The organism is Niveispirillum sp. (genome assembly GCF_052437035.1).
In the GTDB taxonomy this organism is placed as follows: domain Bacteria; phylum Pseudomonadota; class Alphaproteobacteria; order Azospirillales; family Azospirillaceae; genus Niveispirillum.
The window spans coordinates 961,960-1,005,834 of sequence record NZ_JBQVOH010000001.1 but is presented as its reverse complement, the minus strand read 5'-3'; the positions used below and the strand labels follow the sequence as shown (position 1 = coordinate 1,005,834).

General features: G+C 64.1%; 45 protein-coding genes (1 of these 45 only partly in view). 27 read left to right on the top strand and 18 right to left on the bottom strand.

The window, feature by feature from the left end:
- From ACT6Q8_RS04800 to ACT6Q8_RS04790, 3 genes are all read left to right on the top strand, one after another.
- Positions 1 to 947: hypothetical protein (locus ACT6Q8_RS04800; RefSeq protein WP_444739348.1), on the top strand; the 947-nt coding region annotated here is incomplete at its 5' end.
- 555 nt (positions 948 to 1,502) lie between these two features.
- Entirely contained in the window at positions 1,503 to 1,727 is a 225-nt protein-coding gene (gene relB, locus ACT6Q8_RS04795) for a type II toxin-antitoxin system RelB family antitoxin (RefSeq protein WP_444734538.1), read from the top strand.
- A 13-nt stretch (positions 1,728 to 1,740) separates the two neighbouring features.
- Positions 1,741 to 1,911, top strand: a complete 171-nt coding sequence (locus tag ACT6Q8_RS04790; RefSeq protein ID WP_444734539.1) for a type II toxin-antitoxin system RelE family toxin — start codon at positions 1,741 to 1,743, stop codon at positions 1,909 to 1,911.
- Positions 1,912 to 2,103: 192 nt separating this feature from the next.
- On the opposite strand, the gene ntrC is transcribed toward ACT6Q8_RS04790, so the two are convergent.
- Genes ntrC through dusB form a run of 3 tightly spaced genes read right to left on the bottom strand, consistent with a single transcriptional unit; the run spans position 2,104 to position 5,690 of the window.
- Positions 2,104 to 3,552 carry a nitrogen regulation protein NR(I) gene (gene ntrC / locus ACT6Q8_RS04785; protein ID WP_054167440.1) on the bottom strand — a complete coding sequence of 483 codons (1,449 nt, stop codon included), beginning with the start codon at positions 3,550 to 3,552 and terminating at the stop codon, positions 2,104 to 2,106.
- A gap of 3 nt (positions 3,553 to 3,555) precedes the next feature.
- Positions 3,556 to 4,674: an ATP-binding protein gene (locus ACT6Q8_RS04780; RefSeq protein ID WP_156344526.1), complete on the bottom strand. Its 1,119-nt coding sequence runs from the start codon at positions 4,672 to 4,674 to the stop codon at positions 3,556 to 3,558.
- Positions 4,674 to 5,690 carry a tRNA dihydrouridine synthase DusB gene (gene dusB / locus ACT6Q8_RS04775; protein ID WP_444734540.1) on the bottom strand — a complete coding sequence of 339 codons (1,017 nt, stop codon included), beginning with the start codon at positions 5,688 to 5,690 and terminating at the stop codon, positions 4,674 to 4,676. The genes ACT6Q8_RS04780 and dusB overlap by 1 nt, the downstream gene beginning before the upstream one ends.
- A gap of 166 nt (positions 5,691 to 5,856) precedes the next feature.
- Between dusB and ACT6Q8_RS04770 the strand changes: the two genes are divergently transcribed.
- From ACT6Q8_RS04770 to ACT6Q8_RS04755, 4 genes are read left to right on the top strand one after another with little or no spacing between them, the layout of a single operon-like run.
- Positions 5,857 to 6,405, top strand: a complete 549-nt coding sequence (locus ACT6Q8_RS04770) for a GNAT family N-acetyltransferase (protein ID WP_444734541.1) — start codon at positions 5,857 to 5,859, stop codon at positions 6,403 to 6,405.
- Positions 6,406 to 6,454: 49 nt separating this feature from the next.
- Positions 6,455 to 7,630 (top strand): bifunctional 2-C-methyl-D-erythritol 4-phosphate cytidylyltransferase/2-C-methyl-D-erythritol 2,4-cyclodiphosphate synthase, encoded by a 1,176-nt coding sequence (locus ACT6Q8_RS04765; protein WP_054167437.1) that lies wholly within the window; start codon positions 6,455 to 6,457, stop codon positions 7,628 to 7,630.
- Positions 7,631 to 7,634: 4 nt separating this feature from the next.
- Positions 7,635 to 8,120 (top strand): CinA family protein, encoded by a 486-nt coding sequence (locus ACT6Q8_RS04760; protein WP_054167436.1) that lies wholly within the window; start codon positions 7,635 to 7,637, stop codon positions 8,118 to 8,120.
- On the top strand, positions 8,120 to 8,863 hold the full coding sequence (locus tag ACT6Q8_RS04755) for a nucleotidyltransferase domain-containing protein (protein ID WP_054167435.1): 744 nt from the start codon (positions 8,120 to 8,122) through the stop codon (positions 8,861 to 8,863). Before ACT6Q8_RS04760 ends, ACT6Q8_RS04755 begins: the two co-directional genes overlap by 1 nt.
- Here the strand turns inward: ACT6Q8_RS04755 and ACT6Q8_RS04750 are convergent.
- The 7 genes from ACT6Q8_RS04750 to argS form a co-directional block, all read right to left on the bottom strand.
- Positions 8,860 to 9,693 (bottom strand): hypothetical protein, encoded by an 834-nt coding sequence (locus tag ACT6Q8_RS04750; protein WP_444734542.1) that lies wholly within the window; start codon positions 9,691 to 9,693, stop codon positions 8,860 to 8,862. The two genes, ACT6Q8_RS04755 and ACT6Q8_RS04750, sit on opposite strands and share 4 nt — an antisense overlap.
- Positions 9,694 to 9,762: 69 nt before the next feature.
- A complete protein-coding gene (gene scpB, locus ACT6Q8_RS04745; protein WP_444734543.1) occupies positions 9,763 to 10,344 on the bottom strand; it encodes an SMC-Scp complex subunit ScpB in 582 nt (193 codons plus the stop codon).
- The gene (locus tag ACT6Q8_RS04740; RefSeq protein ID WP_444734544.1) at positions 10,341 to 11,135 is read right to left on the bottom strand and encodes a segregation and condensation protein A; all 795 of its coding nucleotides are present in this window, start codon (positions 11,133 to 11,135) and stop codon (positions 10,341 to 10,343) included. Before ACT6Q8_RS04740 ends, scpB begins: the two co-directional genes overlap by 4 nt.
- A complete protein-coding gene (locus tag ACT6Q8_RS04735; protein WP_444734545.1) occupies positions 11,132 to 11,821 on the bottom strand; it encodes a site-2 protease family protein in 690 nt (229 codons plus the stop codon). Before ACT6Q8_RS04735 ends, ACT6Q8_RS04740 begins: the two co-directional genes overlap by 4 nt.
- A 4-nt stretch (positions 11,822 to 11,825) precedes the next feature.
- Positions 11,826 to 12,833 (bottom strand): beta-N-acetylhexosaminidase, encoded by a 1,008-nt coding sequence (gene nagZ, locus ACT6Q8_RS04730; protein ID WP_444734546.1) that lies wholly within the window; start codon positions 12,831 to 12,833, stop codon positions 11,826 to 11,828.
- The gene (locus tag ACT6Q8_RS04725) at positions 12,823 to 14,157 is read right to left on the bottom strand and encodes an SPOR domain-containing protein (protein WP_444734547.1); all 1,335 of its coding nucleotides are present in this window, start codon (positions 14,155 to 14,157) and stop codon (positions 12,823 to 12,825) included. The genes nagZ and ACT6Q8_RS04725 overlap by 11 nt, the downstream gene beginning before the upstream one ends.
- 12 nt (positions 14,158 to 14,169) lie before the next feature.
- Positions 14,170 to 15,915 (bottom strand): arginine--tRNA ligase, encoded by a 1,746-nt coding sequence (gene argS, locus ACT6Q8_RS04720; RefSeq protein ID WP_444734548.1) that lies wholly within the window; start codon positions 15,913 to 15,915, stop codon positions 14,170 to 14,172.
- Positions 15,916 to 16,178: 263 nt separating this feature from the next.
- Here argS and ACT6Q8_RS04715 point away from each other — a divergent pair, with 263 nt between their 5' ends.
- From ACT6Q8_RS04715 to ACT6Q8_RS04685, 7 genes are all read left to right on the top strand, one after another.
- Positions 16,179 to 19,499: a transglutaminase family protein gene (locus ACT6Q8_RS04715; RefSeq protein WP_444734549.1), complete on the top strand. Its 3,321-nt coding sequence runs from the start codon at positions 16,179 to 16,181 to the stop codon at positions 19,497 to 19,499.
- Entirely contained in the window at positions 19,492 to 21,996 is a 2,505-nt protein-coding gene (locus ACT6Q8_RS04710; RefSeq protein ID WP_444734550.1) for a circularly permuted type 2 ATP-grasp protein, read from the top strand. Before ACT6Q8_RS04715 ends, ACT6Q8_RS04710 begins: the two co-directional genes overlap by 8 nt.
- 10 nt (positions 21,997 to 22,006) lie before the next feature.
- Positions 22,007 to 22,918: a transglutaminase family protein gene (locus tag ACT6Q8_RS04705; RefSeq protein ID WP_444734551.1), complete on the top strand. Its 912-nt coding sequence runs from the start codon at positions 22,007 to 22,009 to the stop codon at positions 22,916 to 22,918.
- Between the two features lie 67 nt (positions 22,919 to 22,985).
- The gene (locus ACT6Q8_RS04700; protein ID WP_444734552.1) at positions 22,986 to 24,539 is read left to right on the top strand and encodes a helicase HerA domain-containing protein; all 1,554 of its coding nucleotides are present in this window, start codon (positions 22,986 to 22,988) and stop codon (positions 24,537 to 24,539) included.
- 243 nt (positions 24,540 to 24,782) lie between these two features.
- Positions 24,783 to 26,270 carry an ABC transporter substrate-binding protein gene (locus ACT6Q8_RS04695; RefSeq protein ID WP_444734553.1) on the top strand — a complete coding sequence of 496 codons (1,488 nt, stop codon included), beginning with the start codon at positions 24,783 to 24,785 and terminating at the stop codon, positions 26,268 to 26,270.
- Between the two features lie 97 nt (positions 26,271 to 26,367).
- Entirely contained in the window at positions 26,368 to 26,574 is a 207-nt protein-coding gene (locus ACT6Q8_RS04690) for a cold-shock protein (RefSeq protein WP_054167422.1), read from the top strand.
- Between the two features lie 138 nt (positions 26,575 to 26,712).
- Positions 26,713 to 26,979: a hypothetical protein gene (locus ACT6Q8_RS04685; protein WP_054167421.1), complete on the top strand. Its 267-nt coding sequence runs from the start codon at positions 26,713 to 26,715 to the stop codon at positions 26,977 to 26,979.
- A gap of 23 nt (positions 26,980 to 27,002) precedes the next feature.
- Here the strand turns inward: ACT6Q8_RS04685 and ACT6Q8_RS04680 are convergent, their stop codons facing one another.
- On the bottom strand, positions 27,003 to 27,686 hold the full coding sequence (locus tag ACT6Q8_RS04680) for an NERD domain-containing protein (RefSeq protein WP_054167420.1): 684 nt from the start codon (positions 27,684 to 27,686) through the stop codon (positions 27,003 to 27,005).
- Between the two features lie 186 nt (positions 27,687 to 27,872).
- Here ACT6Q8_RS04680 and ACT6Q8_RS04675 point away from each other — a divergent pair, with 186 nt between their 5' ends.
- Positions 27,873 to 29,075 (top strand): pyridoxal phosphate-dependent aminotransferase, encoded by a 1,203-nt coding sequence (locus tag ACT6Q8_RS04675; protein WP_444734554.1) that lies wholly within the window; start codon positions 27,873 to 27,875, stop codon positions 29,073 to 29,075.
- A gap of 159 nt (positions 29,076 to 29,234) precedes the next feature.
- Here ACT6Q8_RS04675 and ACT6Q8_RS04670 read toward each other — a convergent pair whose 3' ends face one another.
- Positions 29,235 to 29,468 (bottom strand): hypothetical protein, encoded by a 234-nt coding sequence (locus ACT6Q8_RS04670; protein ID WP_054167418.1) that lies wholly within the window; start codon positions 29,466 to 29,468, stop codon positions 29,235 to 29,237.
- A 101-nt stretch (positions 29,469 to 29,569) separates the two neighbouring features.
- Here ACT6Q8_RS04670 and ACT6Q8_RS04665 point away from each other — a divergent pair, with 101 nt between their 5' ends.
- From ACT6Q8_RS04665 to rlmH, 4 genes are read left to right on the top strand one after another with little or no spacing between them, the layout of a single operon-like run.
- Positions 29,570 to 30,844, top strand: coding sequence for a glutamate-5-semialdehyde dehydrogenase (locus ACT6Q8_RS04665; RefSeq protein ID WP_444734555.1), 1,275 nt, complete (start codon positions 29,570 to 29,572; stop codon positions 30,842 to 30,844).
- Positions 30,825 to 31,511 (top strand): nicotinate-nucleotide adenylyltransferase, encoded by a 687-nt coding sequence (locus ACT6Q8_RS04660; protein WP_444734556.1) that lies wholly within the window; start codon positions 30,825 to 30,827, stop codon positions 31,509 to 31,511. The genes ACT6Q8_RS04665 and ACT6Q8_RS04660 overlap by 20 nt, the downstream gene beginning before the upstream one ends.
- A 5-nt stretch (positions 31,512 to 31,516) precedes the next feature.
- A complete protein-coding gene (gene rsfS / locus ACT6Q8_RS04655; RefSeq protein ID WP_444734557.1) occupies positions 31,517 to 31,957 on the top strand; it encodes a ribosome silencing factor in 441 nt (146 codons plus the stop codon).
- Positions 31,957 to 32,415 carry a 23S rRNA (pseudouridine(1915)-N(3))-methyltransferase RlmH gene (rlmH, locus tag ACT6Q8_RS04650; protein WP_444734558.1) on the top strand — a complete coding sequence of 153 codons (459 nt, stop codon included), beginning with the start codon at positions 31,957 to 31,959 and terminating at the stop codon, positions 32,413 to 32,415. Before rsfS ends, rlmH begins: the two co-directional genes overlap by 1 nt.
- Positions 32,416 to 32,418: 3 nt before the next feature.
- On the opposite strand, the gene ACT6Q8_RS04645 is transcribed toward rlmH, so the two are convergent.
- Positions 32,419 to 32,628, bottom strand: coding sequence for a hypothetical protein (locus ACT6Q8_RS04645; protein WP_444734559.1), 210 nt, complete (start codon positions 32,626 to 32,628; stop codon positions 32,419 to 32,421).
- A gap of 3 nt (positions 32,629 to 32,631) precedes the next feature.
- Positions 32,632 to 33,324, bottom strand: a complete 693-nt coding sequence (gene lipB / locus ACT6Q8_RS04640; RefSeq protein WP_444734560.1) for a lipoyl(octanoyl) transferase LipB — start codon at positions 33,322 to 33,324, stop codon at positions 32,632 to 32,634.
- A gap of 157 nt (positions 33,325 to 33,481) precedes the next feature.
- Here lipB and cimA point away from each other — a divergent pair, with 157 nt between their 5' ends.
- Complete coding sequence (gene cimA, locus ACT6Q8_RS04635) at positions 33,482 to 35,107, top strand: citramalate synthase (protein WP_054167414.1); 1,626 nt, start codon at positions 33,482 to 33,484, stop codon at positions 35,105 to 35,107.
- 38 nt (positions 35,108 to 35,145) lie between these two features.
- Positions 35,146 to 35,937 carry an RNA methyltransferase gene (locus ACT6Q8_RS04630; RefSeq protein ID WP_054167413.1) on the top strand — a complete coding sequence of 264 codons (792 nt, stop codon included), beginning with the start codon at positions 35,146 to 35,148 and terminating at the stop codon, positions 35,935 to 35,937.
- 30 nt (positions 35,938 to 35,967) lie between these two features.
- On the opposite strand, the gene ACT6Q8_RS04625 is transcribed toward ACT6Q8_RS04630, so the two are convergent.
- The gene (locus ACT6Q8_RS04625) at positions 35,968 to 36,222 is read right to left on the bottom strand and encodes a hypothetical protein (protein WP_444734561.1); all 255 of its coding nucleotides are present in this window, start codon (positions 36,220 to 36,222) and stop codon (positions 35,968 to 35,970) included.
- Positions 36,223 to 36,281: 59 nt separating this feature from the next.
- Here ACT6Q8_RS04625 and ACT6Q8_RS04620 point away from each other — a divergent pair, with 59 nt between their 5' ends.
- The 5 genes from ACT6Q8_RS04620 (at position 36,282) to ACT6Q8_RS04600 (ending at position 40,278) form a co-directional block, all read left to right on the top strand.
- The gene (locus tag ACT6Q8_RS04620; RefSeq protein WP_444734562.1) at positions 36,282 to 36,629 is read left to right on the top strand and encodes a hypothetical protein; all 348 of its coding nucleotides are present in this window, start codon (positions 36,282 to 36,284) and stop codon (positions 36,627 to 36,629) included.
- A gap of 79 nt (positions 36,630 to 36,708) precedes the next feature.
- Positions 36,709 to 37,725: an ABC transporter substrate-binding protein gene (locus ACT6Q8_RS04615; protein ID WP_444734563.1), complete on the top strand. Its 1,017-nt coding sequence runs from the start codon at positions 36,709 to 36,711 to the stop codon at positions 37,723 to 37,725.
- A 134-nt stretch (positions 37,726 to 37,859) separates the two neighbouring features.
- On the top strand, positions 37,860 to 38,618 hold the full coding sequence (locus ACT6Q8_RS04610; protein WP_054167410.1) for an ABC transporter permease: 759 nt from the start codon (positions 37,860 to 37,862) through the stop codon (positions 38,616 to 38,618).
- Positions 38,615 to 39,373 carry an ABC transporter ATP-binding protein gene (locus ACT6Q8_RS04605; RefSeq protein WP_444734564.1) on the top strand — a complete coding sequence of 253 codons (759 nt, stop codon included), beginning with the start codon at positions 38,615 to 38,617 and terminating at the stop codon, positions 39,371 to 39,373. Before ACT6Q8_RS04610 ends, ACT6Q8_RS04605 begins: the two co-directional genes overlap by 4 nt.
- Before the next feature lie 89 nt (positions 39,374 to 39,462).
- Entirely contained in the window at positions 39,463 to 40,278 is an 816-nt protein-coding gene (locus ACT6Q8_RS04600) for a hypothetical protein (protein WP_444734565.1), read from the top strand.
- A gap of 1 nt (position 40,279) precedes the next feature.
- On the opposite strand, the gene ACT6Q8_RS04595 is transcribed toward ACT6Q8_RS04600, so the two are convergent.
- Positions 40,280 to 40,630: an ArsC family reductase gene (locus ACT6Q8_RS04595; RefSeq protein ID WP_054167407.1), complete on the bottom strand. Its 351-nt coding sequence runs from the start codon at positions 40,628 to 40,630 to the stop codon at positions 40,280 to 40,282.
- 42 nt (positions 40,631 to 40,672) lie between these two features.
- Positions 40,673 to 41,086: a hemerythrin domain-containing protein gene (locus tag ACT6Q8_RS04590; protein WP_444734566.1), complete on the bottom strand. Its 414-nt coding sequence runs from the start codon at positions 41,084 to 41,086 to the stop codon at positions 40,673 to 40,675.
- Positions 41,087 to 41,243: 157 nt separating this feature from the next.
- On the opposite strand from ACT6Q8_RS04590, the gene ACT6Q8_RS04585 reads away from it, so the two are divergent.
- A complete protein-coding gene (locus ACT6Q8_RS04585) occupies positions 41,244 to 42,203 on the top strand; it encodes an alpha/beta hydrolase (protein ID WP_444734567.1) in 960 nt (319 codons plus the stop codon).
- A 9-nt stretch (positions 42,204 to 42,212) separates the two neighbouring features.
- Here ACT6Q8_RS04585 and ACT6Q8_RS04580 read toward each other — a convergent pair whose 3' ends face one another.
- Positions 42,213 to 43,875 carry the 3' portion of an ATP-dependent helicase gene (locus ACT6Q8_RS04580; protein ID WP_444734568.1) on the bottom strand. It continues 662 nt past the right edge of the window, so the window shows 1,663 of its 2,325 coding nt (coding positions 663-2,325); its start codon lies off the right edge, out of view; it ends in the stop codon at positions 42,213 to 42,215.

Below are 43,875 nucleotides of genomic sequence, written 5' to 3'. Positions count from 1 at the left end.
GCACGTTACAGTCATTAACTGAGCGCCTTGATGAACAGAGAAAAGCTCTGGAGCGCCTCGGAGGCAACAACATCGGCAGCACACTACAGTCACTATCTAAGCATTTCGATGATCAGAGAAATAATCTAGAGCGCTTGGGTGGAATCGGTATCGGTAATTCCCTAATTTTGACTGGTATTGGTGGTAATTTCTCTCACACACTCACTACAGCAATTTTATCTATCAATACATTGGTTTTTGCCGCCAGGAAGGAGGGAAAATCAGAGTATATACCAGCAAATACATTTGATATAGAAGCCATAGAAACCTTAGCTGCGGCAGAAAATATTTCTCAGATTCATGAATCTGGTGATTCAGTAAATTCATTATCTAAACATTTAGAATACTTGATTGCAATTTTCTCAAAGTACATCGAAAAGGCGAAATCTAGGGCTGAAGCTATTGGAATTTACAATTCATTAATGTTTATTATTTCATCACTCTCTTTATTTTTTACTATATATTCTTCAAACTCAAATGATATTATAAATTTAACATCAGAAGTTCGAAAAATTCAAGATGCCGCCAACAAGATAAGTGACACAGAGAAACTACGTGCGCAGATCGAACTGCAAAGACTCGAGATCGAAAGACGTCGGTTGACTATTGAAGAAAAAAATTCAGCTACCATTGATATTCTGAATACTACCCTAGGCAATGCTTATTCTCTTATGATTGATCGGATTTGTGTACTTCCTTCTGTTAGTCTTTATCAAGTTAAACGTACAGTACCTTTAAAAATGGATATGAAAATGAAATCGGAAACTTTAGCACATCTGTCACCTGGCGACGTTGTAGGCATTATGGAGAAAGAGAAAAAATGGGTTAAGGTTGAGTACTACGATCCAATACTAGGCGGAACCCGTGAGGGTTGGGTCGTAAAAAAATATTTATGTCGAATGAATTAACCTCAATTCAAATTTATTTTCAATGTACTTACGCCTAATATACAATATATATTAAATATATTTAGCTTTAATGCATCTTAAAGTTAAGTAAAGACGATGCCTTTTGGAGATCGCCAGATCGATAATCTCCAAAGGGCATGACACACTGCCTTTCGTGACGCGCCTCGCGGATTTTATCCAGTGATAGGCTCGGCATAGTCTGTCGGAAGTCGGCGATTTCGTCCATGGTTTGGCGGGTCTGGGCGGCGCGGCTTTCCGGTTCCGGCACAAGGCGGGCCACGGCGCGGCCATGGCGGGTGATGACGACGGTCTCGCCCGCTCCACCGCGTCGATCAACTGGGTCAGATGCCCTTGGCATCGGTAATCTGGACTTCGCGCATGATGGCCCGGCTCCTTGGTCAGACTGTCTATGACGGAACCAGGGAGCAATGGCAAATGCCCCCTGCCCTTTCGCGGTTCCAGAAGCCCGTCGGCCCATTCCTTGTGTCCCCTGTTCGATGTATGGGGGATGGGGGATGGGGTAAAGTGGGCGTAGGACGCCCCGGAGAAGTCGCCATGCCCGTCAGTGTTCGCCTGGATGCCTATATCGAGCAGCGCCTGGATGCGCTGGCCCGCGCCACGGGCCGGACCAAAGCATCCTATATCCGCGAAGCCCTTGAAGAGCATCTCCAGGACCTGGAAGATGCCTATCTGGCCCAGGCGGAACTGGACGCTGTTCGGGCCGGGCGGAGCGAGACGGTTTCGCTGGAGACAATGCTGAAACGTCACGACGCGGCGTGAATCTGGCACCGGCATGGCCTGGAACATCATCCTGTCATCCGCTGCGACCAAGGCCCTGGACAAGTTGGGGCGGGAGGATGAGCAGCGGATATTGCGGTTCCTGGAACAGCGGGTAAAGCCGCTGTCCAATCCGCGTTCGATTGGGGAGGCGTTGAAGGGCAGCCTTTCTGATTTGTGGAAATAACGGGTCGGTGATTACCGCATCATTGCCCATATCGACGATGGCTTGATTGAAATCCTTGTGGTTCGGATCGGGAACCGGCGGGAGGTCTATAAGCGGCGTTGATGTGGGGTGGCGACGTTTGAGCGAATGGCCCCTGGGTCCCGGCTTTCGCCGGGATGACGAGGAGGGGCAAGCAAGGGGAGGATGGGGTCCCTACTTCAATCCCCGCACCACCTGTATATCCAAATCCCTGATCTTCTTCCGCAGCGTATTGCGGTTAAGCCCCAGCATATGCGCCGCCTTGATCTGGTTGCCCCGCGTCGCGGTGAGCGACAGAGACAGCAGCGGTCGCTCCACCTCTCGCAGGATGCGATCATAGAGGCCTGCCGCCGGGATACCGTCCTTGTGTGCTGCGAAATACTCCCGCAGGTGGCGTTCCACCGCCGCCGACAGGCCCTCATTCACCGGTTCCTGCACCGGGGCCGCTGCCGGGTTGGCTTCGGCCAGTTCGGTGTCGATGACGTCGAGGCTGATCACTTCCTGGGAGTACAGCGCCGCCAGACGCTGGACCATGTTTTCCAGCTCGCGCACGTTACCGGGCCAGCGGTAGCGCTTCAGCCGGTCCATGGCGGCATTGTCCACCGTCTTGGCGGGCAAGCCCTGCTGGGCGGCCTGGTTCAGGAAATGGCGGACCAAGGCCGGCACATCCTCTGTGCGTTCGCGGAGCGGCGGCAGGCGGATGGGCACGACGTTCAGGCGGTAGAACAGATCCTCGCGGAACAAGCCCTGACGGATCAGGGTGCGCAGGTCGCGGTGGGTGGCGGCGACGATGCGCACGTCGGTCTTGATGGGCGTGCGCCCGCCGACGGTCGTATATTCGCCCTCCTGCAACACGCGCAGCAGGCGCGTCTGCGCCTCCAGTGGCATGTCGCCGATTTCGTCCAGGAACAGGGTGCCGCCCTGCGCCTGCTCAAACCGGCCCGTGGAGCGCATGGTGGCCCCGGTGAAGGCGCCCTTCTCATGGCCGAACAGCTCGCTTTCGATCAGTTCGCGCGGGATGGCCGCCATGTTGATGGCCACGAACGGGCCGCCCCGACGCTTGCCGTAATCGTGGAGCGCGCGGGCCACCAGTTCCTTGCCGGTGCCGCTTTCGCCCGTGATCATCACCGTCAGGTCCGTGCCCATCAGGCGGGCCAGGACGCGGTAAATTTCCTGCATGGCCGGCGACCGCCCGATCAGGGGCAGCGCCTCCTCCTCCGGGTCCTCCGCCGGGGCGGGGGCGGGTGCCGGGGCCTGTGCGGGGGCGGACAGCGCCTTTTGCACGATGGCCATCAAATCCTTCAGATCGAAGGGCTTGGGCAGGTAATCGAACGCCCCGCGCTCCGCCGCCTTCACGGCGGTCAGCAGCGTGTTCTGCGCGCTCATCACGATGATGCGCAGGTCGGGACGCAGTTTCTTGATGCGCGGCACAAGGTCCAGGCCGTTCTCATCCGGCATCACCACATCGGTGATCACCAGATCGCCCTCCCCCTCCTGCACCCACCGCCACAATGTGGCGGCGTTGCCGGTGGTCTTCACCTCATGTCCCAGGCGGGCCAAAGCCTGGGTCAGCACCGTCCGAATGGCCCGATCATCATCTGCTACGAGAATGGTTGCGCCCATTTTTTAGGCACCCTCTCCGTGACCGTTCTGGTCGGTGACTGGCAGGGAGACCTTGAAGATCGTACGCTTTGGCACGCTTTCAAAGTCGATGACCCCACCATGGTCACCGATTATCTTTGCGACCAATGCAAGACCCAGGCCGGTTCCATTCATCTTCGTCGTAACAAAGGGATCGAACAGGTTGGCGCGGATATCTTCCGGGATGCCGGGGCCGTTATCGCCCACGCAAACCAACAGCGGCAGCTGCATCCGGCTGTCCGATCCGGAAACGGCCAGACGCACCCCATGCTGGTACGCGGTGGTCAAAAGAATCTCACCGCCCTGTTCGGGGCAGGCCTCTGCCGCGTTCTTGACCAGATTGAGGAAGACCTGCACCAACTGATCGCGGTTGCCCAGAACGGGCGGCAGCGAGGGGTCGTATTTCTCGACAAAGCGGATATGGCGGGCAAAGCCGGTCTGGGCGATGCGGCGCACATGTTCCAGCACGGCATGGATGTTCACCGCTTGCCGCTCCAGCGGGCGGCCATCGGTGAACACTTCCATCCGGTCAACCAGGGCCACGATGCGGTCCGCCTCGTCACAGATCAGGCGGGTCAGGATCTGGTCATCCTCGCTGGCGTTTTCTTCCAGCAACTGCGCCGCACCCCGGATGCCGGACAGCGGGTTCTTCACCTCATGCGCCAGCATGGCGGCCATGGCGACGACGGAGCGGGCAGCGCCGCGATGGTTCAGCTGCTTGTCGATGCGCCGCGCGATGGACCGTTCATGGATGGTCAGCACCACAAAATCCGGCGGGTCGCCCAGGGGGGCCGCCTGCATGGTGACGGAATGCGGCCCGATGCGCGCCGTTTCCACCTGAACACCATATTCGCAGACGGTGGCGTGGGTGATGCGCGCCTGCTCCAGAAGGCCCAGGACGGGACTGTCCTCCGGGATCAGTTCCGTCAATTTCGTGCCCAGGACGCGGGTGGCCGACACGTCGAAAAATTCCTGGGCCTCCAGATTGATGAAGCGGATCAGGCCATCGCCATCCACCACCATGACGGGGTCGGGCAAGGCGGCCAGGATGGAGGTCGGGTCGATGTCTCCGCCGATGCGGCGGGCCGTCGGCATCCGCGCCATCAGGCGGCGATCCGTTCGGTGACACCGCGATCCAGTGCCGCGGAATAGAAGGCGATGATCTGCTGCTTCATCTGTTCCGGGTCCTCGCTGGTCATGATCTGATGACGGTAATCGGCGGACCCGTTCATGCCCTTGGAATACCAGGCGACATGCTTGCGGGCGATCTTGATGCCGGCCTCAATGCCATAATGGGCCAGGATGGCGTCGTAATGTTCCAGGACCGTCTGCATCTGTTCGGCCAGCGGCGGGTCGGGCAGCTTCACGCCGGTGCGCAGGTAATGCATGACCTGGGCAATGAACCAGGGGCGGCCATAGGTGCCGCGCCCGATCATGATGCCATCGGCCCCGGACTCCTCCAGACAGCGCACGGCATCATCAAAACTGTTGATATCGCCATTGGCGATCACGGGGATCTTCACCGCCTCCTTCACCTGACGGATGAACTTCCAGTCGGCGGTGCCGTTATACATCTGGCAGCGGGTACGGCCATGAACGGTCAGCATCTTGATCCCACATTCTTCGGCAATGCGGGCCATGTTGGGGGCGTTCAGGTTATTGGCGTCCCAGCCCTTGCGCATCTTCATCGTCACCGGAACGGAAACGGCCTTCACCGTCGCCTCCATGATGCGGCCGGCCAGCAGCTCATCCTTCATCAGGGCCGAACCGGCAAAGCCGTTCACCACCTTCTTCACGGGGCAGCCGAAATTGATGTCGATGATATGGGCGCCGCGATCCACGTTCAGCTTCGCCGCCTCCCCCATCACCTCGGGCTCACACCCCGCCAGCTGCATGGAGATGGGCGCTTCGTCCAGATGCCATTCTGTCTTCAGCAGGCTTTCGCGGGTGGCGCGGATCATGGCCTGACTGGCGATCATCTCCGACACGACAAGCCCCGCCCCCGTCCGCTTCACCAGCCGGCGATAGGGCATGTCGGTGACGCCCGACAAGGGCGCCAGGATCACCGGGTCGTCGATACGCACGGGACCGATCTGAAGGGGGGCAAGCGGCTTGACCATGGGACGCTGAACCTTGACGTTCGTATCGCGAATTTGCACATTCCTTGAGCAATTTTCGCGAATGCATGAATTTTAGGCACAGAGCTTAACACAGGTCTGTAAAAACACAATATTCACCGCCGCATGGCGGTTTTCGCCTGGGGGCGGAGCGGGGTAGGCTACGGCCATGACACTGCCGCTTCTCCCCTGCCCGCGCCTGAGCCTGCGCCCCCTTACCGAGGGTGACCGCCATTCCCTGCTGTCCCTTCACCGCGACCCGCAGGTAATGCGGTTCAGCGCGGCGTTGCCGGGCGACGATGCCGCCCTCTCGGCACGCATGGACCGCAATATCTACCACCCCTGGCCCGATGGTCATGGCTTCTGGGCGGTGGAGCGCGTCGGGCTGTTCCTGGGCTGGATCATGCTGATCCCGAAGGACGGTGAGGATGGCACGGTTGAGGTTGGCTACCGGCTGCACACCCATGCCTGGGGACAGGGATACGCGACAGAGGCGCTGATCGCCGTAACGCAGCATGCGGCCCGGCTACCCGACATTAATCGTGTGGTGGCCGAGGCACGGGCCGACAATGCGGCATCGATCCGGGTGCTGGAGAAGGCAGCGTTTCGTCTGCTGGAACGCTTCACGGAGGAAGAAGCTAATTGGGTGCGCTATGGCATCCAGAACACCGGTACCGGAATGGCAGCACCGGGTGCTAAGACATTGGCGTGGGGCTAGCATCCGCGCTAGGGTCGCCCCGGTCATCCATGACAAGAGATGTGGCCCCATGCCCACCTGCACCGCCCTGATCGTCGCCGCCGGACGCGGCCTGCGTTTCGGGGGTGATCTGCCCAAGCAATATCTGGCGCTGGCCGGACAGCCGATCCTGCGCCGCACGGTAGAGGCGTTCCTGCGCCATCCGCAGGTCAATGCCGTCCGCGTCGTCATCGATCCCGCCTTCCGTGACCTTTATGACAAGGCGGTCGATGGCCTGGATCTGCCCCCGCCCATTACGGGCGGGCCGACGCGGCAGGATTCGGTGCTGAACGGGCTGGAGGCGATGGCCGGACACCCGACCGATCTCGTGCTGATCCATGATGCCGCCCGGCCCCTGATCGATGCGCAGGCCATCAGCGATGTCATCGCGGCCCTGGACAGTGCCCCTGCCGCCATCGCCGCCACACCGCTGGCCGATACGCTGAAACGCGGGACGGTGGCGGGGACCGGAATCGTCAGCGGCGGCACCGTGGACCGGACCGCGCTGTGGCGGGCGCTGACGCCGCAGGGATTCCGTTTTGCCGATATCCTGCCGGCCCATCGCCGGGCCGCCGGCCTGAACCTCACCGATGATGCCGCCGTGGCGGAGGAAGCTGGCCTTCCCGTCACCCTTGTGCCCTGTGACCCGGATAATCTGAAAGTGACGAACCAAGACGATCTGGCCCGCGCGGAAAAGCTGTTCCTGGCCCGTCTGGGCGATGTGCGCACGGGCACGGGCTTTGACGTGCATAAGTTCGCGCCCGGCGATCAGGTCTGGCTGTGCGGCGTGTCGGTGCCGCATGACGCCACCCTGGATGGGCATTCGGATGCCGATGTCGCCCTGCACGCCCTGACCGATGCCATCCTGGGCGCCATTTCGGCGGGCGATATCGGCCTGCACTTCCCCCCCAGCGACCCGAAATGGAAGGGGGCGGACAGCGCTCGCTTCCTGCGTCATGCAGCTGATCTGGTTGCAGAAAAGGGCGGGGTTATCGCCCATGTCGACATCACCATCATCTGTGAACGGCCCAAGATCGGCCCGCATCGCGACGCCATGGTGGCGCGGGTAGCCGACATTCTGGGCCTGAACCCGGCGCGTGTGTCGGTGAAGGCGACGACGACGGAAGGGCTGGGCTTCACGGGCCGGCGTGAAGGGATTGCGGCACAGGCCGCCGCAACCGTCCGCCTGCCCCTGATTCTGGAGTAGGCCCATGTTCCCCCCCGATCTGGTGCAGTTGGCGGAGGATGTCCGAGACGGCTTTGCGGCAAAGGGGTGGTGGCTGGCCACAGCGGAAAGCTGTACCGGCGGCCTGATCGCCGGGTGCCTGACACATGTATCGGGGTCCAGCGCCGTGGTGGACCGGGGGTTCGTCACCTACACCAATGAGGCGAAGACGGACATGCTGGGTGTGCCGGCCGCCCTGATCGCGGAACTGGGCGCCGTCAGCAGCGCGGTGGCGGACGCGATGGCAACGGGGGCGGTGACGCATAGCCGCGCCAATATAGCCGTCGCCGTCACCGGGATTGCCGGGCCGACGGGCGGGACGGCGACCAAGCCGGTGGGGCTGGTCTTCATCGCGCGGCACCAGCGGGGTGGCGATACGGTGGTGGAACGCCATATCTTTGCCGGTGACCGCACGGCGGTGCGGCTGGCCACCGTGAAACGGGCGCTGGAATTGCTGCGGGAAAGCCTTTGATGAGCGCGATCACCCCGACCATCGATCTGGCCGACACCATCCTGCGGGAATGGACGGAGCAGCCGGACATCATCGCCGCCTTTCTGGCCGGGTCCGTGGCAAAGGGCAATGCCGGGCCGGGGTCGGATATCGATGCCGTCCTGATCCATCATCACATGCCCGCCGCCGTGCGGGAGACGCATGAACGCCAGGGCGTGATGGTGGAACTGTTCCTGCACGATCCGGACACGCTGGCCTATTTCTGGGAGGCCGACCGCCGCCAAGGCAAGCCGTCGCTGGCCCGCATGGTGGCCAATGGCCTTCCCATCGCCGGCGACCCGGCCCTGATTGAGGAACTGAAACGTCAGGCACAGGCCGTGCTGGATGGCGGTCCCCCGCCCCTGACGGAGGAGGAGTTGCGCACGCGGCGTTACTCCATCTCCGATCTGGCCGCCGATCTGGCCCAGCCGCGCAGTGCCGCCGAACAACTGGCCATCGGCTCGCGGCTTTACATCGAGCTGGCGGATTTCACCGTGCGCGCCGCCGGCGCCTGGACCGGCAGCGGCAAGGGACTGTCCAAGGCCCTGATGCGTCTGGACCCGATGCTGGCCAGCGCGTTTGAGCACGCGTTCGGGGAATTGTTCGGCGACCATGACCCAGCGGAGGTGCTGGCCCTGGTCGATCTGTGCCTGGAACCCTATGGCGGCCGCTTCATGGCCGGCGACCGCCGCCCCGCCCCCGCTGACTGGCGGCTGGGAGATTAGGACCCCGGTGCCGCGCAGTATTCGGCAAGGGTGTAGGCCGCGTGGATCTGGTACTTCGCCCCCGGCTTCATGACGAATTCCGACGCGCCATAGCGCACAAAGCCGCCATCCTCAGCTGGCTTCCAGTCGAACGTGTAACCCAACCGGGTCCAGGGCGCGCCTCCCTCCTTCAGGTTCAGGCGCATGTTGGTGGCAAACCAATCCCAATAAGATTGTTTCTCCGCGCAAGGCGTATCACCCGCCACACAGACGGGCCGTGTGGCCGTCCCCTGCACCGTGGGCGGACCCCATTGATCGGCTGTGTCCAGGGTGCAGTTGGCCGCAGTAATATCGGGAATGGGACAGGGGCGGACCAGCTGTTCCGCCTCAATCCACAGCTCCACCACCTGGGCATAGGGATTGGCCGGGTTCAGGCCCAGCCATTGCACCACGCGATCGGTCTTGGCGGTCGCGTCGCCCGTTGCCTGTGTGCAGATTTCTTTCAGTTGCGGTACGGCGGTCACCCAAATCTGGCCCCAACCGGTCGGCCCGCCCGTCGTCTGGCCCTGATAATACTTCTCGTAAGAGTAGGTGGACATGGTCGAGGCCACCAGGACCTGCCTGCCATTGGGGCCATCACGCCAGGATAGTTTGGGATTATCAGGCGCAATGCGCAGCAGGCCGGGACCGATAGTGGAGGGCTTGGTGATCGCCACTTCGTAGAGGGAGGCCGCGTAAAGCTGCGCCGGTGTCTGGGCGGGTGGTGCGCTGGCCGTGGGAGGCTTGCCGCCGGTACTGGCACAGGCCGTCAAGGATACAGACAAGGCCGCCAGAAGCAACGCTTTACGCATATTACACCCTCCCGTTTACCGAGTTTCGGGAGGGTAATATTATCCGCCAAAAGTAGCAATAACCTAACCCTACTCGCTTACCACCTCCAACCCCGGCAAGGTGGGCAGGGGCGTCGATTTATCAAGCAGGCCGGCGGCGCGCAGATCATCCACGCCGGGCAGGTCGCGCAAGGACTCGAGGCCGAAATGATCCAAGAAATGCGGTGTCGTTACCCAGGTCAGGGGACGGCCCGGCGTTTCCCGGCGGCGTCCGGGCCGGATCCAGCCCACCTCCATCAGGATATCCAGCGTGCCTTTGGACGTCGCCACGCCACGGATCGCCTCGATCTCCGCCCGCGTCACAGGCTGGTGATAGGCGACAATGGCCAGCGTCTCCACGGCGGCGCGGGACAGTTTGGCCGTCACCTCCACCTCGGTTCGCAACTGATCGCCCAGGTCGGGGGCGGTACGGAAGGCCCACCGCCCGCCGGACGCCACCAGATTGACGCCGCGATGGCGGTAGAGATTTTCCAGTTGCAGTAGCAGGGGCCGCACGGGCGTGGGGCCGATACGGGCCTGCAGCGCGTCTTCCGTCACCGGATCGGCAGAGGCGAACAGGATGGCCTCCAGCAGGCGGACCAATTGGGTATCGGCATTGAAAAGATCGGTCACGTCCCCCCCTCCCCATCCCGGCGGGCGCGCAGCTGGATGGGGGCGAACGCCCCATCCTGACGAAGCTCAACCTTGCCTGCCTTGGCTAATTCCAGGATCGCAACGAAATTGCTGGCCAGTACCGACCGGGCCTTCACACCCTCCCCGCGCCAGCCGCCGGGCAGCAGGGTGGAGAGATAGGACCAGTCGGGAATACGGCCAAGCATGGCCTCCAGCCGGGCCACAGCCTCTTCAATCGAGTATAATTCCGTTACCGGAATGGTGAAGGGAGACTGCCGCGCCTGCCGGCCCGAGATATCGCCATAGGCCTTCAGCAGATCATAGAGTGACAGATCATGGCGGTGCTTGGCGAAAATCGGCAGGTCTTCAGGCGCGCCGCGCCCGAAGCGGTCGCGGCCCAGGCGCGGGCGGGCCATCAGACGCGCCGCCACACCCTGCATGGCCTCCAGTCGTTGCAGCTGCAAAGTCAGGGCGGCGGCCAGCATTTCCGCCGATGGTTCATCGGGCTGCGGATCGGGCAGCAGCAGGCGGGATTTCAGATAGGCCAGCCACGCCGCCATCACCAGATAATCCGCCGCCAGTTCCAGGCGCAGCCGTCGCGCCTCCGACACGAAGGCCAGGAACTGTTCGGCCAGTGCCAAAATGGAGATGCGGGTCAGGTCCACCTTCTGATCGCGCGCCAAGGTCAGCAGAAGATCGATGGGCCCTTCGAACCCGTCAATATCCAGCAGCAGCGCCTCACCGGCGGGTGGTTCATCGACGGGGCTGCTCTCGTCGAACCCATCGCTCACGATGTCAGGCCGGTCAACCCGGCGATGGCATTAACGACCCAGTCCGTGGCGGGTGCCAGGACCATATAGAGCGGGTTGAAGTCAAAACCGGCATGGCCCGCCGCAAACGGGATCAGGAACACCAGCAGCAGCAGAATACCCATGCCATAGGGCTCGATCCGCGACACCGTCATGGCGGCGCGCATGGGCAGGATGCCAACCAGCACGCGCCCGCCATCCAGCGGCGGCAGGGGGATCAGGTTAAACAGGGCCAGCAGCACATTGAACTGCAACGACACCGCCAAGTTATTCACGGCCCATTGCGACATAAAATCCGGGGCCAAGGGGGCGACATGCAGCAGCAGGGCCGAGATGAAGGCCAGCAGGAAATTCACCCCCGGTCCGGCGGCGGCCACCCAGATCATGTCCCGCTTGGGATTGCGCAGATTGCGAAAATCCACCGGCACTGGCTTGGCCCAGCCGAACATGAAACCCGTGAAGATGAACATCGTCATGGGCAGCAGGACGGTGCCAATGGGATCGATATGGCGCAGCGGGTTCAGCGATAGGCGGCCCAGCATCTGTGCCGTGCGGTCGCCGAATTTCAGGGCCGCATAGCCATGGGCCGCCTCATGCAGGGTGATGGCGAACAGGGCCGGCAGGGCCATGATCGACAGTTTAAACAGGATTTCCTGAAAATCGGGCATCGCGTCACCCCGCCAACAGCCGGTCGAATTCGGCCCGCAAGGCATTGATATCGGTTGGCGGTGCCGCCGCCACAAGGGCAGAGGCCGCAGACCAGCGGCGCAGGCCCGCCGCGTCCAGGGCCCGCGCATTGGCCGCCACATCCAGCATTTCCGCCATCTGACCATTGCAATGCAGGGCAATGTCGCAGCCGGCGGCCAGGACGGCGGCGGTACGCTGCCCCAAGGTGCCCGACAGGGCCTGCATCGACAGATCGTCGCTGAACAGCAGACCGTCGAAACCGATATGGCCGCGTACAATGTCGCGGATCACGGTGGGGGAGATGCTGGACGGACGGTCGGCATCAATATCGGTATAAACGACATGGGCGACCATGGCCGCCGGCAGATGCGACAGCGCCTTAAAGGGCGCGAAATCCCACGTCTCCAGCTCCGCCCGCGCCGTGTTGACCACGGGCAGTTCCTTGTGGCTGTCGGCGAAGGCCCGGCCATGGCCGGGGATATGCTTGACGATGGGCAGAACGCCACCGGCCAGCAGGCCCGCCGCCTGCGATGCCGCCAGGGCAGCCACGGTGCTTGGGTCCATGGCAAAGGCGCGGTCGCCGATCACATCATGCGCCCCCGGCACCGGCACATCGGCCACGGGCGCGCAATCGACATCAATGTCCAGGTCGGACAGCATGGCAGCCAGCAGCCTTCCATGCAGCCAGGCCGCCTGACCCGCTTTCTCATAATCGGCCAGATCGCCCACAACGCGCGCCGCCGGCAGTTCCGGCCAGTGCGGGGCGCGCAGGCGCGCCACACGCCCGCCTTCCTGATCGATCAGGATGGGGGCGTGGCGGCCAACGGCGTGGCGCAGACTGTCCACCAGGGCCCGCACCTGATCGGGGCTGTCGACATTGCGGCGGAACAGGATGAATCCCAGCGGGTTGGCGTCGCGGAAGAAATCCCGCTCCGCCGCCGTCAGGACTGTGCCTTCACACCCCAGGACCAGGGCCGCGAGTTCAGCGGACAATGCTGCACCCCGCGCCCTGGGCCGACATGGCGGCGCAAATCTGCTTGGCCCGCGCCTCATCCACGGGACCGCCCTGGATACGGTAGAAGATGCCCTTGGGCAGTTCGACCCGTACCGTCCGCATGGACAGGCCCCCCAATTCCCCACCGAACTTGCGCTGCAGACGCTGCCATTCGGCGGCGGCCTTGGCCTCGCTGTCCACGGCGGCCACCTGGATGCGCACGGCGGGACCACCGGTGGCAGGCTTGGGCGCGGCAGCGGCTGGTGCCGCAGGGGTCGGTGCCGGCTTGGGCGCCACTGGTGCCGGCGGCGGGGCGACCAGCGCCTGGGTCACCGGCTTGGGCGGCGGACTCTGCTGCTGCGGCAGCAATTGCTGCGGCTGCTGTTGCTGGGCCGGCTTCGGTGCTGGCACGGGCTGTTGCTGCTGCGGGGCCTGGGTAGCCACGGGCGGGGCATAGGTGGGCACCGGGGCGGGCGCCATCGGCGCCTGACGGGCCAACTCGTCCGGCGGCGGCTCCCGCAGGGCGGCAACAGCCCCTTCCCCTTCTTCCGCCATCGGCATCTCTTCCGACGGTTCCACGGCATCGGCGCGCGGACGCTCCATCGGGGCCTCGGGCGGCGGCAGCAGACGCTCAACCTCGCCCGGCGGGGCGTTGTTGGCGGGGTTCAGCCGGTCATAGACCAGCTTGTCCTGATGCGGCACTTCCATCCCGCCCGGTTGTTCGGGACGGATCTTGGTGGGGGCCGTATCGGCGCGCAGGATGGGGGCCACGCTTTCGGTGCCGGCGCGCATGCCCTGGTTATAGGCGTAGAAGATGATACCGCCGAACACGATGACGGCACCGGCGATCACGCCGATATTCAGCAGGTTGCGGCGGCGCGGCGTGGCGGCCTGATAATAGCCGGCATGCTGCTGCTCATATTCCTGATAATAGGCTTCCTGCGCCTGCTGTGCTGCCGGACCCTGTTGGTAACCCTGCTGATACTGCGGATCGGCATAGGGGTCCTGGGCCGGCGCGCGGTAACCGGCGGCGGCGGGATCGACATAGGTTTCCGGTCCAGGTGCCTGCGGCGGGGGCGGCGGCGGTGCGGACGCCTGCGCCGTCAGGGGCGGCGGGGCGGCCTGGCGCTGCGGCTGCACATATTCATCCATCGGGTTGGGTTCACCCTGCGGATGCGGTTGCGGCGGCGTTGCCTGCGGATAGCCGGCACGGGGGCTGAAGGACGGATCGGCGCGGAATTCCGCACGTGGGGCCGGTCGGCCCGCCGGGGGTGGCGGGTTCTGGCCGTTATCGTCCTCGTCATCGTCATCGTAATAGGTCATGGGAACGGCGCCTCAACGCATTTCCTTGACGGGCTCCACGCCCAGGATATCGAGACCGCAGGCAATCACCTGGGCCACAGCGGTAACCAGCGCCAGACGGGCGCGGGTCAGGTCGGCATCGCCTTCGATCAGGAAGCGCATGGATGCGTCATCCTTGCCCTTGTTCCAGAGGCCATGGAAGGACGAGGCCAATTCGTACAGATAGAAGGCCACGCGGTGCGGCTCATGCGCTTCCGCCGCCGCTTCCACCAGACGGGGGAAGGACAGCATCTGCTTCACAATCGCCACTTCCTCGTCCGAGGACAGGCGCGACAGGTTGGCCCCGGCAAGCCCCGCCGGCGACAGGTCGGCCCCTGCCTCGCCCGCATGGCGAAGGACGGAATGGCAGCGTGCATGCGCATACTGCACATAGAAAACCGGGTTTTCCTTGGACTGCTCCGTGACCTTGGCCACGTCGAAATCCAGGGTCTGGTCATTACGGCGGGTCAGCATGATGAAGCGGACGACACCGGCCCCAACCTCATCCACAATGTCGCGCAGGGTCACGAAACGGCCCGCACGCTTGGACATCTTCACGGGCTGGCCATCATCCATCAGGTTGACCAGCTGGCAGATCTTGACGTCCAGCGCGCCCTGGCCACCCGTGATGGCGGTGACGGCGGCCTGCATGCGCTTCACATAGCCGCCATGGTCGGCACCCAGCACGTCGATCAGGTCGCCGCCGCCCCGGCGGAACTTGTCAAAGTGATAGGCGATGTCATTGGCGAAGTAGGTGTAGGAACCGTCCGACTTCTTCAGCGGGCGGTCCACATCATCGCCGAACTGGCTGGCGCGGAACAGCGTCTGGGGGCGCGGCTCCCAATCGTCGGGCTTCTTGCCCTTCGGCGGCTCCAGCACGCCGGTGTAGATCAGGCCCTGATCTTCCAGCGTCTTCAGCGCCAACTCGACGGCACCGGCATCAACGATGGCGCGTTCGGACGAGAAGACGTCATGCTTCACGCCCATCTGCGCCAGATCTTCCTTGATGCGGATCATCATCTGCGCAACGGCAAATTCCCGGAACAGCGGCAGCCAGATTGATTCGTCGGCGTTAAGGAACTTGTCGCCATACTGATCCTTGAGCGCCTGCCCCACAGGCACCAGATAATCGCCCGGATAGAGGCCAGCGGGGATTTCAATCGTCTCACCAAACGCCTCGCGGTAGCGCAGGTGGGCGGAACGGGCCAGGACGTCAACCTGCGCGCCGGCATCATTGATGTAATATTCCTGCGTGACCTTGAAGCCGGTCTTGATCAGCAGCCGGGCCAGCGCGTCGCCCACCACGGCGCCGCGCGTGTGGCCCACATGCATGGGGCCGGTCGGGTTGGCCGACACATATTCGACATTGACCGGCTTGCCCTGCCCCAGGTTGCTGGACCCGAAACCGGCACCGAGGTTCACGATGTCGGCCATGCGCGACAGCCAGAAACCGGTGTCGATGCGAAGGTTCACGAAGCCGGGGCCGGCGACCGCCGCCTCGGTCACGGTGGCGGCGTCTTTCAGACGGGCGACCAGCGCATCTGCAATCGCGCGCGGCGGCTTGCCGGCGGGCTTTGCCAGGATCATTGCAGCATTGGTGGACACGTCGCCATGGCTGGGATCGCGCGGCGGTTCAACGGTGATTCGGGAGAAGTCCAGCCCGGACGGCAGGTCGCCTGCCTGAACCATCTGGTTCAGCGCATCATGAATCTTGGCTTCGAAGTCTTTGAAAACGTTCATTTTTCCAAACTTGATCAAGGGTATCCGGGCATGAAACGGCCGTCACGGAATCGGTCGATCCGCGAAGGTATCCGGCACCCTACACCGAACCCCCGCATCCGCACAGCATGCAGAAATGATGGGCGGGAATGTGGCGGGGGAACCGGCGGATTTCCCATGGCCCCGCAACAATTGCTGCAACGCACCTTAACCACCCCCTCTTTTGGTGTTACCGTCATCGCACCGTCATTCGGCGGTCGCATATTGGTGGGGGACAGGGGCGAATGGGTATTCATGTCGCGTTGAACCACAAGACCATCTACCGCTACGACCGGCCCGTGAATTTGGGGCCACAGATCGTGCGGTTGCGGCCCGCCCCGCATGCGCGCACCCCCATTCTCTCCTATTCCCTGAAGGTCACGCCGAAGAAGCATTTCCTGAACTGGCAGCAGGACCCGCAATCCAACTGGCTGGCCCGGTTCGTCTTCCCGGAAAAGACCACGGAATTCACGCTGGAGGTTGATCTGGTCGCCGATATGGCGGCCATCAACCCGTTCGACTTCTTCCTTGAACCGGCGGCGGAGACGGTGCCCTTCACCTATGACCCGCTGCTGGCCAAGGATTTGAAGCCGTTCCTGGAAATCGAACCTGCCGGCCCCTTGCTGTTGGCCTTCCTGGCGGAAATTGACCGGTCGGAGCAGGCGACCGTCAATTTCCTGATGAGCCTGAATGCCAAACTGCAGAACGCCATCGGCTATGTCATCCGCCTGGAACCGGGTGTGCAGACGCCGGAAGAGACGCTGGAGAAATGCACCGGGTCGTGCCGCGACAGCGCCTGGCTGATGGTGCAGGCCCTGCGCCATCTGGGCCTGGCCGCGCGTTTCGCCTCGGGCTATCTGATCCAGCTGGTGGCTGATCAGAAACCGCTGGAAGGGCCGGAGGGGCCGACGGCGGATTTCACCGACCTGCATGCCTGGTGCGAGGTGTATCTGCCGGGTGCCGGCTGGATCGGGCTGGACCCGACCTCCGGCCTGATGGCCGGTGAAGGGCATATCCCGGTGGCCTGCACGCCCGACCCGTTCAGCGCCGCGCCGGTCACCGGCGGGCTGGAACTGTGCGAGGTGTCGTTCGAGCATCAGATGTCGGTCACCCGCATCCGTGAGCAGCCGCGCACCACCAAGCCCTATTGGCCCGAACAATGGGCTGCCATCGACGCGCTGGGCAAACAGGTGGACCGGGAGATTGTGGAGGGCGATATCCGCCTGACCATGGGGGGCGAGCCCACCTTCATTTCCATCGACGATATGGATGGGGCCGAATGGAATACCTCAGCCCTGGGCCCCACCAAGCGCCTGCTGTCCGGCGACCTGATCCGCCGCCTGAAGCGGCGCTTTGCCCAGGGCGGCCTGCTGCATTTCGGCCAAGGCAAATGGTATCCCGGCGAAAGCCTGCCGCGCTGGGCCTTGCAGCTTTACTGGCGCAAGGATGGCGATGCGCTGTGGACGCATGATGAATATCAGGCGGATGAGCGCAAGGATTACGGCTTCAAGGCCGAACATGCCGAGTTGTACATCAAGACCCTGGCGGAGAAGCTGGGCATCCCCGGCGATTACGCCCGCGCCGCGTTCGAGGACCCTTGGTACTACATCAACAAGGAACGCAAGCTGCCGGTCAATGTCGACCCGTTCGACAGCAAGCTGGACAATGAGGAAGAGCGCGCGCGTCTGGCCAAGGTATTTGAGCGTGGGCTGGACCAGCCCATCGGCTTTGCCCTTCCCCTGAACCGCCGGCATGAGGCGACAGGGCCGGTCTGGCTATCCTCCGCCTGGGCGACGCGCACGGACAAGCTGTTCCTGGCACCGGGCGACAGCCCCGTCGGGTATCGCCTGCCGCTGGGTTCCCTGCCCTGGGTCGCGCCGGCCCAATACCCATACCATTACGAACAGGACCCGTTCGACCCGCGCACGCCTCTGCCGGCCTATGAGGAACTGAGCCAGATGGTGGCGGTGAACAGGGGCCGCACCGAACCCAGCGAGCGGCATCGCCGCATGGCCGATGTCCGCGAGAACACGCCCGAGAAGGGCCAGTCGGCCTGGTGGGTGGTGCGCACAGCCCTGTGCGTGGAACCGCGCGATGGTCGGCTCTACATCTTCATGCCGCCAACATCCCATCTTGAGGATTGGGTGGAACTGATCGCAGCCATCGAGGCGGCTTGCGTCGAACTGGACATGCCGGTCGTGCTGGAAGGCTATGGCCCGCCCAAGGACCCGCGTCTGGCCAACATCGCCGTCACACCCGACCCCGGCGTGATCGAGGTGAATATCCATCCGGCCAGCAGCTGGGACGAACTGGTCCGCAACACCACCGAACTGTATGAGGATGCGCGGCAAAGCCGTCTGGCGACGGAGAAATTCGCGTTGGATGGACGGCATGTCGGCACCGGCGGCGGCAACCATGTCGTGGTCGGCGGCCCGACGCCGGGAGACAGCCCGTTCCTGCGCCGGCCCGATGTGCTGCGCTCGCTCCTGACCTACTGGCAGAACCACCCTGCGCTGTCCTTCCTGTTCTCCGGCACCTTCATCGGCCCCACCAGCCAGCATCCGCGCGTGGATGAGGCGCGGCATGACAGCCTTTATGAGCTGGAGATCGCGTTCAAGATCTTGGACGAGGCGGGGAGCAATTGCCCGCCCTGGCTGGTGGATCGCGCGCTGCGCCACCTTCTGGTCGATGTGCAGGGCAATACGCATCGCAGTGAATTCTGTATCGACAAACTGTACAGCCCCGACAGTTCCACGGGCCGCCTGGGCCTTCTGGAACTGCGCAGCTTTGAGATGCCGCCACATGCGCAGATGAGCATGGTGCAGCAGCTGCTGCTGCGCACCCTGATCGCCTGGTTCTGGAAGCAGCCCTACCGGGCCAAGCTGGTCCGCTGGGGCACCAAGCTGCATGAACGGTTCATGCTGCCGCATTTTGTACAGCAGGATATCCAGGACGTGGTGGCCGACCTGCGCGGCGCCGGCTACGCGTTTGAGGAAAGCTGGTTCAAGCCGCATCTGAATTTTCGCTTCCCCACCCTGGGCCATGTCAGCCAGCGCGGCCTGACCCTGGAACTGCGTTCCGCGCTGGAGCCGTGGCATGTGCTGGGGGAGGAGCCGGGCGGCGGCGGCACTGTCCGCTTCGTGGATAGCAGCCTTGAACGCGTGCAGGTGAAACTGGCTGGTGCCACGGACGAAAGGTTCGTCGTCACCTGCAACGGCCGTAAGGTTCCCCTGCATCCGACGGGCACGGAAGGGGAGTTTGTGGCGGGGGTGCGGTACCGCGCATGGCAGCCCCCTACCTGTTTGCACCCAACGATCCCCGTGCATACGCCGTTGATCTTCGATATCGTGGACAGCTGGACGGGTCGCTCGATTGGCGGCTGCACCTATCACGTGGCACATCCGGGTGGGCGGAACTTCACCACCTTCCCGGTCAATGCCAACGAGGCAGAGGGGCGGCGGTTGGCTAGGTTCTTCCCGTTCGGCCACACGCCGGGACCTTTGGCGGTCCCGATCGAGATCAAAAACCAAGAGTTCCCCCTGACCCTTGACTTACGCCTTGGCTGAACCCTCCCGCGACAGTGCGGATACACGTGACGAACCCTGGGACGAGATGGTCACCGGTGACGGGCATGTGCGCGCGCATTGGCAGGGGTTCATCTCGTCCGGTGCCGCCGATGGCGCGTCGATGGCGGAACGCTGGGATGCGGGCCGGCGCCTGCTGTTCCAGAACGGCGTGACCTATCACGCCTATGCCGATCCCCAAGGTGTCGAGCGGCCCTGGCCGCTGGACCCCATCCCCCTGCTGCTGCCGCAGTCGGAATGGCACATGATCGCGGAGGGGCTGCGCCAGCGGGCGCGGCTCCTGGACCGGGTGCTTGCAGATCTCTATGGCGAACAGACGCTTTTGCGCGATGGCGTGCTGCCGCCGGCCCTGGTGCTGGGCGATCCGGGTTTCCTGCGGGCCTGCCATGGGCTGAACCTGCCCGCCGGATCGCGCCTGACCCTGATCGCCACAGACATGGTGCGCGACCGCGACGGGATCTGGCGCGTGCTGGCCAGCCGGACACAGGCACCCACGGGCACCGGCTACACGCTGGAAAACCGCGTGGTGATGAGCCAGACATTGGCGGAGGCGTTCCGCGGCTGCAATGTCGAACGGCTGTCCCCCTTCTTCGAACAGCTGCGTCAGACCCTGATCAATCTGGCGCCCCGCTGTTCGGGTCCCGATGGCTGCCCGCGTCTGGTGCTGTTGACGCCTGGCCCGTTGAACGAAGCCTATTTCGAACATGCCTTCCTGGCCCGGCATCTGGGGCTGACTCTGGTCGAAGGCGCCGACCTGACGGTGCGTGATCAGGCCGTCTATCTGAAGACCCTGGGCGGGTTGGAACGGATCGACGTGATCCTGCGCCGCGTCGATGATGATTTCTGCGACCCGCTGGAACTGCGGCCCGACAGCATCCTGGGCGTGCCAGGATTGCTGGAGGCGGTACGCGCCGGCAATGTCATGGTCTGCAACAGCCTGGGCAGTGGGCTGACGGATTCGGTGGCCCTGATCCCCTGGATGGGCTCCTTGTCCCGCCATGTGCTGGGCGAGGCGCCATTGCTGGCCGATGTTCCCACCTATTGGGGGGGCGATGCGCGGCAGCGGGCGGAAATGGTCGCGGGCCTGGACCGGCTGGTCTTCCGTCCCGCCTTTTCCAGCCTGGGCCACCGCACCAGCTTCGGGGCCGAACTTGACCATGCGGCGCGGACCGAGCTGGCGGCCAGCATCCGCCGCCGGCCCCAGGATTGGGTGGCGCAGGAACCGATCGTCCCCTCCACCGCCCCCGTCTGGCGCGATGGCAGGAAGGTGGCGCGCCCCCTGGTGCTGCGCGCCTTCACCTGTGCCACGCCGGACGGTGACTGGACCATCATGCCGGGCGGCTTGGCCCGCATTTCCGCCGATGAACGGTTCGCGTCGGTGACGTTGCAGACCGGAGCGGGCGCCAAGGATGTGTGGATCGTCGGCGCCACCATCGGGCAGCCGCAGCGCCGGCGCGGTTCAGCCGCGATGATGCCGGATGGCGGCGGCGATACCGGCCCGCGCACCGGCGACCTGCCATCGCGCGCGGCTGACCATCTGTTCTGGGTGGGGCGCTATGCCGAACGGGCCGATGCCGCCGTGCGCACCCTGCGCGCCGCCGCCCGGCGCCTGACCGATGATGCCCATCCGGGCGCGGAGGAGGAGTTGGTCCCCCTACTGCGCCTGATGGGCTTCACCGGCATGATCCCGATGGAAATCTCTGGCCTGCCGCAGGCCGATGCCGTGCGCGGCATGCGCCAGGCGCTGGAGATTGTGGCCGATCCCGCCAATCCCGGCGGCCTGCGCGCCACCATGGACCGGCTGCGGCGTGCGGCATCGGGCGTGCGCGACCGGCTGCCGGGGGAATTCAGCCGTGTGCTGACAGTGCTGGGTGATGTCGCGTCGCAGCCGTTGAAGGCGGAGCCGGCCACCATGCAATTGCGCCTGGATGAGGTGTCGCGGCTTCTCGCTTCCCTGATCGGGCTGGAACTGGACGGCATGTCGCGCGGGCCCGCCTGGCGCTTCCTGGTGCTGGGCCGGCGGCTGGAACGCGCCATCGGCATTGTCGGGGCCTTCAATGGCTGTGGCCTGGGGTCCGGCACGGCGGGGACGGTGGCATCGCTGTCGGTGCTGCTGGAACTGGCGGCGGCGGGGGCAGCCTACCGTGATCAGCATCCGGTCGGCATCCGGCGCGAACCGGTGCTGTCGCTGCTGCTGGCGGATGATGACCACCCGCGCTCGCTGGCCTTCCAGATCAAGACCGTACAGCGCCAGCTGGTAAAGCTGCCGCCCATCGATGCCGAGGGGCTGGCCGTCAGCCCGACCAAGCTGGCCAACGACCTTCTGGAAACCGCCGCCGGCATGGTGGCGGATCCTCAGCCGACCCGTGACCCGACGGCGCTCGCCGACCTGACCGACCGGTTAGGCCGGCTTTTGCCCGAAATCTCCAACCTGCTCAGCCAGGCCTATTTCAGCCATGTCTTTGCCCGCACGACGTAAGGATGATGCCGTGGACGGCGAAGCGATGGCAGCGGCGGCGCGTCGCCCCGTGCGGTACAAATGCACCCATGTCACCCGTTACCATTACGGCGACACGGTGATCAGCGCTCATATGCTGGCGCATCTGGCGCCGCGTGCCCATCCGCGCCAGACCAACCACAATTCCACCCTGACCATCATTCCCTGGCCTGGCGTCGTGACGGGCCGCAGCGACTGGTTTGGAAATCCCGTGACCTACGCGGCGCTGCATACCCCGCACCGGGAATTGAAGGTGACGGCGGAAATCGACGTGACCGTCTCCCCCCCGCCCCCCTTCACCCCCGACGCGACGCCGGGCTGGGAAGATGTGGCGGCGCAGGCGGCTAGCCTTGCCGAAACGCTTGAATTCGTGCGCCCGTCGGCCCGCGTGCCGCTGGCCGACACGGCACTGACCCTGTTCGCTGCCGGGTTCTTCCCGCCGGGTCAGCCTGTGGGGACCGGGGCCATGGAGCTGACGCGCCGCATCCATGATGATTTCAGCTTTGATCCCACCGCCACCACCGTCAGTACCCCGATATCAGAGGTGCTGACGCGCCGGCGCGGCGTCTGTCAGGACTTTGCCCATCTGATGATCGGTGCGCTCCGTGCCCTGGGCCTGCCGGCCCGCTATGTCTCCGGCTACCTGCGCACCCTGCCGCCACCCGGCAAGGAGAAGCTGAAAGGGGCCGATGCCAGCCATGCCTGGGTACAAGTCTGGTGCGGGGAGGAAGATGGCTGGATCGACCTGGACCCCACAAATGGCCGGCAATGCGACACCGACCATGTCACCCTGGCCTGGGGTCGCGACTATGATGATGTCTGTCCGCTGCGCGGGGTGATCATGGGCGGCGGCGGCCACGGCGTGCTGGTCGCCGTGGATGTGGAACCGGTGGATGACCGGTAAAGGTTCCCCAACCCGGTAACGATGCGCTATAGAGCGCGCTTCACGGAACTCAGCAGGCAAGGTTGGGATGCAGGTCGGCATCGACATGGGTTTGACGGCGGAAGGGCGCGCCGCCACGATGGACCTGGAGGAACTGCTGGCCACCCGCCTGCTGGTGCAGGGCAATTCTGGGTCCGGCAAATCACACCTGCTGCGCCGTCTGCTGGAACAATCCGCCCCCTGGGTGCAGCAATGCGTCATTGATCCCGAAGGGGATTTTGTGACCCTGGCCGACAAGTTCGGCCATGTCGTCGTCGATGCCGCCCAGCATACCGAGTCGTCCCTGCAGAAGGTGGCCGCGCGCGTGCGTCAGCACCGGGTGTCGGTGGTCCTGTCCCTGGAAGGGGCGGATATCGAGGGGCAAATGCGTCTGGCCGCCGCCTTCCTGGGCGGCCTGTTCGATGCCGAACGGGATTACTGGTACCCGATGCTGGTGGTGGTGGACGAGGCGCAGCTGTTTGCGCCTGCCGCCGCTGGTGAAGTGTCGGACGAGGCGCGCAAGGCCAGCCTTGGCGCCATGACCAACCTGATGTGCCGTGGCCGCAAGCGCGGGCTGGCTGGCATCATCGCCACACAGCGTCTGGCCAAGCTGGCCAAGAATGTCGCCGCCGAGGCCAGCAATTTCCTAATGGGCCGCACCTTCCTGGATATCGACATGGCCCGCGCGTCGGACCTTCTGGGCATGGAGCGGCGGCAGGCGGAAATGTTCCGCGATCTGCAACGCGGGCATTTCGTGGCCCTGGGTCCGGCGGTATCGCGCCGCCCCCTGCCCATCACGATCGGCCATGTCGAAACATCGGGCCGGGGCGGCAGCCCGAAGCTGATGCCCCTGCCGGACCAGCCGCACGCCGATGCGCGCGACCTGATCCTGACACCGTCCGCCGAGGAATTGACGGCCCCGCCGCCGCCCGTGCGCCGGACGCCGCCGACGCCGCAGCCCGATATCAACGCCGCCCTGCGTCTGGCAGGCCAGCGTCAGGCGGAAATGGCCGCCACCGCCGCCCTCAACCCCGAACCCTCGCTGTTCGAAGCGGCGGAGAATGACGAGAAGCTGGACGAGGTACTGCGTCAGGTCCTGTCCGACCCGGATGCGGCCTTCCGCACCGACGCGGTGCTGTATCAGGATTTCCTGGTCCGCTGCCGCATCCACCGGCTGCGCGGCGAAACGCTGGACATGCCGGCCTTCCGCCGCCGCCTGTCGGTGATCCGGGCCGGGGTAGATGCCGAAGGAGCCGACGATCCCGATTGGACCGCCGCCGAACAGGCCGCCAAGACCCTGCCGGAGGATATGCAGGGCGTCTTTCTGCTGCTGGCACGCGCCGCCCTGTCGCAGGCGCCCTGCCCATCGGACGCAGAGGTGGCGCGGGCCTGTGGAAGCCGGTCACCGGGCCGCGCCCGTCGGCTTCTATCCTATATGGAACAGCGCGGGGTTATCGTGCAGCGCACGCTGATCGGTGGTTTGCGTTCCATCGGCCTGCCGCATCTTGGCCGGGAAACCGCCGCCGGCGATCCCAACGCGCCGGACCCGCTGGAGGCGTCGGAGACGCGTACAGATGGGGATCTGCTAGCCGGGATCGGGTGAAGGCTGTGACAATTGTGGGAGCCGCGTTCATGGCTATCCCAATGGCCAGTGTTCAGCGCTATCCCAATAGCTTAGGCTTAAAATCGCACAATTTCCGAGGGCGATGGATTGGTCACGTCCAGCAACAGTCCCTCAATATGGCACCGCCGGTTGATCCGACGCGGGCTTCGGTCGCTCGCAATCCTCACCGCAGTGACATGGGGTGGCGGGGCCACTGCGCTTGCCGCCGATGCACCAGCACAGGTGCTGCGCCTCGGGCTCGACATGGTGGCGGCCTCGGCTGATCCCCACCGGTTCTATTCCGTCGATAGCCGCAATCTGGCCTTTCACATCTTCGAACCGCTGATCCTGCCCGATGACGGGCTGGGCATCGTCCCCTGGCTTGCCACGGGGTGGGAGATGGAGGGGGAGCGGACCTGGGTGGTCCGGCTGCGCCCCGATGTGCGGTTCCATGATGGCAAGCTTCTGTCACCCCATGATGTGGCCTTCACCTTTTGCCGGCTGGACAGCATGGGGAACGGTCCGCTGGCCGGCCTGATCGCGGGGGTGGAGCAGGCGGTGGCGCGCGATGCCCATACGCTGGTCATCACCACGCGGGGGACCATGCCCTTGCTGCCGCATGTCCTGACGCTTCTGCCTATCATCCCCGCCCCCGATGGCTGGAAAGGCATCTATCAGCCGCGCGGCTGTGCCGGAACCGCCGACGGGCTGGCGGCCCTCACCGAACAACGGTTCGCAGATGGCAAGGTGCCGGGCACCGGCCCCTATCGCCTTGCCTCCTTCCGCGGCAGCAGCAGCGCCGATCTGGTTCGCGCCGATACCTATTGGCGGACCAAGCCGCATTGGGACCGCGTGCAACAGGTTCTTCTTGGTTCCGGTGTCGCCCGTGCACGGGCACTGGTGTCCGGAGAAGTGGACATCATCAATCAGGTGGTGCCGGAATCTTTGGATTTTCTGAGCACACGCGCCGACATAAAGGTCGTGGACAGCAAGCCGCTGCGCACATTGATGCTGACCGTCAATCTTGCCGGTCCCCTGACGGACGTGAACATACGCCGTGCCCTTGCCATCGCCATCGACCGGGCGGCCTTGAGCAAGCGCATCGCGCAGGGCAGCGCCGAACCGGCGGACCAGATGGCACCGCCCGGTATTCCCGGCTACACCCCGGCTGCATCCATTCCCTTCGATCAGGCAGAGGCGCGGCGATTGCTGGCGCAGGCGGGTGTACCGGAAGGCCTGCGCCTGCGGCTGATCACCATCGAACCCTTTGCGCGCGTCGCGGAGGGCGTGGCCCGTTACCTGCTGGCCATTGGGGTACAGCTTGATATTCGCTATGCCAGCGTGGGCGACGCCCTTCCCCTGCTGCGCGACCGGGATTATGACCTGTTCCTGGGCAGCCGGGTCCCGTTCACGGGCGAAATGGGCTATTCCAACTGGGAACTGCTTCACACCCCACAGCAGGACATAAAGGCCGGCAGCCAGAATGACAGCGGATACAGCAATCCTGAACTGGATCAGATCCTGTCGCAGGCCATGGTGGAGGCAGATACCAGCCGGCGGGAGCAGCTGTTGCAGCAGGTTGCGGTGATCGCCAGCCGCGATCTACCCTTCATCCCGCTTTTGCGCACCACCCGCCGCTGGGCCATGCACGCGGATCTGCGTTTCGATGGACGGGTGGACGGCAACACCCTGGCAACCCTGATCACGCCGGCATCGGCCAGCACACAGTAAGCGGGCGCAACCCCGCCCCCTGCCCCGGCCCCTTGCAATGGCGCAGAGTTGGGGCCATGTTGCCCACCATCGTCACGACAGCGCCGGGGAGAGCGCCATGCCCACGGGCACCGTCAAATGGTTCAACAGCGCCAAGGGCTTTGGCTTCATCACGCCGGAGGATGGCGGCGAGGACGTGTTCGTCCATATCTCCGCCGTCCAATATATCGGCCTGCCCACCCTGAAAGAGGGGCAGTGGCTGCAGTATGAGGTCGAGATGAACCGCAAGACCCGCAAGCTGCAGGCCATCAATCTGCGCAATTGAGCGGTTGTCGCGGCCCCCGCCACCGGGCACGCTGAACCACATCCTCACGCAAAGGGTTGCGCCGCATCCATTCAATGGTATGAAGCGGCAATTGCGGGGTATTTGACCCCGGCCCTGTCAGTCATAGGAACCGGACCCATGTCCACACTTCACAAGCAGGCGATGGAAGCCGTCCTGAAGGCCGCCGAGATGGATATCCTCGGCACGCTGGAAGATCAGGACATCAAGGACCGGTATAGCGAGGAAGGCGATCAGGCCGCCATGGATGTCGCCATCCTGCACGGCTATCGCGTCTTCATGCGCATCTGCGAGGCGAATGGCATCACCGCCGATGCCGAACTGTTCGTCGAAATGGCCGGCGAACTGGCCGATGACATCGCCCAGGATGGCGGCAGCGAAGAGTAATACCGTAGCGGTCGCCGGGCGGATCAGCCTGCCCGGCGGCCCTTGGCATTGTTGCTGTTGCTTTCGGCCTCCGCGCTGCCCTGCTTCAGGGCCACCGACAGGCTGTCCCAGGCGGCATCCATGGCCTGGTTCTGCGCGCCATCTTCGGCGGCCATTTCCCGGATCATCTTGACCATGTCATCGGGCAGGCACGCCGTCTTGACCGTGCGGCCCCCGAAATCGGCCTGACGCGGAAACACGCACAGGACACGGACGCGCACCAGCGGGAAACGGCTGCGGATGGCCGTGATCAGCGGATGCAGCTGTAAAACCGGGTTGATGAAGGCGCCGACCGTATGGTCGGGCTTCACATATTTCCACTGCCCCGCATTCTGGTTACAGCGCACCTGCCCCGCCACATCGGGTGGGGCCGACATGATCAGCAGAATGCTGGCCGGAAGGCGCAGCACATTGTCGATCCGCACCAGCCCGGCCTTGCCCCCGCCGATCTTCACATCGTTCAGCATGGGGTATGAGAGCTCCTCCAGCTCCATGCGGCGCTTGAACAGCTCTGCATTGTACTGCTTGATGGAGGTGGGCTTGATACGCTTGGGCTTCACCGAAAGGGCGAACGTCACCACCAGCGTAATCACCACCAGGGCGATCGCTGTGAAGCTGATCAGGTCGACGACCGCGACCCCAAACCATTTCGCAAGTTCGTTGAGCATTGGGCAGGAAATAACCCAGAATGGTCCCGATGTCACGACCGGGTGGGTTACGATTGTATCAAATCAGCCCTTCGCCACCCCTGTCCAAAACGCGCGCGTCCTATAACAATCCTGTGCTTGGCGATAATGATCGGGCGCTTTAAGGTCCCGTCCCGGTCACAATTGGTCCCAACCAGGGGAAAATAAATGTCGTTGCTTGCCGACCGCCTGTCCCGCATCAAGCCGTCACCCACCATCGCGGTGACCAGCAAGGCCCGCGCGCTGAAAGCCGCTGGCCGTGATGTGATCGGTCTGGGCGCTGGTGAACCCGATTTCGATACGCCGGAAAATATCCGCGCCGCCGGCATCCGCGCCATCGAGAACGGCCAGACCCGTTACACCGACGTGGACGGCACGCCGGACCTGAAAAAGGCCATCTGCGCCAAGTTCGCGCGCGAAAACGGCCTGACCTACACGCCCGATCAGGTGACGGTGGGCGTGGGCGGCAAGCAGGTGCTGTACAATGCCCTGATGGCCACCCTGAATGCGGGTGATGAGGTGATCATCCCCGCGCCCTACTGGGTTTCCTATCCCGACATGGTGCTGCTGGCCGAAGGCACGCCGGTCACGGTGGCCTGCCCGGCGGAAAACGGCTTCAAGCTGCTGCCCGCCGACCTGGAAGCCGCTATCACGGCAAAGACCAAGTGGCTGATCCTGAACAGCCCGTCCAATCCGACGGGTGCCGCCTATACCGCGGATGAGTTGAAGGCCTTGGGCGAGGTGCTGCTGAAGCACCCGCATGTCTACATCATGACCGACGATATGTACGAACATCTCGTCTATGAAGACTTCAAGTTCACCACCATCGCCCAGGTCGTGCCGGCTCTCTATGACCGCACCCTGACGGTGAATGGCGTGTCCAAGTCCTATTCCATGACGGGCTGGCGCATTGGTTATGCGGCCGGGCCTAAGGCCCTGATCAAGGCCATGGGCATTATCCAGAGCCAGTCGACCAGCAACCCGACCAGCATTTCCCAGGCCGCCGCCGTGGAAGCGCTGAACGGTCCGCAGGATTTCATCAAGGAACGCGCCGCCGTGTTCCAGACACGCCGCGATCTGGTCGTGTCCATGCTGAACCAGGCCGCCGGCCTGAACTGCCCCAACCCGGAAGGCGCCTTCTACGTCTATCCGTCCTGCGCCGGCACCATCGGCAAGACGGCGCCCACGGGCAAGGTCATCGAAACGGACGAGGATTTCGCGTCCGAGCTGCTGGAAGCCGAAGGTGTGGCAGTGGTGCATGGCGCGGCCTTCGGCCTGTCGCCCTTCTTCCGCATCTCCTACGCCACCAGCACCGACGTGCTGGAAGAAGCCTGCACGCGCATTCAGCGCTTCTGCGGCAGCTTGAAGTAAGGGGTACGGCGTTCCCTCACTCTCCCAGGCCCTGACAGGCCTGGGCCCCTCCCTCTCCCGCCAAGCGGGCGAGGGGCGACATTTATGCCCTCGCCCACGACAGTGGGAGAGGGAGGGACCCGGCCGCGTCAGCGGGTGGGAGGGTGAGGGTGATCAGCCTCAAGCCAGAATATCCAGCAGCCGCTGAAAATTCTGCTGATCGGCCTTCATGACGGCGGCACTGATGCCCGCCGTGACCTCCGCCTGCTTCACATCCAGGATCACAGCCGGATCGGCACTGCCATTGGCAACCGCATCGGCGGCCACCTGCAACGCCGCCTGCGCGTCCTGAAAGCCTTCAAGGCCGGCGCGGGTCAGGTCGGGCGGGGTGCTGGTGATGGACGAGATCGACATGATGCACAGGATAGCATGGCCGGCATCGGCGCGGCAGGGGTGAAACAGACCTTACGACGATGTAGGCTGCGTGCCGCACACCGCAACGGGATTTGACCGCCATGGACAGCATCGACCGCCAGGATATCGCCAGCATCATGGATGCCTTGGGCCGTCGCGCCCGCGCCGCATCCGCGATTGTCGCGACGGCGCCAGCGGACGCGCGGAACAAGGCGCTGCGCGTGGCCGCCGAAACCCTGCGCGCCCGCACCGCCGACATCCTGGCCGCCAATGCCATGGACATGGATGCCGCTACGCAAAAGGGCCTGTCGGGTGCCATGCTGGACCGGCTGATGCTGAACCCGGCGCGGGTGGAGGCAATGGCCAAGGGGCTGGAGGAAATTGCGGACCGTCCCGATCCGCTGGGCGCCGTGCTGGAACGCTGGGAACGGCCCAATGGCCTGCGGTTTGAGAAGGTGCGCGTGCCGCTGGGCGTCATCGCCATCATCTTTGAAAGCCGGCCCAATGTGACCGCCGATGCGGGCGGGCTGTGCCTGAAATCCGGCAATGCTGCCATTTTGCGCGGTGGGTCGGAAAGTTTCCATTCCGGGCGCGCCATTCTGGCGGCCTTGCATGCGGGCCTGGACGCAGCATGCCTGCCGCGCGACGCCATCCAGGCGCCGCCCACCACAGACCGCGCCGCCGTGGGCGAATTGCTGACCATGACCCGCTGGATCGACGTGGTGATCCCGCGCGGCGGCAAGTCGCTGACGGGGCGGGTGGCAGATGAGTCCCGGGTGCCGGTGATCTATCACCTGGACGGTATCTGCCATGTCTACCTGGACAAGGATGCCGATGCCGACAAGGCGCGGCGCGTCACCCTGAACGCCAAGATGCGCCGTACCGGCATCTGCGGCGCGGCAGAAACGCTGCTGGTCCACCGCGATGTCGCCGCCACCCTGCTGCCCCCCATCCTGGACGACCTGATCCAGGCCGGGTGTGAGGTGCGTGGCGATGAAGCGGTGCAGGCCCTGGATGCGCGGGTGAAGCCGGCGCATTATGAAGATTGGGACACCGAATATCTGGACGCCATCCTGTCGGTGAAGCTGGTGGGCGGTGTGGACGAAGCCATCGACCATATTGGCCGCCATGGCAGCCACCATACCGACAGCATCGTGACGGAGAACGCTACCACCGCCGACCGGTTCCTGACGCGGGTCGACAGCGGCATCGTCCTGCACAATGCCTCCACCCAGTTCGCGGATGGCGGCGAATTCGGATTCGGTGCCGAAATCGGCATTTCGACGGGCAAGCTGCATGCGCGTGGACCCGTGGGTGCCGAACAGTTGACCAGCTATAAGTATGTGGTGCGCGGTGATGGGCATACCCGGCCCTGATCACGCCCGCCCTGCCCTGCCCATGACGCATGGCCACCGCGTCCCCACCCCGCCGAAACCGGGGGCGGGCACGCTGTGGAAAGGGCTGCGCATCGGCCTTCTGGGTGGGTCGTTCAACCCCGCGCATGCGGGGCATCGGCACATGTCGCTGATGGCGCTGCGGGCCTTGAACCTGGATCAGGTCTGGTGGCTGGTCAGCCCGCAAAACCCGCTCAAGCCCTTGGACGGCATGGGAAAACTGACCGACCGCCTGGCCCGCGCCCGCAGGGTTGCCAACCATCCGCGCATCGTGGTCAGCGACATCGAAACACGGCTGGGCACCCGCTACACGGTCGATACGCTGACGGCGCTGAAGGCCCGGTTCGGGGGCACGAAATTCGTCTGGCTGATGGGGGCCGACAATCTGTGTCAGGTGCCGCGCTGGCGCGGCTGGACCCGGATTTTCGCGCAGGTGCCGGTTGCGATCTTCCCGCGACATCCCTATTCTACCATTGCGCTGGGCGGCAAGGCTTCCCGGCGTTTTGCCGTTGCGCGTGTGGATGCGCGGCGGGCGGGTGGCCTGGCCGACCTGCCGCCGCCGGTCTGGGTCTTCCTGGACGTGCCCCTGCACCCTGCATCGGCAACGGCGATCCGGCAGGGGCTGGATGGCGAAGCCTTTAAGGATTGATTTCGGTGAACCAGATCGTGAGCGCAGAGAATTCCCCCAACCCGGCCGCCGGCGCCATCGCCGCCGCAGACATGCCGGAGCGCACCCTTGAACTGATCCTGGCCGTTCTGGACGAGGACAAGGCCGAGGACACGATCACCATCGACCTGCGCGGCAAGACCAGCATGGCCGATTATCTGGTGGTCACCACGGGCCGGTCGGCCCGTCAGGTGGGCGCCATGTCCGACCATGTGGCCCGCCGCCTGCGCGACCTGGGCATCCATGTCGGCAATCCCGAAGGCTATCCGCAGTGCGACTGGGTCCTGGTCGACAGCGGCGACGTCATCGTTCACCTGTTCCGCCCGGAAGTGCGCGCCTTCTACTGCATCGAGAAGATGTGGGGCGTGGAGCCGCCGGCCTCTTTGAAGACGCTGACGGCGGATTTCGACGGCGGACCGGCGCAGTAATGCGTATCTGGCTGGCCGCTGTCGGCAAGGCCAAGCCCGGCCCTGCCCGCGACCTGTTCGAAGAATACAAGGCCCGCATCACCTGGCCGTTTCAGCTGCGCGAGGTGGAAACCAAGAAGCGGCTGGACGGCGATGAGTTGAAGCGGGCGGAGGCGGAGCTGTTGCTGGCCTCCCTGCCCCCCGGCGCTACCATTGTGGCGCTGGATGAACGTGGCCGCATGATGGGGTCGGAGGATTTCGCCGCCCGCATGGGCCAATGGCGCGACGCCGCCGTGGGTGATCTGGCCTTTGTCATCGGCGGGGCCGACGGGCTGGATGCCAGCATCCGGCAGAAGGCGGCTCTGGTCCTGGCTTTCAGCCCCATGACTTGGCCCCACATGATGGTGCGCGGCATGCTGGCCGAACAGGTTTACCGGGCACAGCAGATCCTGGCCGGTCACCCCTATCACCGGGCCTGACCCCTATCCCCGCCCTTCCATCAGGTCGCGGATGCGCGACAGGTGCTGGCACGCCCGGCCAACCCCCAGCAGCAGCACGCCCAGCAGCAGCCCGACCAGGGCCGGGCCATAGATATCGGGTGTCGGCGCAATCAGCATGAAGGCCGACACGATCAACGCCGCTGCGCCCACAAAATAAAGCACCATCGCTGTGATGCTGCGCCGTTTATCCATGGCTCAGCCCTCCGCGTCGGCAATGGCACAGGTCCCCGGCTCACGCGGCACCGCGTCCTCGCCGAAAACCTCGTCAAACGCCGCCTGCATGGCCATGTCCACCTCCGGCATGGTGACGATATGGCCCAGGGCCGCCAGCGAGGTGACGCCATGTTCGCGGATGCCGCAGGGCACGATGCCGCCAAAATGCGTCAGGTCCGGTTCTACGTTCAACGAGACGCCGTGGAACGACACCCCACGCCGCACGCGCACGCCGATGGCGGCAATCTTATTCTCAACCCCCGGCTGGCCATAGGGCGACATGTCGACCCAGACGCCCACCCGGCCGCACCGCCGCTCGCCCTTCACGGCAAACTGCGCCAGGGTCCGGATCAGCCATTCTTCCAGTCGCCAGACAAAATCATGCAGGTCGCCGCCGCGTGCCTGCACGTCCAGCATGGTATAGCCGATGCGCTGCCCCGGCCCGTGATAGGTATATTGCCCGCCGCGCCCGGCCTGGAACACCGGGAACTGCATGGGGGTCAGCAGATCCGTTTCCCGTGCCGAGGTGCCGGCGGTATAGAGCGGGGGATGTTCCAGCAGCCACACCGTCTCCGGCGCGGTGCCGGCCCGGATCTCGGCCACGCGCGCCTCCATGAAGGCAATCGCGTCGGGATAGACTACGGTCTGGTCGCTGATCCGCCACTCGATCATCATCAACCTGCAAGCTGGGGGTGGTGCCTATTTAGGGCAAAATGCGCCCAACACCAATGGCATGCGACCAAGGGACAGCTGCCCTATGCGCGCATAACCATTGATCCGGCGGACGCGATGCGCCACATTCGGCAACGACATTGCTATCTGGCCAGTGATTATGAACGAAACGAACCGCGTCTATCTCTACGACACCACGCTGCGCGATGGGGCGCAGACCTCCGGCGTTGATTTCACCGTGGCGGATAAAATCGCCATCGCGCAGGAGCTGGACGCGCTGGGCATTGATTATGTCGAAGGAGGCTGGCCCGGCGCCAACCCCACTGACAACGCCTTTTTCGCCGACCCGCCGAAATTGCCGCGCGCCATCTTCACGGCCTTTGGCATGACCCGTCGGCCAGGGCACAGCGCGTCGAACGACCCCGGCCTATCGGCCCTTCTGAACAGCCCGGCCAAGGCCGTGTGCATCGTGGGCAAGACCTGGGATTTCCATGTCGATGTGGCGCTGGCCATCCCGCGCGACGAAAACCTGGCCCTGATCGCCGACAGCATCCGGGAAATCAAGGCGCGCGGGCGCGAGCCTTTGTTCGATGCCGAACATTTCTTCGACGGGTACAAGGCTAATCCCGATTATGCGCTATCCTGCGTTCAGGCGGCCTATGAGGCCGGCGCCCGCTGGGTGGTGTTGTGCGACACCAATGGCGGCACCCTGCCGCATGAGGTGGAGGCCATTGTGGCAGAGGTTGCCAAGCGCATCCCCGGCAGCCATCTTGGCATCCACACCCATAATGACACGGAAAACGCCGTCTCCAACTCGCTGGCCGCCGTGCGTGCCGGTGTGCGGCTGGTGCAGGGTACGCTGAACGGTCTGGGCGAACGCTGCGGCAATGCCAACCTTCTGTCGCTGATCCCCAGCCTATCGGTGAAGATGGGCTTCGATGTCGGTATCAGCAAGGAGGGCATGGGCCGGCTGGTCCATATCAGCCGCATGCTGGATGAACGGCTGAACCGCACGCCCAACCGCCACGCCGCCTATGTCGGCGAAAGCGCCTTCGCGCACAAGGGCGGGCTGCATGTCTCGGCGGTGGAGAAGGACCCTGCATCCTATGAGCATGTCGACCCGTCCCTGGTCGGCAACCGCCGCCATGTCCTGGTCTCCGATCAGGCGGGGCGGTCCAACATCCTGGCCCGCCTGCGTGAGGTGGGGGTGAATGTCGACCCCAAAGACGACCGGGTGGGTCAACTGGTCGATCTGGTCAAGCAGAAGGAATATGAAGGCTTTGCCTTTGACGGCGCGGAAGCCAGCTTTGAGCTGCTGGCCCGTCGCGCCCTGGGTGAGGTGCCGGATTATTTCCGCCTCGCCGCCTTCCGCGTCCTGGACGAACGCCGCTGGAACGCCAAGGGAGAGTTGGTGACCATGTCGGAGGCGACGACAAAGGTGGAGGTCCCTGGCCCCAATGGCCCCGACAATGTCATGACGGTGGCCGAAGGCAACGGCCCCGTGAACGCGCTGGATCAGGCCCTGCGCAAGGCCCTGATCCCCGTTTATCCGGCGCTGGAAGGCATGCGGCTGGTCGATTACAAGGTTCGTATCCTGAACGCGCAGGACGGGTCGAAGGCCGTCACCCGCGTTATGATCGAAACGGCGGACCGGCACGGCCATCGCTGGGCCACCGTCGGCGTGTCGGCCAATGTCATCGACGCCAGCTTCAACGCGCTTTCCGACAGCATCACCTATTGCCTTTACCGGTCCGGTGCCGCTATCGACAGCACCAAGGCGGCCTGATATCCAGACCGCTTGATGGGCAATCAGGTATCAGTGTGATGTCGAGCGGGACGAACAAGCGCGAACTGGCCAAGATGCAGGCGGACGGGGACGGCCCCGCCGTCATCCTGATCCATCCCCAGATGGGGGAGAATATTGGCGCGTGTGCCCGCGCCATGCTGAATTGCGGCCTGACCGACCTGCGCCTTGTCAGCCCCCGCGACGGCTGGCCCAATGAAAAGGCCGTGTCGGCATCGGCCGGCGCTACCCTGGTGCTGGACCGGGTGCGCGTATTCGACAGTACAGAGGCCGCCATTGCCGACCTGCACAAGGTGTTTTCCACCGCCGCCCGCGTGCGCGATCTGGTGAAACCGGTCGTCACCCCGCGTGAGGCGGCGAACGAGATGCGCGGCCATTGGTCGGCGGGACGCAAGGTCGGGCTGATGTTCGGGCCAGAACGCACCGGCCTCGTCAATGACGACATCACCCTGTCCGACACGCTGATCTCGGTGCCGCTGAACCCCGGCTTCTCGTCCCTCAACCTGGGGCAGGCAGTGCTGCTGATCGCCTATGAATGGTGGATGACAGGCGTGGAGGTGGAGGACCGGTATCTTCATACCGGACAGTCCGAACCGGCGACCAAGGCCGAATTGCAGAACCTGTTCGACCATCTGGAAGGGGAGTTGGAACAGTCCGGTTTCTACACCCACCCCGACAAGCGCCCCTCCATGATCCGCAATGTGCGCAACACGTTGCAGCGCTGCGGCATGACCGAGCAAGAGGTCCGCACCTTCCACGGCGTCATCGCGGCGCTGACGGGCCGCAAGAAGCAGCGGAAGGTGGAAGAGTAGAGAGACAGAGGTCGCTCCCTCACCCTCTACTTACGCCACCGCGTCGGCCTTCACACCCCAGGATCGAAAAACCTGTCCCCGGCTGTCCTGGCGCCGCCCGACATGGCGGGCCTCATTCTCACGGCGGCGGGCGGCCTTTTCCACGGCGGCCACGCTGTTGAAATGCCGGCCATCCAGGCTGCTGAACAGAGGATGGGCAGAAAAGAAGCGGAAACCCTGGCCATCGGCCACGGCAAGACCGGCTTGATAGCGGCTGGTTTCGATGCTGAATGCCTGGTTCGTCATGATAAATCACCCCTATCGCGGCGAAACAACGTCGCCACGCTGTACAAAACGGATCTGCGGTGGTTGAGGCGGAAAAACCCGCGTCAACAGGCGCGCATCGGCCCGTCGCCAGCAGAGATATGGTGATTGTTCTTCGCGATATGGATAGCCATTTCGCCCTCCTTCCCAATGGTTTGAACCAAACCACGAAGGACCTTCGTGGCGCTTTAGCGTTTGGTGACGCGGCGCAAGCTGCTGTTCGTCAAATTCCCGCGGACCCTGTGGGAGGTCAGGCCGGACCATCTGGTCTGACATCAGATTTGGTGATCCGTTGGCCACTGTCAAGTGACAATTTGCGTGAATTTCAAGATGGACAATTCCGCATATCACACATGTTTTGCGTTATTTATGATAATCCACATTTATGATTGACGTAAACCGGCCAATGTAAAACCCTGGGCTGGACGGCGAAATGCCGAACCCCACCTGTGCCCAAGGAGGCCACCCATGTCGCTCTCGCGTTTCGCCACCCGCCTTGCTGCTGCCACCGTACTAACGGGCCTGGCCTTCGTTGGTTCCGCGCAGGCCGCCGATCCGGTGGTGGTGCGCGCCGGCTACATCCCCGTGCTGGGTGCCGCGCAGGCCTTTGTGATCGACAATCAGGGCTGGGACCTTCAGAACGGCTTCGACCTGCAGCTGAAGCAGTTTGACAGCGGCCCCAACGCCATTCAGGCGGTCGCGTCCGGCACCCTGGATGCCTATATCGCCGGCGTCGCGCCGGTTGTGGTGGCGCGCGGCAAGGGTGTCGGCATCCGCGTCGTCGCCTCCACCGCCGTGGAGGAACTGGTGGTCGCCGCAGGCCCCGATCTGGCCAAGACGGGCGGTTCGCCGGCCCAGGCCATCGAGGCCCTGTCGAAGAAGCTGGGACGCCCGTTGAAGCTGGCGACGCAGCCCGCTGGTTCGGTCCCCAACACCTTCCTGCAATATTGGCTGTGGGAAGTGGCCAAGGTCGACAAGCAGTATGTGGAGTTGGTGCCGCAGGGCATCGACGCCACGCAGCAGGCGCTGCTGGTTGGTGCCGTTGACGGCGCCATCATCCGCGAACCGGCCCTGACCATCATCACGGGCCGCAACCCGGATGTGAAAGTGCTGGCCTATGGTCAGGACATCCTGAAGAATCAGCCGGGCAACGTCATCGCCCTGACCGATGATTTCACGTCCAAGCACCCGGACATCGCGCAGAAGCTGGTCGAACTGACCGCCAAGGCGACAGAAGTGCTGAAGAAGGACAAGAAGGTGGCCGTGGCCGCCATCGAAAGCGCCATCGGCAAGGGGCTGGTCCCCGCCGCCATCATCGAACAGGCCCTGTCCTCGCCCGCCGTGAAGTTCAACACCGACCCGGCCTCCATCCTGAAGGAAACGGCTCTGGTGCAGGATTATCAGGTGAAGCTGGGTACCGTGAAGGAAGCCACCCCGGTGGAGCAGATTTTCGACCTGTCCTACTATCAGAAGCTCAAGAAGTAACATTACGGTCCGTTGGGGCCAACACCTTCCGGGCGGCACGGTTGCGTAAAACAGCCTTGCCGCCCGCTATCCATTTGTGTGGAATTCTACGGCGGCCTTACCGCCGCAACCGTTTAAATCACCGGTCAAACCAGATGGCCCGCCCCCGCGCCCTTCGCCTGTCCCTGTCGCTGCTTGGCGTCGTCCTGTTCTTCGCCGTATGGGAGGCCCTGCCCCGCCTGGGGCTGGTGAAATCCATGCTGCTGCCGGCCCCCAGCGGTATCCCGGCCAGTTTCTGGCAGGAGGTGTCGTCGGGTGCATGGGGTGAGGCGGTGCTGCAAAGTCTGCGGCACTATGTATCCGGTCTGGTTCTGGGCTCGGCCCTGGGCGTGGCGCTGGGTGTGGCGACGGGCATGTCGCGCACGCTGGAGGATATGACCAACTGGATCGTCCGCCTGCTGCGACCCATTCCGGGTCTGGCCTGGGTGCCGTTCGCCATCATTTGGTTCGGCGTGTCACCGACGGCGGCGAATTTCATCATCATCGTCGGCGTGTTCTGGATCAATTACTTCTCGGCCCTCAGCGCGGTGCAGGCCGTGGACCGCGATTTGATCGAACTGGCCAATGCCTTCGGCCACCGCTCCCCCCTGGCACGGCTGTTCAAGGTGATCCTGCCCGCCTCGGTGCAGCCGATCATGGCGGGGCTGCGCACCGGCCTGGGCCAGGCCTGGATGGCCGTGGTGGCCGCCGAACTGTTCGGCGTGGCCGGCCTGGGTCAGCGCATGATGCAGGCATCGTCGCTGCTGGCCACCGATATCGTCGTAGTCTACATGATCACCATGGCCCTGCTCTATGGCGTGGTGGATGCGGGCTTCGTGGCTCTTCGTGACCGTTTGCTGGCGTGGAAAGCATGATTTCGATCAAGGACCTGACGCTCTCCTTCGACAGCGACCGTGGCCGCACCATCGTCCTGAAGGATTTCCATCTCGACATTGCCGATGGGGAGTTTATCGCGGTGGTGGGTGCCTCGGGCGTGGGTAAATCCACCCTGCTGCGGGTCATCGCCGGTCTGGTAAAGCCGACATCGGGCACCGTGACCCGCGACAATCCCGAAACGCCGGGCCGCCGCCCCTATGCCCTGGTGTTTCAGGATGCGCGCCTGCTGCCCTGGCGACGGGTGGTGAAGAATGTGGAATTCGGGCTGGAGGGGTTGGGCCTGGACAAACAAGCCCGCCGCCGCCGCGCGCAGGGCGCGCTGGAACTGGTGGGCCTGTCCGACAAGGCCGACCGCTGGCCGCATCAATTGTCGGGTGGGCAGCGGCAGCGCGTGGCCATCGCCCGCGCCCTGGCCGTCGATCCCGACCTGCTGATGATGGATGAACCGTTCGGTGCGCTGGACGCCATCACCCGTCAGGGTTTGCAGGATGAACTGGTGGACCTGTGGCAGCGGACGGGCAAGACCATCCTGTTCGTCACCCACGATATTGACGAGGCGGTCTATCTGGCCGACCGCGTCATCCTGCTGGCCGGCAGCCCGGCGGGCGTGCGCTCCACCGACCAGATTGCCGCCCCCCGCCCGCGCCAGCGCGATGACGCCACCGCGCGTCACACCGCGAACGCCATTCGCGGTCGGCTGTCGGGCACAGTCGTGGATGGCGAAGGCATCTAAAAACTACGCGACAGCAAGTCACTTAACATCCGTGAAAGGGATGATGCCGGCGAACCGGTGTTGCCCCTCATCCCTTCCCGGAGGTTCCTATGGCGTTCCGACCCGCCCCTGTCGGCACTGCTTCTGCCAACCGCCCCGCCCCGTCCGGCGATAACAGCCAGACCACAGCCCAGCATATCGCGCTGGGCCATGTCGGCTTGCATCAGCCCCTGGCCGAGGGCGTCGTGCATCTCAATTTTCTGGACCTGCTGGCCGATCAATCCGCCGGCGATCCGGCACCCGCGGAACGTCCCGGTATCGACAGCAGCGAAACCGTGCGCAGCGACAGCGGCAGCACGACGACGGTAACGTTCGAGGATGGCTCCAGCCTTGTCGTGGTGCGCAGCCACGATGATGACAGCGTGACGACCACCAGCACGCGCACCGCCACCGATGGCACCATCACCACTGCGACCCGCACCGTCACCCATGTCGATGATAACATTGTGCAGACGGTACAGACCGACAGCCACGGCACTACGACCACCATTGTCAGCCTGGAAGACGGCACCCGCACCACCGACCGGGTGGAGGCCGATGGCGACCATGTGACCTTGGTGCAGACCAACGGCCTGGACGGGCTTACGGGCAGCTACACGCTGGTCCAGGCCGATGGCGACGCCGGCACCCTGGATTATTCACTGACCCGCGACGGCGACACCCAGACCTTCAGCGTGGAAGGCACCACCGCCGACGGCGTGGCCGTGGACAGCACCGTGGTGGTCGATCTGGACACCAAGGTAGTGACCGTTACCGACCATCAGGGTGATATCGCCACCTACAGCCTGCAGACCTTCCACGATCAAATCCTGGATGTCGGTCTGATCGGCCTGATCGCCGATGTCGATACGGGATATTTCGGGTAACTCAGAACAGCGTGCCGTAAATCTCCGGCTTGAAACCGACTGTCAGATGGCCGGCCCGGTCAAGGACCGGCCGCTTGATCATGGATGGCTGTTCCAGCATCAGGGCGATGGCGCGGTCGCGGTCGATATCGGCCTTGGCCGCGTCCGGCAGCTTCTTGAAAGTGGTACCGGCCCGGTTCAGCAGAACCTCCCAACCCAGTTTGTCGACCCAGCCGGTCAGTGTATCGCGGTCGATACCGGCTTTCTTGTAGTCGTGGAACTGATAGGCGACGCCTTTATCGTCCAGCCAGGTCCAGGCCTTCTTCATCGTGTCGCAGTTCTTGATACCGTACAGGGTGACGCCGCCCGACATGGGTCCGCTCCGTTTCATCGATGATGGCGCGGGTGTAGCAGATCAGGCGGCCGAACGCATCGCCATCTCCTCATACCGTGCATAAAGGATCGCCTCCTCCTTGTGCCAGCGCGACTGAAGCAGCGCCGACATCCGGCCGAAATCCACCGCGAATTCGATACCCGAGCCACCATCCTTGTATTTGTCGAAGAAAGCCAGGATCTGGCCGCCCAGCGCCACCATCTCCTGGCTGAACTGGTCCGCCGTGGCGGCACGCAAGGGGTCCTGCCGGGCCAGACGGCGGTAATCGGGGTAGAATTCCTCATCCTCTCGCCGGATATGGTCCACAAACAGCGCCCTTGCCGCCAGCAGCGTCTGCCGACCGCCGGTCGTCCCAATGCCTTGCCGCCGCACCTCCTCCAGCACGGCTTTCAGTTCAGCATGGTCATGTTTCAGTTGGGGGACGATCCGGCGCATGATGGGCAACTCCATAAAGATGTATTTAATATGCATGTTAATTGCTGCGACAGCCTGCATCCATGTGGCGGGGTGTCGCGGTGGCACTTGAATGACGCGGCCTGCACAGGCATCATTGTCTACCGGTTACCATAAGAAGAGTCTTTGGGGGATGGACATGGCGGTGTCACGGCGCGACTGGCTACGCGGATCGGCGGTGCTGGCGGGGATGATGGCGTCGCCCACCCTCACCGTGGCAGCCCCCGGCGTGGAGACCGTTGAAATCTGGCCGGGCGGCGTAGGGCCAGGGTCAAAGGGCGTGCCGTTGCAGCAACGGCTGGTGGAGCGCAGCCAGGACCCGTCCAAACCCGACCGCTATATGGAGGGGATCACCCGTCCCTACCTGACCATCCACCGCCCCGCCAAACCCGATGGCCGCGCCCTGATGATCACACCGGGCGGCGGCTATCAGCGGGTGGTGGTGGACAAGGAAGGCGGGGAATTGGCGCCCATCCTGACTGCTGCCGGCATCACCATTTTCATCCTGACCTATCGATTGCCGGGAGAGGCGCCGCAGCATGGGCCGATGGTGGCATTGCAGGACGCACAGCGCGCCATCCGCCTGATCCGCCATCGCGCCAGGGCATGGGCGATCAACCCTGAAACGGTCGGAATCATGGGCTTTTCCGCCGGCGGGCATGTGGCGGCCAGCCTGGGCACGCGTTTTGACGAAGCGGTCTATGATCCGGTTGATGCGGCGGACAAGCTGTCGGCCCGGCCCGCCAGGCTGGCCCTGATCTATCCCGTGATTGACATGGGGGACAGCGCCCATACGGGATCGCGCGACCGGCTGCTGGGGCCCAACCCGTCGGCGGACGAGATTGACCGTTATTCCGCCGACCGCGCCGTTACGGGCCGCACACCGCCCACCTTCCAACTGCACGCCGCCGATGACAATGCCGTGCCGGTGGAGAACAGCCTGCTGTTCAATGCCGCCTGCCGCAAGGCGGGGGTGGAGGCAGAGATGCATATCTATCCACGCGGCGGCCATGGTTTCGGCCACGGCGCCCGCATCGCCGCCGACAATCCGCTGCGCCGTTGGCCGGAACTGTTCCTGGAATGGTATGGGCGGGGATAATACACCCCTTCAGCCCGCCTTGTCCGCCGGCACCACGAAACTGTCCATCACCTTTTTAACGCCGGCGACATCGAAGCTGATCTCCAGCTTGTCATTCTCCACAGCCTTTACTGTGCCATAGCCGAATTTGGTGTGAAATACGCGGTCGCCAGGGTTGAAGGCGCGGTCGGGCCGCTTGCGCGGGGTCACGTCAATGGCCGTCCCCTCGATCAAACGCCCCCCAGCGCGCGCCGGGGCCTGGGCTGCCTTCTGGCCCATGCGGTTGAACCGGTCGCCAAAGCCACCACCGCCCCAGCCGCCCCCGAACCCGCCGCCATAGGCACTTTCCCGCACGCTGCCGCCGAAGCCAGCGCCACCAATACCGGGATTATTCTCCGTCTCGATATGCTCGCCCGGCAGCTCCTCGACAAAGCGTGACGGGATGGCTGTAGCCCAGGTGCCATGGATACGGCGGTTGGCGGCGTGGCTGATATAGACGCGTTTGCGCCCGCGCGTGATGCCGACATAGGCCAGCCGCCGCTCCTCCTCCAGCCCCGCGATGCCGTTTTCATCCAGGGTACGCTGGCTGGGGAACACCCCCTCCTCCCATCCCGGCAGGAAAACCACGTCGAACTCCAGGCCTTTGGCTCCGTGCAAGGTCATCAGTGACACCTGCTCGTCGCCCGACCCTTGCGCGTTTTCCATGACCAGAGAGACATGTTCCAGGAACCCGGTCAGGTTCTCGAACTCTCCCATGGCATTGATCAGTTCCTTCAGGTTGTCCAGGCGGCCAGGGGCTTCCGGGCTCTTATCCTCCTGCCACATGCGGGTATAGCCGCTTTCATCCAGGATGGTCTGGGCTAGTTCAGTATGCGGCACACGGTCGATCAGGGCGCGCCAGCGGAAGAAATCCTGCGACAGGCCGGAGATGGCGCTGCGCATCTTGGGTTTCAACTCATCCGTCTGCGACAGTTTCCACGCGGCCTCCGTCAGCGGCACACCCAGCGTGCGCGCGGCGACATAAAGGCTCTGGATGGTCGTCGCCCCGATGCCGCGCTTGGGCGTGTTGATGATGCGCTCAAACGCCAGATCATCCTCCGGGCTGATCAGCACGCGCAGATAAGCCAGGGCATCGCGGATTTCCTGGCGTTCGTAGAAGCGCGGACCGCCGATAACCCGGTACGGCAGGCCCAGCGTGATGAACCGTTCCTCGAACTCACGCGTCTGAAAGCCGGCGCGGACCAGGACGGCCATCTGGCCCAGGCTGACGCGTTGGCGCTGCAACGCCTCCACCTCGTCGCCGACCCAGCGCGCCTCCTCCTCCGCGTCCCAAAGGCCGCGTACGCGCACCTTCTCCCCGCCCTCCGTCTCGGTCCAGAGCTGCTTGCCCAGGCGGCCCTGATTATTGGCGATGATGCCATGGGCCGCCCCCAGGATATGGGCGGTGGACCGGTAATTCTGTTCCAGGCGGATGACCTGGGCGCCGGGGAAATCATGCTCGAACCGCAGGATGTTCCCCACCTCCGCCCCGCGCCAGCCATAGATCGACTGGTCATCATCGCCCACGCAGCAGATATTCTTGTGCGACTGGGCCAGCAGGCGCAGCCACAGATACTGCGCCACATTGGTATCCTGATACTCGTCCACCAGGATATATTTGAACCGCCGCTGATACTCGATCAGCACATCATTA

Bases quoted from the DNA above. Each gene is read 5' to 3' on its own strand.
- relB (WP_444734538.1), top strand. From the start codon at position 1,503: ATGCCCGTCAGTGTTCGCCTGGATGCCTATATCGAGCAGCGCCTGGAT.
- ACT6Q8_RS04790 (WP_444734539.1), top strand. From the start codon at position 1,741: ATGGCCTGGAACATCATCCTGTCATCCGCTGCGACCAAGGCCCTGGAC.
- ntrC (WP_054167440.1), bottom strand. From the start codon at position 3,552: ATGGGCGCAACCATTCTCGTAGCAGATGATGATCGGGCCATTCGGACG.
- ACT6Q8_RS04780 (WP_156344526.1), bottom strand. From the start codon at position 4,674: ATGGCGCGGATGCCGACGGCCCGCCGCATCGGCGGAGACATCGACCCG.
- dusB (WP_444734540.1), bottom strand. From the start codon at position 5,690: ATGGTCAAGCCGCTTGCCCCCCTTCAGATCGGTCCCGTGCGTATCGAC.
- ACT6Q8_RS04770 (WP_444734541.1), top strand. From the start codon at position 5,857: ATGACACTGCCGCTTCTCCCCTGCCCGCGCCTGAGCCTGCGCCCCCTT.
- ACT6Q8_RS04765 (WP_054167437.1), top strand. From the start codon at position 6,455: ATGCCCACCTGCACCGCCCTGATCGTCGCCGCCGGACGCGGCCTGCGT.
- ACT6Q8_RS04760 (WP_054167436.1), top strand. From the start codon at position 7,635: ATGTTCCCCCCCGATCTGGTGCAGTTGGCGGAGGATGTCCGAGACGGC.
- ACT6Q8_RS04755 (WP_054167435.1), top strand. From the start codon at position 8,120: ATGAGCGCGATCACCCCGACCATCGATCTGGCCGACACCATCCTGCGG.
- ACT6Q8_RS04750 (WP_444734542.1), bottom strand. From the start codon at position 9,693: ATGCGTAAAGCGTTGCTTCTGGCGGCCTTGTCTGTATCCTTGACGGCC.
- ACT6Q8_RS04735 (WP_444734545.1), bottom strand. From the start codon at position 11,821: ATGCCCGATTTTCAGGAAATCCTGTTTAAACTGTCGATCATGGCCCTG.
- ACT6Q8_RS04725 (WP_444734547.1), bottom strand. From the start codon at position 14,157: ATGACCTATTACGATGACGATGACGAGGACGATAACGGCCAGAACCCG.
- argS (WP_444734548.1), bottom strand. From the start codon at position 15,915: ATGAACGTTTTCAAAGACTTCGAAGCCAAGATTCATGATGCGCTGAAC.
- ACT6Q8_RS04715 (WP_444734549.1), top strand. From the start codon at position 16,179: ATGGGTATTCATGTCGCGTTGAACCACAAGACCATCTACCGCTACGAC.
- ACT6Q8_RS04700 (WP_444734552.1), top strand. From the start codon at position 22,986: ATGCAGGTCGGCATCGACATGGGTTTGACGGCGGAAGGGCGCGCCGCC.
- ACT6Q8_RS04690 (WP_054167422.1), top strand. From the start codon at position 26,368: ATGCCCACGGGCACCGTCAAATGGTTCAACAGCGCCAAGGGCTTTGGC.
- ACT6Q8_RS04685 (WP_054167421.1), top strand. From the start codon at position 26,713: ATGTCCACACTTCACAAGCAGGCGATGGAAGCCGTCCTGAAGGCCGCC.
- ACT6Q8_RS04680 (WP_054167420.1), bottom strand. From the start codon at position 27,686: ATGCTCAACGAACTTGCGAAATGGTTTGGGGTCGCGGTCGTCGACCTG.
- ACT6Q8_RS04675 (WP_444734554.1), top strand. From the start codon at position 27,873: ATGTCGTTGCTTGCCGACCGCCTGTCCCGCATCAAGCCGTCACCCACC.
- ACT6Q8_RS04670 (WP_054167418.1), bottom strand. From the start codon at position 29,468: ATGTCGATCTCGTCCATCACCAGCACCCCGCCCGACCTGACCCGCGCC.
- ACT6Q8_RS04665 (WP_444734555.1), top strand. From the start codon at position 29,570: ATGGACAGCATCGACCGCCAGGATATCGCCAGCATCATGGATGCCTTG.
- ACT6Q8_RS04660 (WP_444734556.1), top strand. From the start codon at position 30,825: ATGGGCATACCCGGCCCTGATCACGCCCGCCCTGCCCTGCCCATGACG.
- rlmH (WP_444734558.1), top strand. From the start codon at position 31,957: ATGCGTATCTGGCTGGCCGCTGTCGGCAAGGCCAAGCCCGGCCCTGCC.
- ACT6Q8_RS04645 (WP_444734559.1), bottom strand. From the start codon at position 32,628: ATGGATAAACGGCGCAGCATCACAGCGATGGTGCTTTATTTTGTGGGC.
- lipB (WP_444734560.1), bottom strand. From the start codon at position 33,324: ATGATGATCGAGTGGCGGATCAGCGACCAGACCGTAGTCTATCCCGAC.
- cimA (WP_054167414.1), top strand. From the start codon at position 33,482: ATGAACGAAACGAACCGCGTCTATCTCTACGACACCACGCTGCGCGAT.
- ACT6Q8_RS04630 (WP_054167413.1), top strand. From the start codon at position 35,146: ATGTCGAGCGGGACGAACAAGCGCGAACTGGCCAAGATGCAGGCGGAC.
- ACT6Q8_RS04625 (WP_444734561.1), bottom strand. From the start codon at position 36,222: ATGACGAACCAGGCATTCAGCATCGAAACCAGCCGCTATCAAGCCGGT.
- ACT6Q8_RS04615 (WP_444734563.1), top strand. From the start codon at position 36,709: ATGTCGCTCTCGCGTTTCGCCACCCGCCTTGCTGCTGCCACCGTACTA.
- ACT6Q8_RS04610 (WP_054167410.1), top strand. From the start codon at position 37,860: ATGGCCCGCCCCCGCGCCCTTCGCCTGTCCCTGTCGCTGCTTGGCGTC.
- ACT6Q8_RS04605 (WP_444734564.1), top strand. From the start codon at position 38,615: ATGATTTCGATCAAGGACCTGACGCTCTCCTTCGACAGCGACCGTGGC.
- ACT6Q8_RS04600 (WP_444734565.1), top strand. From the start codon at position 39,463: ATGGCGTTCCGACCCGCCCCTGTCGGCACTGCTTCTGCCAACCGCCCC.
- ACT6Q8_RS04595 (WP_054167407.1), bottom strand. From the start codon at position 40,630: ATGTCGGGCGGCGTCACCCTGTACGGTATCAAGAACTGCGACACGATG.
- ACT6Q8_RS04590 (WP_444734566.1), bottom strand. From the start codon at position 41,086: ATGCGCCGGATCGTCCCCCAACTGAAACATGACCATGCTGAACTGAAA.
- ACT6Q8_RS04585 (WP_444734567.1), top strand. From the start codon at position 41,244: ATGGCGGTGTCACGGCGCGACTGGCTACGCGGATCGGCGGTGCTGGCG.